We start from the raw sequence: 57,078 nt of genomic DNA, 5'->3' as shown, positions 1-57,078 counted from the left end.
ACTATCGCCGACGCTAAGCGCGGCGACATTGGCAATACCTCAGACCTGTATGCCCGTGCCTTTTTCGACAAAAGCGCCGCCGGTCTTGACTTCGACGCCGTCACCGTATCACCCTACATGGGGCACGATTCGGTGCTGCCGTTTCTGAATTACCCGGGCAAATGGGTGATCCTGCTGGCCCTGACGAGCAACGCCGGCAGTGCCGATTTTCAGCGACAACTCGTTGACAATGAAACGCAGGAATTGTACGAAACGGTTATCGAGAAAGCGCAGTCCTGGGCCACTCATGAGCAATTGATGTTTGTGGTAGGGGCCACCCAGGCTGAACAGATTGCCCACATTCGCGAGTTGGCCCCCCACCATTTTCTGCTTGTGCCGGGCGTGGGTGCGCAGGGCGGTTCGCTGGAACAGGTATCGAAAAACGGGCTTACCCCCGACGGTGGCCTGCTCGTCAATACGTCGCGTAGTATCCTCTACGCCTCATCAGGCCCCGATTTCGCCCAGGCCGCCGCCGCCGAAGCGAAGGCCATTCAGCAGGAAATGGCGGGATACTTAAAGTGAGTTTTCTATCTTCTGTTTGCTGTTTACTGTTTTTGTCATCCCGACAAAGGAGGGATCTACTTTCCTACAAATAGGCTTTGAATGAGGAAAGTAGATCCCTCCTTTGTCGGGATGACAAAAACAGTAAACTCACTTCACAATACTCCGAATAGCCTCGCGAATTTGCAGGCTGGCGGGTTGGGTGGTTTTAAAATCGGCGAAGGTGAAGATGATGCCGGCGGTTTTGGTTTTGTAGTTAATCCAGGGGTGGGTGCCAAATGCACCTGGACTACTGCTTTCAACCACTGCTCCAGAGCCATCGACCACATCGAGCCAATTGCCGATGCCGTAGCGCACGGGTGCCGTTTTGTAAGGCGAATACAGATTGGCCGGATAGGGCGTGTACTGAATCGTGGCATTGTTAGTCTGGTCAGTAATCAGCGTTTTCACGGCGGCTTCGCTTAGCACTCGTTTACCATTATAGAGACCGCTGTTCGTCAGCATTTCCAGAAAATTCAGGTAGCTCCGCGCCGACGTGACCACGCCACCGCCGATGAGTGGGTTGCCCGGATTGCCGGGGTTGTAAGTGGCCTGAAGTTCGCAGGGTGTGCCGATCTTCTCGTTGAACAGCGTCTGCCAGGCTTTTCCCGATACTACCTCGGCTACACGTCCGGCAATTTGCATACCCACCCCACCGTAGTAGAAAGTCGTGCCCGGCGCGTTGATGAGCTTGGTGTAAACGGCCAGTGAATCAACGGCTTGTGCAAGACTCAGCGTTCGGCTGTTTTCGTAGCCTTGTGGTGAGTCGCCGGGGAAACCGGAGGTGTGCGAAAATAACTGCCGGATGGTAATGTTGCCTTTTTTATACTTCGTGAAGATAGGCAGAAACCTCCCCAGCGTATCTGTCAGAGCCAGTTTTTGCTCATCGACCAGTGCCATGATCACAGCACCCGACAACCACTTCAATGCTGAGGCAATGTTGCGCGACGTGTTCTCATCGAAGACCACATTCTTTTTGTAGATAACCTGACCACTCTGAGACACCAAGACCGCCACACTGTTATTATACAAGCCAATATTGTCTGTAACCAGTTGATCAACAGCCTTGAAGTTATAGGCAACGGGGGGCGCCGGGGTTGGCGTAGTGGCCGTTTGGCGACAGGCAATCAGCAAGAGCAGCAAAGCAACAGCTAGTTTTTTCATGGGTATGGCCTAAGAACCAAATGATGCATTTTTCATTGACCGAGTTGCACCGCCTGTGCTTGGAATTACCATAAGGCGAAGCAACTTTGGACTTTGTACCATAAACTTTAAACTCCCTTTCCTTGTCCTACATCCCTGCATCTGAATCTCCTGCCGAATTGACGATGAAAGCCATCGTGGTGGGTGCGCTCTTTGGCGTGCTCTTTGGGGCTGCCACAGTCTATCTATCCCTCAAAGCGGGCCTGTCGGTGTCGGCATCGATACCCATTTCGGTGCTGGCTATCTCGTTGGGGCGGCGGTTTCTGGGTACTACCATCCTGGAAAATAACATCATCCAGACTACTGGTTCGGCCGGCGAAAGCATCGCGTCGGGGGTGGTGTTTACCATGCCCGGCTTTCTCTTCCTCACCGACGGCGCCTCTGCCGATTTCTTTAACTACTGGACTATTCTGACCCTTGCTATTGTGGGCGGGCTGGTGGGCACGCTCATGATGGTGCCCCTGCGTCGGTCGCTAATTGTGCAGGAGCACGACACCCTGCCGTATCCCGAAGGCACCGCCTGTGCTTCAGTACTTATCGCGGGTGAAAAAGGTGGCGACTTTGCCAAAACGGCCTATCTGGGGCTGGGCGTGGCTTTTTTATATGCCGCACTACAAAAAGTACTGCATGTGATTGCCGAAGTGCCGGTCTGGGCCACCAAGCAGGCCAACCGCTATTTCCCCTCGGCGCAGGTGGCGGGTGAGATCACGCCGGAGTACCTGGGCGTGGGCTACATTATTGGTTTTCGTATTTCGGCGGTGCTGGTAGGCGGCGGTTTTCTGGCGTGGCTGGGTATCATTCCGCTGCTGGCCTCAGTAGTGCCGGGTGAAACCATCGCCCTGCAGCTGAATAAACTCGGCTACCTCGCTGACCTCACCAAAGCGGGTGGTCCCGGCGGCTGGCACCCCGAAACCAAAACGTTTACCGATACTGCCGCCGCCATCTACCGCGCCTACATTCGCCAGATCGGGGCCGGGGCTGTTACGGCGGGCGGTTTTATGACCTTGCTGAAAACCATCCCGACCATCGTGTCTTCGTTTAAAGCGTCTATCGGAAAAGGAGCCGGTTCTAATGCCGAACTGGCCGGGCAACCCGGTGGCGTTTTGCGTACGGATCGAGAACTGAGTGGCCGCTTTGTCATTGTCGGCTGTGTGGTACTGGCCCTGCTGATGGTGCTGCTCCCCCAAATTCCCGGCGACACATATCTGACTAAGCTGCTGATTGCCATTCTGGTACTGGTATTCGGCTTTTTCTTTGTCACCGTTGCCAGCCGCATTGTGGGTTTGATCGGGTCAAGTTCGTCGCCGGTGTCGGGTATGACCATCGCCACCATTATGGGTACGGCTCTGATTTTCATTGGTATAGGTCTCACGGGGCGTACCTACGAACCCGCCGTACTGGTGGTGGGTAGCCTTATTTGCGTGGCCGCTGCCAACGCCGGGGCCACCTCGCAGGATCTGAAAACAGGCTACTTGGTGGGGGCCACGCCGCGGTCGCAGCAACTGGCCCTGCTGGTGGGCGTGGTGGTGTCGTCGCTGGTCGTGGGGGCCACGGTCAAACTTCTCGACATACCCACGCCTGACCTGGTGGCAAAGGGCATTACCCACGCCATTGGCACTGACAAGTTTCCCGCCCCGCAGGGTACGCTCATGGCGACGCTCATCAAAGGCCTGCTCTCGTTTAACCTCGACTGGCAGTTTGTGCTGGTGGGGGCTGTGCTGGCGTTTGTGTTTGAGCTGGTGGGCGTCAGTGCGTTGGCGTTTGCTGTGGGTCTATACCTGCCCCTGTCGACCACCTTGCCCATTTTTGCTGGTGGCTGCGTGAAAGCCTTCACCGACTGGCGCACCAAAAGCGCCAACAAATCGGTAGAGGACGAAGACCTCAGCCGGGGTAACCTTTTCGCTACGGGTCTGGTAGCGGGCGGTGCGCTGGCGGGGGTACTAGTAGCCCTGCTTTCCGTTAACGACAACGTATTCAACTCACTGGCCAGGCTCTCCCTTGAGCCTGCTTTAGCCAGCGTACTGGGCGAAGGTGGCTATATGCTGCTGGGTGCGCTGGCCTTTGTCGGTCTGGCCGTCATGCTGGGCCGAATTGGTGTGAGCAAACGGGAATAAACAAAGAATTGTTAGCGTAATTGCATATAACTACGTGTAATTACGCTAACAATATCTTTTGCCATGCTTACAACTGCTAACCGCCCCAATTCTGTGCAAGTATCACTTATGCGGCTCTTCGACAGGCCAATGCAGCCAGCCGAGTTGGATAAAGTGCACCAGCTACTAATGGACTATTACAGCGAGTTGATAGGAAATGAGGCTGACGAGATCATGCAACAGAAAGGCTATTCACAGGAAGATCTTGATCGGGTATTGAATCAATCGCGACGCACTGCTCAATAAACTATGCGTGTTGTCATTGATACAAACTGTCTGATCGCTGCTATCCCCCGCTTGAGTGACCACTATTGGCTGTATACTGCCTTCACAGAGCGTGCTTTTGACTGGGTGGTCAGCCAGGAAATTTTGACAGAGTATGAGGAAAAGTTGAGTGAATTTTACAGCCCTTCGCTTGCGCAAAACGTACTCAAACTATTGGCTTCAGCCCCTCACGTGATTCATGTGGAAGCTAGTTTTAAGTGGCTGATGGTAAGGAATGACCCTGACGACGATAAATTTGCTGACGTGGCCTTTGCTTCAGGTGCTGATTATTTGGTAAGCAATGACTCTGATTTCAATGTATTAAAAGAGCGAGAATATCCCCAAATTAATGTCATTCGCTTGGATCATTTTAAACACATATTGGCCCGTTAATGCAAGCCATTATTCTGACATCAGACAGCTAATTATGATAAAAATTAATAACAAACGGCTTGCTCTTTTCCTGCCTATCAGTCTGTTTCTTAACTACGCACACGCTCAAATTACTAAAGATTCCATACTGATTGAAAACAACTACCGGTCGTTTTACTACAACACACCAACCAGACCATTGCGTAAACCGAACCTTGTTTTCGTATTGCATGGGTCGGGTGGCAATGGGCGCGACATGATGCGTTCGGCGGTGGCGATGGACAGCGTAGCGCGGACCAACAACACGCTGGTGGTATATCCGTCGGCTTATAAAAATTATTGGAACGAGTGCCGCAAAGCGTCGCCCGCGCAGGCCAACGTAGAAGACGTTGACGAGCAGGCCTTTTTCGACGGCATGATTCAGCGGCTAAAAAAACGGTACGATGTAGATACCAAACGGGTCTTTGCCGTGGGTACGTCGGGTGGGGGGCATATGACCTACAAACTGGCCATGACCATGCCTGATGCCTTCCGGGCTATCACCGCCATCATTGCCAACCTGCCCGATTCTACCAATTTCGATTGCGTGGCAACGGGGCAACCCGTGGCAATCATGATCATTAACGGCACTCAAGACCCCATCAACCCCTATAACGGCGGGCCGGTTATTCTGGGTAAAAACATGAACATGGGCAACGTGCTCTCTACCGACCGCACGTTGGCATACTGGGCCGATTTAGCACAGTATAAAGGCCAGCCGACCCTGGAAAAACTCCCCGACACCGACCCCACCGATGGCCGCACCATCGAACGTTACACGTACCACGCTTCCGGCAAACCCGACGTGGTTCTCCTGAAAGTCATCGGCGGCAAACACGACTACCCCAAAGACATCGACGTGCACCTGGAAGCGTTGCGGTTTTTCCAGAAGCAATAGGAGTGAGTTTAACGTCCAATGTCTAAAGTTAGCTGACGCAGGCGTACTCTGGCCGTACCGGCGGACTGGTCAGCTAACTTTAGACATTGGACGTTAAACGTTAAACTCGCTTTACATGTCCACGCTAAACGCCGACAGCCGTACGAATTGGTTAACGCGCTCCTGGATTTCTTCTTTTGAGAGGTTCAGAATGCGTTCGGCACCGAACTTCTCGACGCAGAACGAGGCCATGGCTGAGCCGTAGATCACGGCGCGTTTCATGTTATCAAAAGAGATATCGTCGGTGTTGGCGAGGTGGCCGATGAAACCGCCCGCAAAGGTGTCGCCCGCGCCGGTGGGATCGAACACTTCTTCCAGCGGCAGGGCCGGGGCGGCAAAGATTCGGTCTTCGTGGAAAAGCAGCGCGCCGTGTTCGCCTTTTTTGATGATCACCGTTTTGGGTCCCATGGCCTTAATGGTGGCCGCCGCGCGTACCAGAGCATAATCGCCGGTGAGTTGGCGGGCTTCTTCGTCGTTCAGCACCAGCACATCTACGTCACGGAGCAGGGCTTTTAGGTCGGCGTTGGCAATCTCGATCCAGAGGTTCATGGTGTCCAAAACGATCAGTTTTGGGCGGTTTTTCATCCGCTTCACCACCATGTGCTGAATGGCCGGGGCGGTGTTGCCCAGCATCAGGTACTGGCAATCCTGGTATTGGTCGGGAATGATGGGGTCGAAATGTTCCATCACGTTCAACTGCACCTCCACCGTGTCGCGGGTGTTCATGTCATCGTGATACTTGCCCGACCAGAAAAACGTTTTCTCGCCCTGCCGAATCTCCAGCCCGTCGACGTTCACACCGTGGCTCACGAGCGTGTCGATCATGGATTGCGGGAAATCGTCGCCCACTACGGCCACGAGGTTATTGTCTTTGGTAAAATACGATGCCGAGAGGGTGATGTAGGTAGCGGCCCCGCCAATGATCTTGTCGGTCTTGCCGAAGGGGGTTTCCAGCGCATCAAACGCCACGGACCCAACCGTTAGTAAACTCATGCTGTGTGTCTTGATTGAAACGGCAAAGGTAAGGCAGGCGGGCGGGGTTATGAAGGGCGAGGTGGGCTTTGGAGTGACCAAAGGGGTTAACATCACTATTTTCTTCGTGACTTTATTATATATTGCCTTCACTTCAAACGCCCATACCAAATATACATCGCTATGAATGATTATAGTTTTGACCTACACAGACATAATTATGCAACTTGGACAGCCGCTAGGGCGGTACAGCGTAATTTTACCAATACAAAAAGTATCAAACATGCAATTAATGCTTCAGGTCTAAGAAATTTCGTAAAAAGCGACGAAATATATTCGATAGCCGAGTTTGACTCATTTCACAAATTTTGCGCTCAAGAAATTATAAACGAGTTTGGTAAAGTAGGAATTAGTGCTTCGTATGGACAGGCAGCTAAAATTATATCTATATATTTAAAAACTTCAGTAATCATTTGTAATTCAGGAAGTTGTACGAAGAGTGAGGTTATCCACCCTCCTATAGATAGAGTTTTATTGACAAATATCGCCGATAAAATAGATGGCTTAGGACACTTAAAACAAGTGAATTGGACTCAATTGAGTGAAGATTCTTATTGGATGCTTATTAAACAACTAAGAGCTAAAATAGATCCATTTAATTGGAGAGTTGAAGAATTTTGGTTTCCATAAATTAGATTCATTAAATAATGTTTTAGGATTTTTTTGTGTACTTTGTGAGCGTTAAAATTAAAAACTTAATGCTCTATTCCCGCATCAATTCCGCGGCTAATTCTTCTACCGTTTCCCACGAAAAGGGCAACCACCGGTCGCTGATGGTGTCGAGGACTTCAGTGGCCGATTCGGCGGCGGCGATCTTGTAGTCGAATTTGGGGTAGTAGCTCACCACGTAGCCGGGGTAATAGTAGTCGTATTGCTGTTGTTGGGCGAAGTTGATCTTCAGCAGCATCAGGTACTTACCCAGGCTATACCGCTTATAGTCAGGGTCATAGAAATTCATGATGCCTGCAATGGTCCGCATCCCTTTGTCGAAAATACCCGCTGCAATCAGCCGGTCACCATCGCGGACGTTCATCACGTAGGTATCAAACGTACTGCTGCTGGTGGGTGCTCCGTCGAAGAGCGAAGCCTCGACCGATTCGGGCGCGTCGAAGTCAATGCTGGCCCGGTAGCGGGCGTAGAGGCCGGTCAGCTCGCCGGTCAGCGTCAGGGGCGTTACCGATACCGAAAAGGCCTTATTACGGTTGATCAACTGCCGCTGGCTTTTGCCAAACTGCACCCGCCGGAGGTCGACCCGCAGCCAATGCACGGGGCAAACGGTATCGTCGAGCATCAGGTACTGGCACGTAAATACGTACTGGTGCATCCGAAAATACCCCCTGTCTAACGCTATATCGAGATGGCGACCAACCATGTTTGATAGTTTGTGTGTTTGTTCGTTTGGTTGTTGGCTGACGCATTAGCAATCCATGCGTCGGCCAACAACCAAACGAACAAACACACAAACAGCTTTCAGATTACTTTATGTCGTTTGAACTCAGCGTTGCGATCAAACAAATACCGGTAGGTGATATGGCGTTTGCTGATTTTGCCACCGAGCATTTTGGAGAAACGGATCATGCGCACGTTGAAATCGCCGATCCAGTTTAGCTCCAGGGCGTTGAACTGGTGCTTCTTGCCGCCCCATACCTCACGCGAAGGATACGCAATGGCAATAGCCGATTCAATACCTTTACCCTGAAAGTCGGGCACCACGCCGAAGATCACGCCAAAGGCTTTGTTGGTGGGTTTCAGTAGTTTATGATATAAAAACGTCAGCTTTCCGCGCAGGTTCATCTTACCGTTGACGTGCTTAAAATACTGATTTAGTTCGGGCAGCATAATGAAAAATGCCACCGGCTTTCGGGTTGGGCCGCTGCCGTGGTAGCCAAACCAGACCAGGTTTTCTTCCATCACCGGCTTCATTTGCTGCATCAGCTTCAGGGCCTTGTCGGTGGTCATGTCGGGCGTGCCCAGAATTTTGGCCCAGGCTTTGGTGTAGATTTCGGCGAAGTCGGCGGCGTATTGGGGCAGCTTGTCTTTCTGAATATGCTCGAACGTGTATTCGGGGTTATCGAGAATGGCCTGCGCCCGATCCAGCACTTTTTGCTGCATCCCGTTGGCCATCAGTTCGTCGTAGTTGATGGCTAATGAAAACGTGTGCTGCTGGAAATAATCCTGGAAGCCATACGCCTCGAAAAAGGGTACGTAGTAGGGCTTCGTGTAGGGCATGCCGTAGTTGGGCTCTTTGTCGAAACCTTCCACCAGCAGGCCCCACCACCGGTCGCGGTCGCCGAAATTAATCGGGCCTTCCATGGCTGCCATACCCCGCGCAGCCAGCCAGTCGCGGCAAGTATCGAAGAGAAAAAACGCGGCTTTCTGGTCGTCGATGCACTCAAAAAAGCCCATGCCACCGGTCGGTTGGTCTTTCTCGGCCTTTACTGTTTTGCCGTTCACAAATGCGGCCACGCGCCCGATGGTTTGTCCGGCCTCGTTTTTCAGCACCCACCGGATGCACTCGCCCGTTTCAAACAGCTTATTACGCTTCGGGTCGAATACACTCTCGAGGTCATCATCGAGCGGACGAATCCAGCAGGGATCATTCTTGTAAAGCCGAACGGGTAATTCGAGAAATTCCCGACGGAGGGCGGCATCAGTGCCTACTTCAAGCAATTGCATAGAGCAAAAATAGGGTTCAAGGTTCAAGGTCCAACGTTTAAGGTTACGCTACCGGAGCAACATCTCACCTAAGCTCGTACAACTTTGGACCCGTAGCGGCGGACCGCTTGAACCTTGGACCTTGAACCCTATTTTTGTTCCATGCAATCTCTTACGCTTTACAATACGCTTTCCCGGCAGAAGGAACGGTTTGAACCCATCAGTGCGCCCAACGTAGGACTCTACGTTTGTGGACCAACGGTGTATAACTATGTTCACCTGGGCAACGTCCGCACGTTCCTGTCGTTCGATACGCTGTTTCGCTATCTGACCCACATTGGCTACAAGGTGCGCTACGTCCGTAACCTCACCGACGTGGGTCACCTCGTAGGTGATAGCGACGAGGGCGAAGACAAGATTGGTCGGATGGCGAAGCTCGAAAAGCTGGAGCCGATGGAGATTGTACAGCGCTACACCCTCGATTTTCACAGCGTCATGGCGACCTTCAATGCCCTACCGCCGAGCATTGAACCCACTGCTACGGGCCATATGATTGAGCAGATCGAAGCGGTAAAAGCGTTGATCGACAAGGGATTGGCTTACGAATCGAACGGCTCGGTATATTTTGATATTGAGCAGTACAACCGTGAAGGGGGGCAATACGGCAAACTGTCGGGCCGAATTCTGGACGATCTGCTCAACGAAACCCGTGAACTTGACGGGCAGTCGGAGAAGCGCAACCCGCTCGATTTTGCGATCTGGAAAAACGCCTCGCCGGAGCATATCATGCGCTGGAAATCACCCTGGGGCATGGGCTTTCCGGGCTGGCACCTGGAGTGTACCTGCATGAGCACCAAGTATTTGGGTACGCAGTTCGATATTCACGGTGGGGGTATGGACCTGAAGTTTCCGCACCACGAATGCGAGATTGCGCAGGGCCACGGCCTCAACGATCACGACCCCGTACGCTACTGGATGCACTCAAACATGCTGACTGTGAATGGTCAGAAAATGAGTAAGTCGCTGGGCAACTCGTTCCTGCCGTCGGAGTTGTTTGCCGGTACGCACCCGCTGCTTGACCAGGCCTATTCGCCCATGACAGTACGGTTTTTCATGCTTCAGTCGCACTACCGCAGCACGCTTGACTTTTCGAACGAAGCGCTCAAAGCAGCCCAAAAAGGCTACCGGCGGCTTGTAAATGGCCTTCGGCTGTTGAAAGGTATGACGTTTGAGGCGGAAGAAGGGGCGGCTATTGACCACAAACACGGCGAAGAGATTACCCGCGACAGTCAGGCTCTGTACAACGCCCTAAACGACGACCTGAACACCGCCGTAGCTATTGGCCACCTGTTTAGCTTGCTGAAAAAAATCAATCAGCTCGACACTAAACAAGTATCGATGGGGCAGCTGGGCGAGGCCGCCTTCACGCAATTACAGACTACGTTCGTCCAGTTTTTTGAAGATGTGCTGGGCCTGAAAGAAGAAACCTCTCGTGATCAGACCGCGATGGTAAGCGGTATGCTGGACCTGTACCGGGAGTACAAAACCCAACGTCTGTACGACAAAGTGGATCAGGTACGTTCGTATTTCAAGAGCCAGGGTCTGGTCATCCGCGACATGAAACACCGCATCGATTGGGCGTACGAAGAGTAATGGCAAAGGACCTCTTTCACGAGGCCGTTCGGCAGGCCTTACTTACCGATGGATGGTCGGTTACGCATGACGGATACCGACTCATGACCGATTTGCTCAAAGATGCATTGACAGTGGATCTCGGTGCTGAGAGGCTGATTACCGCTGAACGAGGAATCGAAAAAATAGCTGTAGAGGTGAAAAGTTTCCTTGGTGATTCGCTGATCTACGATTTTCATAGTGCTGTAGGTCAGATGCTGGTATATCAGGTTAATCTCGATTTGCAGGAGCCAGATCGCCTTTTATACCTCGCCATCCCTGAACCAACCTACGAACGAATGAGCCGTCAGCGTGTTTTTGAGGTAGTTGCCGAGCGCTACAAGCTCAATTTTGTTGTTTACGAACCACTCAATAAGCAGATTGTGAAATGGATAGCGCACAACAAATAAGTCATTATGCCTTGATTATCAGCCAGTACTTGAGTGAACATCAAGATCAGGAAATCAGTGGTGAAGAGTATCGGCGGCTGGTTATCGCAGATCGTGACAATCATCATTATCAACTGGTAGCAGTGGGTTGGGCCACTCCTAGCCGATTCGTTGATACATTATTGATCCATATTCAACTAAAAGCAGACGGTAAAGTCTGGCTTTTGGAAAACACAACCGAACTACACGTCGCTGAAGACCTCGTAAACCGGGGCATTGCCAGAGAAGCTATTGTTTTAGGCTTCCACCCACCCCAGTACCGAGCTTTAACTGGCTACGCCGTAGCTTGATCAGGTACGTTCGTATTTCAAGAGCCAGGGTCTGGTTATCCGCGACATGAAACACCGCATCGACTGGGCGTATGAAGAATAGAGATAATTCATTGACAATCATGATATGACCAAATACATCCTTGCTGCTGCTTTGGCTGCTACCATCTTCGCCTGCGGCGACAGCGGCAAAAAATCAACGGAATCTACCTCGTCCGAGCCAGCTATGATGGCCGCACCTGCTTTTTCGGGCGATTCAGCCTACAAGAGTATTGAACAGCAACTGGCCTTTGGCCCGCGGGTACCCAACACCCCCGCCCACGAACGGGGGGGCGACTATATCGTGGCTAAGCTGAAATCGTATGGGGTAGAGATAATTGAGCAGCCTTTCACGGTGAAAGGCTGGGACGGCATCACGGTAAAAGGACGTAATATCATCGGCGTTATCAACCCCAGGGCCACCAAGCGTATCTTCTTCTCATCGCACTGGGATTCGCGCCGCTTCTCCGACCATGACAGCATTCCGGCCAATGTGAAGAAACCCGTGCCCGCCGCCAACGATGGAGCCAGTGGCGTGGCGGTGTTGCTCGAAATGGCCCGGACCATTCAGCAGGCTAAAACCAAACCCGCTGTAGGTGTTGACCTGATCTTTTTCGATGCCGAAGACTGGGGTGACGGCGACAAAGCTGTGGGTGATACCGAAGCGGCTAGTGGCCAGTTCGACTACATTGGCTTTTGCTTAGGTTCGCGGCATTGGGCCAAAAATCCGCACAAACCGGGCTACACGGCTTATTACGGCGTACTGCTCGACATGGTTGGTGCTAAAGGAGCCACGTTCCTGCGGGAAGGTTATTCTATGCAGTATGCCCCCAGCGTAGTGCAAACGCTCTGGAGCACCGCCAGCCGGTTGGGCTATGGCCAATACTTCCCCGAACTAAACGGCGGCCCCATCACCGACGATCACATGGCCCCCAACCTGATTGCCAAGATCCCCACCGTCGACATCATTCACCTTAGCACCGTCACGGGCAGCTTCTTCCCCGACTGGCACACCGCTGAAGATGACATGCGCAACATCGACAAAAACACACTGAAGGCGGTGGGACAAACGCTGTTGCAAGCCATTTACAACGAACAGGTGCAATAAGGGGTCAGCAAGGAAACAAACGAGTCTATGAAGCACTATGTCTACTCCTGCTGTTTCCTGATAATGGCTGTGCCCGTGTTGGCGCAACAAGCCGATTCGCTCGGGGTGCCTACAGACACAGTCGATTACTTGGGTGCTGCGCAAGAATTCGCTGCCAGGCAAGGACCCGCCGAATATGTTTTTTCGCTCATGAGCGTGTCTAAATACGCCTTTAAGTCAGGTAATTATCGCCTCACAGATCGGAATTTTCCGCTGCTGGACTCGCCCGATTCGCTGGTCAGTATACCCGCCAAACGCGCGCACCGACAGAGCCGAAGAGCACTCTTTACCAACATTGCTACAGTCGTTCCTTTGGTAGTCTTTATCTATTCAAGTACTCGACTTGCAGCATTACCTCTCACGGTGGCTTATGGACAGACGTATCAGCGTGACGACCCTAAACCATTATTAGTTGCATCGGGAGTCACTAGCCTGGCCGGAATTGGCCTTGGGGCTACATTCAATCTGGCTTCACTCATCAATGCGACGAAAGCAGTACGGCGGCATAATACCCAGTTTGGTCGCGGGGTGCCTACATTGTTTAACCCTAGAGGCCTGTAAATGGGTTGACTAACTCAACGGCTTTGCTACACTTATATACCATCTGTCGAATGCTACGTAGAGAAATTATTTTGTTGAGTCTGCTGCTTTGCTTGGGTTGTGCCGGACCCGACACCCTGGGTGCCTTAAACCTGAAAGCGTGGCGCGACGACCGGGGCGGTTGTAAAGGAGACAGGCAGCAGCAACTAGCCAACTTTCAGCAGGTTAAAGATCAGCTTAAAGGCATGCACGTCAACGATCTGGGCAAATACCTGGGTCGGCCTGATGTGAATCAGATTGAAGATCGTAACCAAAAGTACTACGTCTACTATGTAGAAAAAGGCCCCCAGTGCAGCGACAATGCGGGTGCTAAATCAACCGCTAAAAGCATTGCCCTGCGGATTAGTGCTATTGGTCTCGTTACCGAAATCAGGGTGCAGGCAGGGGTGCCGTGAGGGCTACAAATAAAATTTTTTGCGTGTAATCATCTCCTCCACCACGTCCGGCACCATGTAGCGGATAGACCGGTTGGTGCGGATGGCCTCGCGGATGAACGTGGCTGAAATGTCGAGTAAAGGAGATTGTACCAGCCGTACGTTAGTATGAGTCAGGAACGGGCTGGGCGTGGCTGTAGGCTCACGAACGGGGCGGGGGTATACGTAGAGCCCAGTTTCTGTCAAAATGCGCTCATGCTCTTTCCAGTTGGCAAACTGTGCCAAATTGTCTTCCCCCATAATTAACCGAAATGTGTGCTGCGGAAATTTCTCACGCAGACGATCCAGCGTATCAATCGTGTAGCTGGGCTTGGGCATTGAGAACTCTATGTCGGTGGCTTTTAGCCGGTTATTGTCGGCAATGGCACGCTCTACCATGTCGAGCCGGTCAAACTCATGTAGCAGACTCTTGGTCTTTTTAAACGGATTCTGCGGTGACACCACAAACCAGACCTGATCCAGATCAGTGGTTGTAGCCATGGTGTTGGCAATGATCAGGTGCCCAATGTGAATAGGGTTGAACGACCCAAAGAAGAGACCAATGTTCATACACTTAAATAACAGTCGCCTTGGGAGGAACGATGTCGTGCTGAATAAAATCGTCGATGAGTTTCTGGGCTTTGACTAGTGATTCCTCCAACTTGTCATTAACCAGCACTACGTCGAAGCGATCCTGAAACGACATCTCGAAATAGACTTTAAACAGGCGTTTCGACAGGCTGTCTTCGGTTTCTGTGCCCCGGCCAATCAGCCGTTGGCGCAGGGTTTCTTCGTTGGGTACTTTCACGAAAACAGACAGGGCCTGATCGCCATAGTACTCTTTCAACTTCAGTCCACCCTGCACATCAACATCGAAAAGTACGTGTTTGCCTGAATCCCAAAGTCGCTGAATTTCAGCCTTTAAGGTGCCGTAGAAAGCGCCTACGTAGACTTCTTCCCATTCCACAAACTCATCGGCATCTATTTTCTGTTTGAACTCCTCGGGCGTCAGGAAGTAATAATCTTTGCCGTTCTGCTCGTCGCGGCCCCGACGGTCGCGGGTGCAGGCTGAGATCGAAAAGCCCAGGTTGGCGTTGGTGTTCAGCAGGTGGTGAACAATAGTGGTTTTGCCCGAACCGGACGGAGCCGAGAAGATGATGAGTTTACCTTTCAAAGCCTGTTTTTTGGTCAAAAGTACAAAAACGAATCGGGGTAAGTGAAGGGGCTGATGACTCAACCAATTCACTTACCCCGATTGGGTGCCGTTTAAGGGCTACTTAGCTAAATGTGGCGATGCGCGTTCGGATCGATTCGATCAGCTGCTCCGGGCAGCATCGTTTTTCCATCCGGTTTTGCAACAATGCTTTCACCTCTTTTTCAAGATGGTACATCTGGATGCACGGTTGGCAAGACTCCAGATTGCGTTGAAGTTGGTCTAGATCCTTCTCCGTCGCAGCACCATCGAGAACCATCTGGATAAATTTCAGACAGTCGGACTGATGCTCACACGTGTGTTTCATACTCCTCGGGACCTCCGACGGCGATTTTGGCAATGACGTTTGCATTGGAAAAATTTTATTTATTCCAAGATTAGTGATATTGTTGCTATCAGTCTAACCAACGTATGTATCGTAAAAGTTCGCTTTAGTCGTCAATATTTTCGTTGTATCCCATTGACGCCGCATAATCGCGCAGCTTTTCTTTCAACAGGTTACGTGCTCTGTGCAACCGTGAGCGAACAGTACCAATGGGAATGTCCAGAATCTTGGCCATTTCTTCGTAGGTAAAGCCTTCAATGTCGCACAGAATAATGACGGTACGGAAGTCAACCGGCAACGAGTTCAGGGCCGTTGCCACTTCATCGCCAATCAGATCAGACACGGTCTCGGCCCGCAGGTCGACGGTGTGTTCGGTCTCTGAATCTTCGGAATTGTAGGTCGTTTCAACGTCCTGGTAATCAACCTTTGCAGGCTCCTTACTTTTCTTCCGATAGTCGTTGATGAAGCTATTCTTCAGGATTCTGAACAGCCATGCTTTGGCGTTAGTTCCTTGCTCAAATGACGAGATGAAGCGAAAAGCCTTCAGATACGTGTCCTGCACGAGGTCGTTGGCATCGTCTTCGTCCATCGTCAAACGGAACGCGAAATTGTACATGGAGTCGATGTGGGGCATGAACTCCTTATTGAAGATCTGATATTTCTGATCGTCGGTATATCCGCGTGTGGGCGTGGTGTCTGACATGGTTTCGGGCATTGTCGACATAAAAGTAGGCGTTAAAAAACGTTCAGCCTCGACTACCGATTGATTTGTGAAAAGCACAACAACCGTTCTAATGGGGAGTCGCCGACAAGGACTATACCGCAAAAACCAAACCTTTGTTTAATAATACCGTGAATCGGCCAAAATGGCAGAACCAACGATGGTCTGTTTGTGTTGTAAGCCCTTTTTGCCGGAATAACCAGACTTAATTTCGGGTGAAGAATTGGATCAGTACAATGCTCATTGTGGTAAATACCGCACTGGCACCAATCCGGAACAACGTAGGAATAAGCAGACTGAAGCTACCCGCTTCAATAAGAAACAGTGCGCTGTGGTGAATAAACACCAGCACAAGGACGTATTTGAAAAAATCGACAAACCCCAGTTCCTGAAGTGTAAACAGTACGCGTGCTTCCTGAATGCGCTGAGCCATCTGTACACGCACCACCAGCGGACGTACGTAGGCCATAAGCACTGTGGCAGCCGCATGCATACCCAGCGTGTTGTAGAACGTATCGACGATGACACCCGTGGCAAAGGCAATGAGCAACACCACGGTTTGGCTTAGCTCATTGGGCAACAGCAGAATACAGGCCACGTATAGAAAGCAGAAACCATAATCGAACAGAACCAGGTTTCTGACGATCAGGATCTGGAGCGTCAGGTAGAGTACAAAAAGCAGAATGGTGGAAATAATTTCGCGTAGAGTCATGGGGCGGGGGCAACAACAGCAGGCTTACCGTTCGCTGTCAACTTGCTGCTCAACTTGCTCTTGCTGAGCGCGTAACTGATTGTCGACTACATAGACGAACGAAAGGTTGCCAAAGTTAGTCGACAGATCGATGGTCAGGTCGTGAAAAGGTTGGTTGGTCTGCGCACCGATCGTGCGTACGCGCCCAATGAGAATGCCTGGTGGAAACACGGTGTTGTGGTCAGACGTGACCACCGAATCCTGCAGAGCCACGGGCTTGTAGCGTGGAATGTCGAGCAGGCTCATGCGCGTGGGGTCGGCACCCATCCAGCGCGCCGTACCAATCTCATTAGCTTTTACCAAACTGGCCGACACGTAGAATTTAGAATGCAGAATAGACGTGACTACCGAAAAATGTTCGTTGCACGATTTCACGCTGCCGACAATGCCCGTTGGTGAAATAACACCCATACCTGGCCTGAGACCGTCGGCAGTGCCTTTGTCGATAGTGAGGTAGTTGTTGGCCAGCGTGGTGGTATTGTTGATCACCTTGGCTACCGTAAACTTAAACCGGTTGGCAAAGACCGAGTCGGCGCGGTAGGCAGTCGGTGCGCCCGGCGATACTTGTTGCAGTTTGGTGAGTTGCTGACGAAGCTGATTATTCTCGGAAGCCAGATCGGCGTTTACCTGCCGCAAATTAGTGTACTCCTGCGCTGTATTCGACCACGCCAGCATCTGGGCGGCGTACCGGTTAGAGGTGTTGAAAAAACTCGCGCTCCAGTAATTATTGGTATTGACGATAAAGTAGAAGCACAGCACCTCCAGCAACACAAACAGGATGAAGTTGCGGCTTTGGGCAATAAAGGCAAAGAGTTGTTCCACTTTGACAAAGAAACAGGAAGCAAGAGGTAAGAAGCAAGAAACAAGAGGCGAGAGATGAAAGACAAGAATTAAAACACAGTTACTTTTCTTGCTTCTTGTTTCTTACCTCTTGTTTCTTGCTTCTTACCTCTTGCTTCTTGTTTCTAACAACCTACGAGATCAGTACTGACTTATAGAGATCGAGGTTCTTGATCACCTCACCAGTGCCTTTTACCACGGCCTTGAGCGGGTCGTCGGCTACGTGAATGGGCAGTTTTGTCTTGCTGGCCAGCCGCTTGTCGAGGCCGTGCAGCAGTGCACCACCGCCCGTGAGGTGAATACCGTTGGTGTAGATATCGGCCGAGAGTTCGGGCGGCGACACCTCCAGGGCTTTCATCACGGCCTCCTCGATCTTTGAAATAGACTTGTCGAGGGCGTAGGCAATCTCGCTGTAGGTGACCTTGATTTCTTTAGGGATACCTGTCATCAGATCACGTCCACGAATTTCGTAGTCAGCGGGCGGGTTGTCGAGCTCAGGCAGGGCTGAACCAACTTCCATCTTGATCTGCTCGGCAGAGCGCTCACCAATGAGCAGGTTGTGCTCACGGCGCATGTAGTCTACAATATCACGGGTGAACACATCACCAGCAATGCGGATCGACTGTTCGCAAACGATGCCCGATAAGGCAATCACAGCGATTTCGGTAGTACCACCCCCGATGTCAACGATCATGGTGCCGTTGGGCTGGGTGATGTCAATACCGATACCGATAGCGGCCGCAATGGGTTCGTGCACCATATATACTTCTTTGGCTCCGGCGTGTTCGGCGGAGTCTTTAACGGCGCGTTTTTCTACCTCCGTAATACCCGACGGAATGCAGATCACCATGCGGTGTGAAGGAGAAAAAAGCCGGTTGCCCGACTCAATCATCTTTATCAACCCCCGAATCATCAATTCTGCCGCTGTAAAATCGGCGATTACGCCGTCTTTGAGGGGACGAATGGTTTTGATGTTTTCGTTGGTCTTTTCGTGCATCTGCATCGCTTTATGTCCAATGGCCAGCACTTTACCGCTAACCTTGTCCATGGCGATGATCGACGGTTCGTCGACCACAATCCGGTCTTTATGAATAATGAGTGTATTGGCGGTGCCCAAGTCAATGGCAATGTCGCTGGTCAAGAAATTAAAAAGTCCCATTTCAGGCTGGTTACGTATTATCGGATGCGTTGTTTGGCTACTAAGAGAGGATGAAACGGGTGCTAAGACGCTGAAAAGAGGTTCCTGTACCCAACGGCGGCTTCTGAGAGACAGCCATTGGGTCTTGTTTCCGGCGTTTTAGTTCCTGCTTTCAAAAAGGCACACAAAAGTAGGGATAATTAAAGAGAAGTCTAGCCCAGTGTTTGCGTCGACTTTTGTTTTCTCCGTGATAGTCAGCCTCCTAAAACACAAAACCCACCCTGCTGGTCTCAGCGGGGTGGGTTTTGTGAAAACAACCTGTAGTTACTTTTTGGCAGTGCCGGTTGTGGCCGCGGCATTTTTTTTATCCTGCACCTCAGACCGAATGTTCTGGGCCATGGTTTTCAGGTCTTGCATGCCTTTCCGTACGCGAGTTCCAGCAGCCTGATTCTCTTTGTCGTAAAATTTGTCGAAGTCACCTTCGAGTGACATAATCAGGTTCTTTACTTCCTCAAAGCGTGTCATACGATTGGGGTTTATGTGTGAAAATGTGCTTAAATACGCTAAAAACGCGGATTTGGGCGAAATATAACTATTCTCACATACATCGCAAGAGAGGTGTCAAAAAAATAGCCGAATAATGCAACTAAAGGAAGCTAAGATTACTCAGCGGCAGAGCCTGAGACTGCTACTTCGGCCAATTCAGCCAAATTTGGCCTGTTTTCACTATTGTAGTCGCCATTTACCAGTTTCGCGTAGATCTCGCTGAACACCTTGAGCGTATACTGCACATCGTCGAGCGAGTGAGCAGCCGTGGGAATGATCCGGAGCATCACCACTTCCTTCGGGACAACAGGGTAATGCACAATAGAGCAGAATACGCCGTAGTTTTCGCGCATGTCGCGCACCATAGCAGTGGCGGCGGGTAACCCACCATTATGCTGCAGCAGCACCGGCGTCACCGGCGACTGCGTGTCACCGATGTTGAAGCCCCGCTCGCGCAGGCCATCCTGCAAGGCCCGGACATTTTCCCATAGTTTCTCGCGAAGTTCGGGGTGGTTCTTGATCAGTTCCAGGCGTTTCATGGCACCCACCACATAAGGCATCGGCAGCGCCTTGGCGTAGGTCTGCGAACGCATGTTGTATTTGAGGTACATGATGATGTCGCGGTCTGCGGCCACAAACGCACCAATGGCGGCCATCGACTTGGCAAACGTGGAGAAATACACGTCAATGCCGTCCTGGCAGTTAAGCATTTCGCCAACGCCCGCGCCGGTGGCACCCATGGTACCGAAACCGTGGGCGTCATCAACCAGCAGGCGGAAGTTGTATTTCTCCTTCAACGCCACAATCTGATCCAGGCTGCCCACTTTACCCGACATGCCGAAAACGCCCTCGGTGATGACCAGGATACCACCGTTCTTTTCGGCGGCTTTCTTGGTGGCCCGCTGCAGGTTTTTCTCCAGGCTGGCCATGTCGTTGTGGTTGAACTTATAATATTCGCCCATCTTGGCTTTATGCAGCCGGATGCCGTCAATAAGGCAGGCGTGGCACTCTGCGTCGTATACGATCACGTCGCGGTGGTCAACTAGTGCTTCAATGGCCGACATGACGCCCTGGTAACCGTAGTTGAGCAGGAACGCGTCTTCCTTACCCATAAACTCGGCCAGTTGCTGCTCCAGCTCTTCATGCATGTCGCTGTTGCCCGACATCATCCGTGCACCCATTGGGTAGGCAAGGCCCCAGTCGGCAGTGCCCTGCGTGTCTGCTTCGCGTACTTCGGGGTGGTTGGCCAGGCCCAGATAGTTGTTCAGGCTCCAGTTCAATACCTGCTTGCCTTTGAAAGTCATATAAGGCCCCAGGTCGCCGCTGAGCTTCGGAAAAACAAAGTAATGATGGGCGTTAAATTCTACGGAAGACGAGCCGATTGGGCCGAGGTTCCTACGGAGTTTCTCAAATAAATCCACTTTATAAAGCCGTTTTAGGGCTTATGGCCCTGTCTTGAATGTATTTAGTGCAAAAATAAGAAATAATGATTTGTAGTTCAACGTCCAAGGTTTAAAGTCCAAAGTTACTTCGCGCACTAACCACAAAGTGCGGGGCAGCTTTAGACGTTGAACCTTAGATTTTGACCTACAGGTTAGGATGTTTCTTGTGCCAGTCGGTGGCATCCTGATACGCTTTGGCTATGGCCAGTAGCTGCCCTTCGGCAAACAGTTGTCCATTGAAAGTGATGCTGGAAGGCGTTTTTTCGGCGTTGAATCCGTTGGGAAGCACTATGCAGGGGTGGCCGGTGAGGTTGGTTAAGGTGAGGTTGCCACCCGCATAGGTTGGCGACATATACACGTCTATGTTCGCTTTTTTCAGTAGGTCATGCATCTGGTTGATGAGCTGTGTACGGATGCGGTTGGCCTGCACATACTCAACAGCGGGAATGAACCGCGCCGAGCGAAACCGATTGGGCCAGGCGTTTTTCTGTTGCCGAACCAGCATATCATCGCGGCCATCGCGGGTAAGCTCATCAAAGGCGGCAGCCCCTTCCACACCGATAATCATCGTGAGGGCACCATAGCGGAAGGCAGGTAGTTCAATAGGTACGAGCGTGGCTCCCAGTTTCGTGAGCATGTCGAGGGTGGCTTTGTCATTGGCCTTGTTGGGGTAATCGCCGTCAAATGCCTTTTGTACCACACCTACCCGCACACCCTTGAGCGACACGTTTGGGGCATACCGGAAAGGCACTTTTAGCACCGTAGGGTCGAGGCCATCCGGCCCCTGAATGGCGCGAAACACCAGGGCCAGATCGTTCACCGAGCGGGTCATAGGGCCAATTTTGTCCATCGACCACGACAGGGCCATTGCCCCGTGCCGACTCACGCGCCCATAGGTAGGACGCAGGCCCGTAACGCCACAAATTGTTGATGGTGACACGATTGAACCCAGGGTTTCGGTGCCGATGGCAAATGGCAGCAGCCCCGCCGCCACCGCACTGCCCGACCCTGCTGATGAGCCGCTGGAACCGTTTTCGGGCTTCCAGGGATTGCGGCTTTTTCCGCCAAACCAGACATCGCCCATGGCCAGTTCACCCATGGCCAGCTTGGCGCAAAGCACCGCCCCAGCTGACTGTAAGCGCTGGATTACCGTGGCATCGTAATTAAATGACTGGTTTTTGTAAGGCACTGACCCCCAGGTTGTTTTGTAGTCTTTTTGAGCCAGCAAATCTTTAGCGCCGTAAGGTATACCGTGCAGCGGTCCCCGGTAGTGGCCGGACTTGATTTCGGCATCGGCGCGGCGCGCCTGCTTCAGCGCAAGGTCTTCGGTGAGGGTAATTACGTTAAAGAGTTTCGGTCCATACGTTTTCAGCCGGTTGAGAAAAAACTGGGTCAGGTCTACCGATGAAATCTGTTTTGTCCGAATTAACTCACCCAGTTCCGCCACCGTGTAGAAAGCCAGATCGTCGCGGTTGGTTGGCAGTTTGACTCCGGTGGGTGGGGGCGAAAGAAACGAGTCGGTACCCTGAGGTAGCTGAAAGCCAGTGGGCAGCGGGCTGAAATACAGCGCAGGTGCCACGTCGTTGGTGAGCTTGGCGGTACGGATGGTTTCGTAATCGCGGCGTTGGTCAGCCAGGTTGTCGAGCATGGAATCGCGCTCGGCGGGGGAGAAAGAGAGGCCCATCAGCCGCGACGCCACGTCGGCCATTTCGGCAGTAAGGGGTTGCTTGGGGTCGTCGTGGGCGTTGAGAAAGGCACCAGCCACGAAGCTAACGGCGCAGAGTGTAAGAAGCGTAACGGGTTTTTTCATGAAGTAAGTCTACCAGAGTAGAACGACACAGGCCTAAGCGACGTAAAAATGAGCAAACTCATTTACGTTGCCTAGGCCTGTGTCAGGTTTTATCAACCCATGTATGCTTACTTGCCTGTACCAGCTACGGGCATGGCGGGCTGGAATTCTTTGACGTAAGTACCGGTCTTGAAATCGTCGAATTTTTCTTTAGCCTGGAAATCACCGCCAAAGTAGGTGATGATCTGATGGAAGGTGCGCGGCTCCAGAAAACCCGATATGGGTTGAATCATTTCCATTTTTTCGTTCATGAAAACGGTGGTCGGGTAACCCATCTGGCCTTTCAGCAGCGAAACAGCCAGTTCGTGAGCGTTGCCCTGCTTTTTGAACGTGTGATCACCGATGGTGACGTCTTCGTTCATTTCGGCGTTGAGCTTCACGGCATAATAGTGCGTGTTGACGTAGTCGATGATAGCGGGCTGGCTGAACGTGCGTTGATCCATCACCTTGCACCACCCACACCAGTCGGTATAGACGTCGATGACGAGTTTGCGGGGGGCCTTCCTGTTCAGTTCGTAGGCCTCCTTAAACGTCATCCAGTTGATCTTGGCCGGGTTTGGTTTTGGAACATCGGCAGGTTTGAAACCCGACAGGCTAATCAGAAACACAGCCGTCAAGGCAAGCAGGATAAGGGAAAAACGGCGCATAAAATTGATTATTAATAGACTAGTCAAATAACGTCAAAAAGTGGGCCGGGAATGCAGGCCGGAAGCGGAAAGATGAGGTTTCTGTGCCACTCACATAAAAAATAAAGCCTTATGGATTGGTTGTCATTACTTTAACAAAGCCCAATCGTCAAAATTCTAGTATTAGGTCTATAGGCCTAATTACCAATAGTGTTACCGGTTGAACAGCAGTTAGCAACGGGCATCCAATTGGGGTGCTTATGTTCGTTTATCTGATAAAACAGCCCATCGTGGGGATGATACGTATAGGGAAATCAGTCATTGTTTTGGTACTGTTGCTGCTGGCAGCCCGGCCACATGTATACGCGCAGGCAACCGATGTAGTTGCGCTAACGCCTACCGACGATTTACTGACGGCCTTACGCATCGAGAGTTCACTGAGTGTATTTATTGACTCACTGCATCACCGCACCGTACGCGATATTCAGGTCATGCCATTCAGCCCCGTTGGCCGGGCGGTGCCCAATGCGGGCTACACCAGCGAACAAGCCCGCGCTAACCCTATATGGCTGCGGTTTCGGGTGCAAAACGCGACCAACAAGCCTATTCCCCTGTTTGTGCGTGTCAATTTCTGGTGTTTCGAGTCGCTGCAGCTATTTGTCACGCAGACGCCGGAAAAAACAAGCGCACAAACAGGCAGTGAGGCGTTGATCCGTCTGTTGCCTCCACGGGTGTCGCGGGCGGTTTCCACAACGGCCGTTGATTCGCTGCCTGGGCTACTGGCCGCCTCGCCGGTGGTAGGCTGGCGCACACCGGTGGCCGCCCGACCGGTGCATAACCGCCACTTCTTTTTCCCCGTCACTGTGCCCGCCGGGGCCGATTATACCGTATACCTGCGGACGCTGAAAGTGCGGGGTGCACAAGTGGTGCCTGTGTCGCTACTACGGCAGGCAGCCTACGAAACCTGGATGCAGCGCGATTATCTGTTCTGGGGCGGCGTGCTCATGACCTTGCTGTTTGTGTCTCTGATGAGCTTCTTTTTCTTCATTACCACCCGCGATCCCATCTACTGGACCTACCTGCTGTGCGTGATTTGCCTGATTGGCTTTATGGTGATCAACAACGGGTTTCTGAACCAGTTTGCGCCATCGGTACAATTCTGGTTGCCCCGGCAAAACTGCTATTTCCTGTTTCCGCTGCTGCTCTTCTACTCCAATCTGGTGTTCGTGCGGACGTTTTTACCACTCAAAAAAACACCCCTTCGCTGGCTTCACCGACTTAGTGCGGGTGTATTGCTGGCGGGGTTATTCTGCGTACTGATGCTGGTGGTCGAAAACTGGGTGCAGTTGTCGTCGCCCGTCGAAATGGCCTTTCTGCGGCTGTTTACGCTCTTCTACTGGTTGCCCATGCCCGTGATGGCCGCCTACGTGGTTATGAGCCTCTACCGCCGCTATTACCGGAGTGCCGCCTGGCTCTATCTGGTGGCTATCACCCCGTTCTACATCCTCAATTTTGGGCAGGTAGTTGCCAATTTCGGGCTTATTCCCACCTACCGTCCGCTGGTTAATTTCGACATCTACGCCGCCACGGGGCTGTTTGAAGTGCTGGCCCTGACGTTTGGACTGGCCTACCGTTACAAGCTCATGCGCGACAATTCCGACCGCCTGCTGAGCAGTCAGCGGGAGCAGGAACGGACCACGTTTGCCACCGAAGTACAGACGCTGGCGCAGAAGAACAGTTTGCTGGAAGAGCGCGAACGCATTGCCCGCGACCTGCACGACAACGTGGGAGCGCAACTAGCGTTTATGATTACCAGCCTGCTGCACATTGGTCGGCAGGTAGAGCAACAGCCTATTGTGAACGGAAAAATTCAGGCTGAGCAGCTGCGCACCATCGTTGGTTATGCCCGCGATGCCATCCGCACCCTGCGCGAAACGATCTGGGCCATCCAGCAGGAACGGTTTACCCTGGCCGAATTTGAAGAACGCCTGAACCAGTACGTAAACCGGTATGTGCAACAAACCAACGGCCTCGACGTGGTTGTTGAGGTCGAGGGCGATTCGGGGCAGCCACTGACCTCGGCGCAGGTGCTGAATCTGTTTCGTATTGTGCAGGAAGCCCTCAGCAACGTGGTGCAGCACGCCCGCGCCACCGAGGCCACAGTACGCCTGCAAACCCAGCCAAACGGTACCTTCTGCCTTACCATCCAGGACAATGGCCAGGGTCTGAACTTCTCGCCCGATGATGCTGACAACGGCGAACGGCACTACGGCATCAGTAACATGAAACGCCGCACCGAAGAACTGGGTGCCAGTTTCCGCATTTACGCCAACGCCGGAACCGTGGTAGAGGCCCGCCGCGAAGCAGAAATGGCAAACTGAGCGAGTGTTGTTGATCCCATCCAGCAGGAGTATTTCCTCTTCAGTAAGAACGGATGGTTGTCGGCGGTGAGAATACGTTGGTGCATGGCTCCGTCAATTTGTACAGGTTATTGCTTAAGCAGGGTACTTGTTTTGCGTTGAGCGTCAGTAGTTTGCAGGTCGGCGAAAAAAAGACCGGCGGCTAACTGGCTAAGGTCTACTACATCGGTTTGCTGCTGGCCGGTGCCCGTTCGCTGCACCTGCCAGGCCACGCGACCCGTCAGGGTTATCAGCCGGAGCGTGACACCCACCCCGGCGGGGGCCTGCCAGGCGAGGGTACACTGCGTGGTGGCCGGGCTGGGATAGAGCAGCAATGATAGCAGGGGGCCGGGAGCCGGTTCGGTAGCCAGGGGTTGCTGAATCGTGAGCGTGTAGGCATTACCTACGTCGCCGGTACCACAGTCATTGCGAATACCCAGAAGCTTGTAGGTGGCCGTGGCGGCAGTGGGGTTGGGCGTCACCCACTTCACAAACGGCGTGGTTTCGGTGGTGATGGCCTGCCCGTTCCAGAGCGTGAATGACCAGGGTCCGTCGCCCGCCAGCCGAATTCGGATGGCGGTGCTGTCGTAGGCAAACACCTTGTCGTCGCCGCTGAGCGTGGCTACGGCCTTGGCCCGTACCCGCACCACTACGGCTGTGGGGGCGCTTTCACAGCCGTTGCGGGTCTGGGTGACGTAGTAGGTCACGTTCTGGCTTTTGTCGGTGGCGGGCGTAATACTGGCTTGCGCCGGGCTGCTGCGGTCGGCGGTGGTGTACCAGCGGAGGGCGTCGCCACCGGCCACGAGGGCCGTGGCCGGGTCGTTGACGCAAAAATCTTTACCGGCAGCCACGGATTTGTCGGGTACGGGATAGACCGTGGCAATCAGCTTGGCGCGTGGGCCTTCGCAGGCCCCGAACCGCTGGCTCACCCAGTAGGCTTTCTCACCCAATGTGCCCGTCTGGGGTGTGAGGGCTGTTTGTGAGGTGCCATTCGTTTCCTGTTCGTACCAGCTCAGGCCGTCGCCGGTGGGGGTGAGCGGTTTGGCCGTCTGGTTCTGGCACAGTGAAACCGGCACCACGCCGGGTGCGCCGGGGGTATTGCGCACCTGCACGAGCAACTCCACTTTCTTGCTTTCACAGCCGTTGCTGGTTTGCGACACGCGGTATTTGATGTCGCCGGTTTGGGTTGTCGATGGCGTAGGAGCAGCGGCCAGGGCGGTGTTGCCGTTGGCGTCATACCATTTTAGATTCTGCCCCAAGGCAGTTACGGGCGTGGTTGTCTGGTCTTTACACAGCAGCACCAGGTTGGTGGTAAACGTGGGGTCGGGCGAGGCAAGGTTGATGGTCTGGTCGATTTTGGCGCGGGGACCTTCGCAGCCTTTGTCGGTCTGACTCACCCAGTAGGCGGTGGTGCCGGGCTGGTCTGTGTTGGGCTTGAGCGTTGCCGTGCCGCTGCCCCCGGTTTCGGTGGCATACCATTTCAGATTCTGGCCGTTGGCCGTCAGGTTGGGGGCGTCGGTATACTGGCAAACGGCGGCGGGGTTAGCTACAATCGGGGCGGCGGGTGGGGCGTTGACCGTAACGATAACGGTGGCTTTGTCGCTGCGGCACCCATCTTCTTCCCGGTCTACCTTAAACGTCTGTGTCCCCACGCTGCCGGTGCTGACCACGGGTGTGCTGCCATTGCCGTTCCAGAGGCCATCGCTGCTGTTGAACCACCGCAGGTTGTTGCCACCCGCTTGCAGGGTGTAGCTGGGATCATTCTGACACAGGCTTTTGGGCTGCACAACGGGCGCGGCGGGTTTGGCTTTCACCTTCAGCGTTATACCCACCCGCTCACTTTCGCACCCACCTAGTACCTGAGCTACCGAATACCCGTAGCTGCCGGCCGTACCGGTGCCCTGTGTGGGTGGTCCTGCCAAGCCATTACCGGCAAAATCAAACCATTTCAACGTGCCGGCCCCCGTGGCACTGAGCGTTACGCTGGCCTCGCCCTGGCAAACCGTGGGGTTGGTGTTGGCCACAATGGGCTTGTCGGCTTTGGTAATGGTGATGGCTGCTGACCGGGGGACAATAAGCACGTTTTGATCGGGAGTGGCCGGGGCAGCAATGATCCGGATGCGGTAGTTGCCCGCCGCTACACCGCCCGGAATAGTAACAGCGGTGGTAGGCGTACCCAGGGCACCCGTTGCCAAGTTGATGGGGTTACCAAAATTGCCGCTCGCATCGGAGAGTTGCACAATTGGTTTGAAGTCCGCCTGTAGGCGAATGCTACTGTTGCCCGTGGCGTATTGTGCGTTCAGCGACCCACCCGCGCAAACCGATGTTTTGTCCAGAAACGTACTCAGTTCCAGCGGTGTGGCTGTGACAGTGGCACTACCACTGACGGTGTTGGGACCGGGGCAACCGCTGGCATCGCGCAGGTTTCTGACGTAGACGTTGTTATAGATTATGGGTGTGCTGAAGGTGGGCATCCGGGGCGTGATGGCATAGGGTAAGGTGTTGACGGTGGCCGTGCGCAGGAAGCCCGCACTGCGGTATTCTTCCGAATAATCGTTGTAATCAAACGTCCAGGGTGCTGTGCCGGTGAGGCTTATGTTGATAAGCGCGGGCGTACCAGCGGTGATGGTGGGATTGCCCGAAATGGTGAGCGTCGTGAGGGGTTTAAGGGTAAATATGTTAGAAAAAAAGTCGTTGAAGTAAACGTCAGACTGCGAGACGATGAAGACTTTGTACGCGCCTCCAGGCAGCGTTTTGGGCATTGTGAAATCTGCTGACCGGTTGTTTTTTCCTCCCGAAGTCGATACAAATGATCCGAGGTTGTAGATGACAGCTACTGCCTGGTCGTATTCTGCCTGCGAACTGGGTGTTTTAGGGTAAGATGAGAGGTAGAAGTGTAACGCATATTTATTATCTGCCGCCCGTGTATCATTGACGTTGAATTTAAGCGAAGCCGAAGCCCCCGGACAAATAGGCGTTGGTATCGTCGACGTCATCGTTATCGTGGGTTGCCCCAATGCGCAGAAGGAGCCTGCAAGGCCGCTTAGCAGCAAGAAAAAAAAGCGAAACGTTTTCATGGTGTGGAGGTATAAAAGGGTACATGACTATTTCTTTTTGCCCATTTTTCCCGCTCTGAACAGGGTGCGGATACCGTTGACGGTGAGTCCCAGGCCAATAACGCCGCCGCCATAGACCCCGTAGATGGTAGGGCTGCCGTAGCTGGTCAGCGACAGGGTTTCCGGCCCCGGCGGCACCGGCCGTTGCGAGAGTTGGCGGTAGATCGCATAGTCGGCAATGAGGGCCCCGGCTCTAGTCTGGTAGGCATCGTAATCTTTTTTTATGCCCGAATACGCTACGTAACTGCCGCCCAGCGCCGCCAGACCACCCACCACCTGAAGCCAGCCGCGCAGCCGCATAGCCGCGATCATGCGCCGTTGCTCCCCCGAAATGGCCTTTTTTACGTCGGGTGAAACCGACAGAGCGGCTGGTTTCTGCACGATTGGCTTGGGCAGTTTGGGGGCGGGCTTGTCAGGGGTAACGGGTGTTGGCTCAGCCACAACGGGTGTAGCCTCGGCCAGAGCAGGTTTTTCAACCGCTGGCAATGCTGGTGGCGGCAGCGGTTTTTCGATGGCTGGCAGTGCCTGTTTCGGACCTTCCATCACAACCTTCGGAACGACCGGGTCAGTCGTAACTGGTTTATTGTCAGCTTCTTTGGAGCTTTCGCTGGGTTTCTCTGCCACTATTTTCGGCGGCTCCGGGGTGGGCTTGACAAGTGCCGGCTTTGGCGGTTCTGGCTTGGTGAGAACGGGTTGGGCGGGCTCGGGCTTTGTCACTTTTGGTGTGTCGAAAGCCACTGCCGGGCTGGCAACAGTCGTGCTGACGGGTTCGATTTTGCGCAACTGTGGACCTTCGGCGGGGGGTAGGTAGCCGGGTGTCACAACAGGGGGGGCGGGCTTGGTAGCCAGCGAACGGATGGTGTCGGATTTGGGCTGTACCGGCTCCACCCGTGCGAACCCCAGCAGGTCGCGGTCGCGGTTGGTAAACGTGAAGGTGGCCTTGCTCTTGTCGTTGAAAACAATGCGGTTGCCGTCAAGCTCGTATGACCCGTCGTCGCGGTAGCGGTACTGCCCCAGCGGCAGGCGCGGCGATTCTGTTTTGACCACGTCGAGGGCTTGTTTGTTCGACCGGATCGTGGCGTTGAACTCGTAGTCGCTCTGCCGATAGACCACCAGTGGTTCCCGAACCTCGACGGGGGGCAAGACCACGGCTGCGGTCACGGTGGCTGGCAATGGTGCGGTCGTTTGTGCTAACCCCGCACCGGGCCGTACAAACAGGATCTGCCGGATGTAGATCTCCCACTTCTTGTTGACGCGCGTGGCCTGTAACGTAGCCACCCGATTTACGGTCTGGTAGGCCCGCCCTGATTTATGCTTGCCCATAAATCGGGCATCAAAGTAAACGTCGATGCGCGCCGAAGCCGAATTTTCGGCAATCACGTCGGTCAGGCGGACGTTGCTGACCACAAAACTGGGAATGTCTGAATCCGGATTTTTGGGGTAAAACGAGATCAGATCGCTCAGGTACTGCCGCACGGGCTTGTCTACTTTGGCGGTGGCTCCCGTATGGCTGGGGTCAACGTCGTCTTCCAGGATGACCTCATCGTTCACAAACAGTTGCTGGTTCAGGCTATTGGGCAGATAGCTGTTAAGAATCATCGACTTAATGTCTGCTTCGGTGTTGATGTCGAGCGTTAAGTTGTTGATGACCAGTGGAAAATCTTTGGTTATGCGCGTTAGTGCCTGCCGCTTTATTTCGCGTTTGTCGCTGTCTGTCAGCGGCTGAGTCTGCGCCCTGCCCAGCTGCACCAGCAGGCACAGGCCACCCAGCAGCAGCAGCTTACGCACAAATGCGGCTGCCGCAGCCATGGCCGCGTGCGTAGATTGCCACAGGACGTGCTGGTGCTGGTTCATGGCGCGGGGCAGTTGGTATAATAAAATTTTGCGCGTTCGCCGGTGCTGCTGGCGTAGCCCAGGGCATAGCCCGACGAGTTGTAGGTGTAACGGAACGTGGCCCTTTCGGCTACCGTCAGCACATTTTTTACAAACTGATTCAGCACGTAGCCCGTCAGCAAACCAGGTTTGCCGCTCCCGTCGGGCGTGAGGGGGATGCCCCGAAACAGGAGTTGGGTGTTGGCGTAGAACGTACGGTCATCAGCGTAGGTGTAGGTTGAACTGGTCAGTTTGCTGAGGGCTGGTTCGTTATACGTTTTGACCAGATGGTGGCCCTGCGCATCGACTGTAAACGTCTCGAACACACCGTCGGCATGGGTGTAGGACGTCACGTAGCCCGTGGCGGGGTCAACCACGAAGCGCTCGGTTGTTTTGGGCCGGGTGCGGGTAGCCAGTTTGCCGTCGGGCTGGTAGGTAAACTGCTCCCGTACGCTGCCCCCGGCGTCTTTGATGGTCAGGCTTTTAATTGCTTCGCCCTCGTAGGCGTATTCGTAGGTGTCGCCGCTACCCTGGGTTGGGGCAATTTTGGCGATGCGCTTCGGCGACCCCTCGTAGGTGTAGGCATACCGGACCGTGCCGCCGGGCGTTTTGTCTTCGCGGGCGGTCACGTAGCGGGTGGTGTCGTAGGTGTACGTGCGGGTGAGGCTGCGCTGTCCGGTCTGATCTTCTTCATAGGCCTGCGTCAGGCTGCCGAACGCATTGTACAGATACCCCTGCCGACTGACCTTGCCGTTTTCGCGGATGATCTCGACCAGCCCAATGCGGCACGCCGCCGGAATAATGGGCAGGTCGGGTTCCTGGTGGCAACCGGTTAGCAGCAGCAAGCCCACGAAGCAAAGAAGTAGCGGTCGTTTCATAACGAGCTTAATTTGAGGTAGTTGGCGTTTCGGCAAGGGGGCGTGCAGGTATCAGTTTCAGCGTGACGCGGCGGTTGCGGCGGCGGCTCTCGGCGGTCGAGTCGGCCCCCACCAGAAACCGGCTGCCATAGCCCATCACCTGTAGCCGTCTGTCGTCGACGCCCTGCCAGTGGAGGTAGTTAGCGGCCACTTTGGCGCGGAATTCGCCGAGGTACTTGTTCAGTTGTTCATCGCCCAACCGGTCTGTATGTCCCACCAGCCGCAGGTGTACATCGGGATGTTGTTGCAGGTAAACGGCCAGTTGTTGGAGCGTGGCGCGGGTGGCGTCGGAGAGGGCGTAGCTGCCTTCGTCGAAAAAGAGCGTCGGCAGGTTATCGGTTAGCACCGGTGCGGCGGCAGGCACCTCGCCCACAATGGCGGGTGTTGCCGTGACCGACGCCGGGCGTACCGGACTGGCCACGACGGGCGTTTTGGGGCGGGTTGTGGCTTTCTCCGGCAGGGTAATGGTCTGCACGTTCAGGCCAGGCGCAATGGTCAGCGTTTGCCGGTGTAGCACCGCCTCTTTCTGGTCCAGCAGCAGCAGTTCGTAGCGGTTTGGCCGCAGATCGGCAGCCGCAAAGGTGCCGGGCCGGTCGGCTACTGAGGCCAGCAGGATGGGTGCCTGTTTACCGCCGTTGCGCAACACCGCCCGCAGGGAAACCCCCGTCTGCACGGGGCTGCTTTGCACCGACAGCAGGACCAGCTCACGCAGCAACCGCACGGTATGGTGCAGGTCCGGGCCGCCTAGCTGTTCTACGCTGATGTTGCCCTCATAGGTCTGATAACCAGCCGATTTAACTTCAATGGCTACGATGTCTTTGTCCCTGAAGTCCATGCTACACTGGCCGGTAGCGTCGGTGTCGAGGCAGGTTTTTTTGCCCGTTTTGGTAAAAAACAGGCATACCTGCGCCCGCAATGGCGACTGCGCCAGGGCGTCGGTCACGGCAAAAGTGCTGTGTTGCACCTGCCCCGATGCGTTGGTGCCGGCTGGTTGTACGTAGTGTTTCTGCTCGGTTTGAAGGTAGGGCCGGTCGGTGCCCTGCCGGTCTACGGCCACCAGCGGAATCACCACATACACGTCGGCGGTGGGGGTGATCGTGGCCAGGTTGAGCGGCAGCCGCTGCGGACGGTAGCCGGTACGTTCAATGAGCAGGGCCGTGGCGGTGCAGGCAATATCAACGGCAAACTGACCGGTTCCTTCATCGCTGGTGCCCAGCACCTGCCTGCCCGTTACAGACCGGGCCGACAGGCTGGCTGCCAGGGGTTTATGCGTTGAAAAATCCTGTACCACGCCCACCAGCCGCACACAGACTCCCGCCCTGAGCCACGAACCAGCAGACAAAGAGACCACCTGGCCGAGCAGACACCCACAAAATAGGATCAACGTACGCATAGCCATTCGGGATGACGGTTACTGACTCGACCCCACGCCGACGTTGCCAAGGAAAACCTGCCAGTTCAATTCCTTTTGGCCTTCAACCTGTTTCTGGTAAGGCTGTAGTTTCACCCGCACGTTTTTCTGGGTCACGTCTTTGTACGTCACGTTGTCGGCTTTGCCGTAGCCCTCGAACGTCTGCTGACCGGTGATGATGCCGTAGTAATTGCCGTCGGGGGCCTGGGTCAGTTCTTTCACATACTGCACTTCTGTCCAGGCTACTTTGGTGTAGGTGTAGGGTAGCAGCTTCAGCCGGGTCAGGTAGGTCCTGACGTTGTAGGTGCGGGGCGGGGCGGTCTTGTTGGCCGACGTTACCTGGATCGTGGCGTTGGGCATAAACAGGCGCGTAGCTTCGTCGATGGCCCGGTCCTTGTCGTCATTAGACATGCTCTTATCAGTAATGACGGTGATGTACGACACAAACTGATCGACCCGCTGAACGGCTTTGGCCCGGTAGGTAACGTACTCCGATTCGCTCAGCGACGCCCTGGTGTCGGCGGGCACGGCGTCGGGTGGCGCAGTGGGCTGGCTGACTGCTGGCTTGGCCGGTCGGGTAGGGGCTGGTGGCGGCGTAACGGCCACCGTCGGTGGGGCCGGCGCGATCACCGGCACAGGGGTCGGGGGCACCGGTGTTTCGGGCGTGAGCTGCGGGCGCAGGGAAGCCAGAATCGGGGCTAGCTCGTTGGGGTCGGTCAGCACCTGATGCTTGCCGTCGCGGTAGAAGATCATCAGCAGTTCGTTCTTGCTGATCGACGCGGCTCCGCCCGCAACAGGCTGGTAATTAACCACTTCGTTGCTTTCGTATGAAATATTGCCGCGCAACACTTCCAGCGGTACCCGCCTGATCATCAGGTCGGTTTGGGCTTTGCGGGCCGGAGCCATCAGGAAATCTTTCAGCTGCTGATCGGCCTGCGGAATGTCGGCACTGATGTCGCTCATGACCAGAAAGTTGCCTTCCTGCGTAAAAGCCATCAGCACGTCGTCGCGGCTGTAGTTGTGGTTGATGAGCGTTTCGCCACGCTTCACCGTAAACTTTACCCGGTTGGCGGTCACTTCCAGCAGTTGGGCATTGTTATAGTGACTGCCGTTGGTAAAATACACCGCGTCGCCGGCGGGGCCAACGGTGTTCTGAGCGCCAGCCGTGCGCATCACGCACAGCCCGGCGAGGCATAGAGTCAGGTATCTGAACATGGTGTGGAGTGGATGCTGTTAGTTGCCGAACAGGTAGCGGATGCCAAGGCCAAAGGTGGCCTGAGTGACCTGGGGTGCCCCTTTTGGTGCATCGGCGGCCATCGTCGTGAAGCCGTAATCACCCTGGGCGTAGATCGTCAGGGCCTGGCTGAACCGGGCGCCCAGCTTCAGGTCGCCCCCAGCGTGGAAGGTGCTGACGCCCAGTTCTTTAAACGAAGCGCTCTCGCCCTCGGCGGTGATGTTGATGCCATAGGCACCATACGCCCCCAGTGAGTAGAACAGGTTGACAGATTTACCCTCTTTGTAGAGGGGCACGATAGCCAGGGTCACCACGCCATAGTTGAGAGCCGTAGTAATTTTGCTCTCGGTACGGGAAAAGCGCAGAAACTCGACCGACGGGGCCAGGGCTATGCTACTGCCCAGGGGAATTTCGGCGGTGAGACCACCCCGTAGGGCCATGCCCATGTCTGAGTTGACCACCGAGCTAAGAAACAATCCCGCACCCCCGCCAACGGTGAGGCCGAAGCGGGTTTTGGCTTCATTTGCCCTGGCAACGGGTGCCAGGCGTGCGGCGGGTTGCGTCCGGCTGGCCACCATGGCCGTGGGGCGGGCGGGTGTAGTTTTCGCGCCTTTGCCATCAAACCGTTCTACTTCGCCGTTGGTGTAGCGGACGTAGCTGATCTCCGACTTTTTGACGCGGTAAAGTGCCCCTTGTGGTGCCGACGTCTTGCGGTATGAGACACTCGTCTCGTCGATTTCGCTGATGAGGGCATCAATGACCGTATTGTCGTAGCGAACAATCTGGTCGGGTCGCCGATTGGCCTGACCAAAGCCGGTGAGGCTGGCCAGCAGACCGCTAACGACCAGCGTCAGGGTCAGGAGGGTACGGAGCTGTTTCATGGTAAAGTGGATTGTGATTGTGGTGTGGATAGAAAAGAACAGGTCATGGACAACCCGCCCGTGGTAAGCACAGGTCAAATGTCGCCTCCTGCCTCACCGGGCGAATCCCATAAAAAGGGGATGTAGCGCGGTACTGAGTGAGCGGTAATACCCCACCCGCTGCGGCGGGGTTATTTCGCCAGGTCGATGCGAATGGGGCGGTTGAGTTTGATGGTAAGTGAACTGCCGCCCGGCCCGCCCACGTCGAGGCCGGGGGTATTGGCCTGAAGCTGGAAGGTAAACAGCCCGTCGGCCACTGAAAACTGGTCGTCCTGCTGGGTGCGGTCGGTGTAGTTGATGCGCCAGGGTGTGTTTTGCGGAGCCGAAACGGCCGTGATCCGAAGGCCCGGCGGGGCAGCGTAGAGTTCGTAGCGTTCGGTGGTTTTGGCGAAGGTGTTGTTGTCGCCTACCTCGAAATAGACGCTCAGGATAATCCGCTTCTCGTCGACGACGATCACCTGCGCCGAGGCGTTCACCAGCGGACTGTTGTTGCCAAACTCGCCCGACCCCCGCACCAGCAGTGGTTTAAATGGCCCGAAATAACCCGTGAAAATGGCCGGATGCAGGTTAGTGGCTTTGCTTTCCGCCGGTGGTGGGGCCGGTGGTGCGCCAGCGCCCCCACCGGCCGCTGCGGCGATGGCTTTGTTGAGGCCAGCCAGGGCGGTTTGTAACCCCAACTGCTTGGCTTGCAGGTCGGTGCGTTGAGCGGCGAGTTGTTGCAGTTCTGGGTCCTGGTTCTGGAGGCCGTCTTCATACTCGGCTACCAGGCGGCGGTAGCTGAGGGTGGCGTTCAAAAAAGTGGGTTCGGTAAACTGACCATCCAGGGCGTCGGCCTGACTGAAGAAGGTGCGCAGCCACGGCTGGTCGATGGGGGTGCCCTGGTTGAGGGCCGCCAGGTGCAGGTCGGTGCGGGTTAGCTGCTGACGGTAAGTCGCCAGCCGCCCTGCCGACTGCATTTTTTGTTTGTCGGCCAGGGTGGGAATGGTCCGAAATGACACCCAACTGCACAGGGCCAGCAGGGTCAGCAGCGTGAAGTACGACAGACCAAACCGAAGTTGTCGGCGGGTGCGTTCGGTGTAGTTTTCGGGTTTCATGGTCGTTGGCTGGCTTTCATGGCACGGAGGTTATCAAGGCTCGACTGCTTCATCAGCACCTGAGTTTGCAGGGCCTGCACGGCCGTGTTGAGGCCGTCGACCTGGAGTTTCAGCTGTGCTTTTGTTGCTATACGGCTCTGCCGGTTGGTCGTTTTCAGGGCTACCAGATCCATCAGTTTCTGGTAGTTGTGGCCGGTGGTGCCGGTAATCTGGCTGAAGAGGGTGTCGGGTCCGTAGCCTTTCTGCAACCGGCCAATGGCTTCTTCAAGCTGAAAACGCACCGCCGAAAACTCACTGGCTTTCTCGACGGGGTCTGTCTTCTTCAGCTGCCGATACAGGCTGTCGGCCAGTTGGGCATCGGTCAGGAAATGGACTTCCTGTGCGGGGCTGATGGTTTGCCGCCCGGACGCGCCCTGTCCGGCCAGCCAGTAGATGCCGCCTACTACGCCAAGGCCCAGCCCCAGCGTGACCAGCAGGAATTTGACAAAGGATGTGTTCATGAGCGTGTGGAGCAGTTGTTAGCCGCCAATAAAGACCGTAAAAAAGCCAGTGACGATGCTGCCGCCATGTACGGTCTGATCACCCATGCGGGCGGCGGGCTTGCCACCAATCATCACCGACGTAGACCCCACGATGATGGAGTCGGGCGGGCCAACGCACAGGCACAGGTCGCCCATGCAGGCGGCGGGCTGCCCCCCAATAAGCACCGTCGGGTTGCCGGGGGGCATAATCGGGCCACCCACGTGCGGAATAGGTGGCAGGGCAGGGGTGACCATCGGGCAGATGTGCATATCGCCCATTCGGGCTGCTGGCTTTCCCATGTTGATTGTGAATGAATGAGTGATTGAGTGAATGGTTGGATCGGGACGCGTAGTACGCTACGCGTCCCGATCCAACCATTCACTCTAGTTATCGGCTCCAGAATCCCGTTTTGGCGGCGGGGGCGGGTCGTGGTAGTGGTGTTTCCTGTTTTTCGACGAAAAATTCGTCTTTCGATTTCTCCAGATAATTCAGGTCGCTCAGCTTGGTAAACAGCTTGATCAGGCATTCATCAAGCCGGAAAAAAGAGGCCAGCACCGGATGACAATCAGCGTGTTCGTAGGGCGTATCAAGCATTTCCTGGATGGCCGTTTCCCACTGTACGGGCGTGATGGGCGTCCAGTTTTTGATGTAGTTGAACATGGCTTCGCGCTCCCGGTCGGGGGTGCTCTGGATGGCGATTTGCAGCGTCCGGGCCAGCCGCTTGCCCACCGCCACCAGCCCCACCGGCGACTCGTGCAGGCCCCGCAGCTGAAACGCGTCGAGCTGATCGCCAAGGCTATACAGGCAGGCTTCGGCTACGTAACCGATGCTGGTGGCCAGGGCGTTAGGCTGCCCCGACCGGGCGTTGGTGCGCACCCGAACCAGCACAATGGTGGCGTAGTTGATAAGCCCGCTCAGGTGTTCGCGCAGGCTATGGTAGTAGTTGCGGTAGTCGGCCAGCACACCCACCATCCGGCAGGGGGGCAGGTACTCTTTGTCGAGGCTGAACACGCCGTTGGCCAGCAGCAGCTTACCCACGGGCAGGTGATAGGCCGCCGCCAGCGACGTATGGAGGCTCCCCGTGGGCACGGCGTTAAGGCGCAGTTCGGGCCAGACAAACGGGTAGCGCAGCGGCTCCTCAACGGGGTCGGGCTGCCCGTGCGGCTGCGGGTTGAAGGGGTTGGCCTCAACAATCACGTACCCCACCGTCTGCCCCAGCTTACTCCAGGCCTCGCGGACGGGGCTGAGGGGCAGGTGAAGGGCGTCGGCGGGGTCGGTGCTTAGTTCAATGCGGGCACCCCCCGGCGTAATAGCCCGGCACACCGACACCACTACCGACTGCCCGTCGCAGGTGATGCGCAGGGGCGATTCCTGCCCGGCGGCGGCGGGCAGCAGGCCATAGTCGAGGCCCGACAGCAGCGAACCGGCCGTGTCGCGGGCCAGCTCACGGGTGGCATCGTCGGTAGCCAGGAGGTGATCCCGGGTGATCTTCATGCCGTCGGCCCAGTTGACAGGCCAGTGGGTGATTGGGGGAAGCATGTCTTTTGAGTCTTCTGGTTTGAGTTTACTGTTTACTGTCTTCGGTTTACTGTTGATGAGGGTACCAGGTTGCTTTGTGCTCAGCAACAGTAAACCGAAAACTAGTTTTCCACGCTGCTGACGTAGCTACGGGCTACTATTGTGGCGTCTGTTTTAAGGTGACTACGACTGAGCGACAGGCTGGGGTCGAGGTAGGATTTAACGAAACCACCCAGCCGGGGGCGGTAAAATACCCAGCCTAGCAGGCTGCCTTCGGTGTTTACTTCGTGATACTGAATGGGGTGTTCGGGATCTTCTTCGTGGTTGTGCGAATAGATCATGTAGTGAAACAGGTCGTGCAGCGTCCGGTCAATGGGCGCCTTCACGGTGTAGGTTGTGAGGGCGGGCTGATCGGGTGCTTTGCTCACCTGCACGTGCAGCCGGATGGTGTCGACAAGTTCAATCAAGGGCACTTCGCGGTCTACGGGGTAGAACCATTTGCGGTACACCCGCGCCGGAATGAGCACAAAGGCTTCGTAGGCCAGCATGAATAACAGGGGCAGGAAAAACGGGAGCCAGCCCAGCGCCAGTGCGGGCAAAAATGGGCCTGCCGGGTGCATCAGGCCATAGGCCAGTGTCTGGGTCACCGCCATCAGGCTTGCTACCAGACCTGCCAGGGCCAGTTCGTCGCTGATAGGGCTGGTGCGGAGCCACGCAAACTGCTGACGGCTCATGACCAGGTGCCCCATACCGAGCACCAGCACCATGCCTTCGAGCCAGTAGAACGCCATCGTCACCGACTCCATCCGCGACAGGCCCGCGCCCAGCCCACCCGCCAGCACCAGGGCTGCCAGCAGGTAGAGGCCCATTTTTTTGGTCAAAACGTCGGTCCGCCGTCGCAGTATCAGGAGCGTAAGCGCCGCCAGCCCAATGCTCAGCAGACTGGCCAGCGTCAAGAGAAGATCAGTTGTCATGGGAAAGAAGATTAATAATTCATCACCGCGGCGGCGGACCGCTCATCACTTATCATTCATCACTAATCAACGCTGTTGTCATACCCAGCCGACCGGCGGTTGGGGAGTTGGCGAGAGAGAAAAAGGCTCCTTTGGCGTCGGGCAGGGGTACCACCAGGTAATCGGCGTCGGCGGGGAGCAGGTACCCGGCCAGTAACGAGATATACCGCCAGCCAATGCCGTTGGGCAGGTAATCGGCCAGTTGGGCGGGGGGCAGTGGGCCAATGGCTAGCTGCACCACCCCGCCATCGTCGGCAGGGTCGTGGCTGGGTGGCAAAATCCAGTCGATCCCCATTCGCATGGCCCCCAGGCGGGGTGTCGGGCTGGTGTCGGTCCGGTCGGAGAACCGCACTGGCCGCAGCGGCGCGCGGCGTGGGCCATGGGTAATGTGCACGGGCACCTGCAAAAAGCGGGTGAAATAGGCGGCCGTTTCGGGCCAGTTGCCCACCACCCGGTGCGCATTGATCCAGATAGCCAGCAAACAAACCTGCTGCCGGTCGGTGAAGGTGAAGCCCCGTACAGACAGCAGCCAGTCGAACACCTCCTGCCAGATGGGGCCGGTGGCTTTGGTCAGCGTCTGGGCTTCCTGCTGCTCGATCCGCACCCGCTGCCGCATCACTTCCTGCTCGGCGGGTAGCCAGAACTGTCGGCCCTGCTGCTCTTCCTGCCGCAACCGTTTCGACAGAGCCGCCGGTGTTTCGGTGCGGCCCGACGCGGCTCTGGGCGGATGAAACAGGGCTTCGGGCAGCATGTCGTAGAACCCTTCACGGCTGAGGTCAACGTACCGCCTATCGGCCTCGCCGGGCAGGGCGTCAACGTCTTCAACGCTGAGCACGTCGGGGCTAAACGAACGGGTAAACGTACCCTGTGGCCGCACCACCACATTGGGGTGATCTGGTCTGGCGAGTTGAAGAGCCAGCCATACTTCGGCTCGAATATCGGTAGCTAATGGCTTGTCCATCAGGCGGTTTCGGGAATAACGCGTATGGGCAACACCCCTGCCCAGAGGCCATCTATCTGCGCGGCTACCTCGCGGCACCAGTGTTCTTTTTCATCGGCGGCCAGCACCCGTCCTGCCCGAAACGCCAGCCGCACGTCGAGTACGCGGGTGAGGCCCTGCCGGGCTTCGGTGCCCACGGCTACACTCTTCTGAATCGTGGCCCCCGTAATCAGATCGGGGGCCGTAGCCAGGGCAATGGCCCGGAGGTCTTCGGCCGTCAGCGCCCGGCCCCGTGTGAGCAGCGTACGCCGAAAAGCGGGTAGACTGGCGGCGTCGTTCAACCGGGCCATACCACCCAGCAGGGGCTGAAGCAACGACACCGGGCGGTCGCGCCGGAGGGCGGGCGAGGTGGTATCGACCTTAGCCGACAGGGGCAGGCGGTTGGCCCGGTCGGCGGCGGTGGTCCAGCAGCGCACAAACAGCGTGCCCGACGTGGGGGCGTTGTTGATGATCAGAAACGGCGTTGGTTCGCCGGGGAGGCTGGCGGCGGGGGGCAACTGCTGCCGGATGCGCTGCATGCTTTTCTGAATGTCTTCTACCTGCCCGCGCAGTGCATCGTAGCCCAGGGGCAGAAACGCGGCACTGTCGTCGCGGAGCTGATCGAGGGTGTGCTGCACCAGGTCTGCAGCCTGCCGACTGTCGAACCGGCCCACGCCCCGGTGCCGCAGGGTGTAGGTACGCCGGGTAGGATCGTCGCCCAGGGTGTGTGGCGCGTAGGTATTACCTTCGCTGTCAGTTACTTCCACTACAGCCAGCAGGGGGCGGTCGGTCTGGAGCGGAAACACGTTGAGGATGTCGTTCAGACGAAACGTGGGGGTGCTGGCCTGGATGTTCAGCACCGGAAATGCGTTGAGCAGACAGTCGGTCTGCTGGAGCATGTCGGCGCTGAACGTGGGCGGAAACGACACCCGCAGCCACGTCAGCGGGGGCAGCGTTTGCAGTAACGCCGCATCGAACGAGTCGGTCAGGATGGCGGGGGCGGCACCAGCGGGACCAACGTCTGTGAGCGTGACGGTCACAAAATGCGGGCGGTAGTAGCGCTGGGCGTGTTGCTCCAGTTCGTGCAGGTCGGCCGTGTCGGTTGCCCCGTTGTCAGCTGGTTCGGGCTGTAGCGTGTGGATGGCCGTCAGGGGCCGGGCCGGGCTACCTTCCACCTGCCACCCTGTCTGGCCAAGCTGCGCACAGTACTGCATGGCGTTGGGCTGATTTTTCCAGTTAAAATAGAACCGGGCAGTGTTATCTGATTCACTATCAGCGTATTGCGACTGAAGTGGTAAATCGAGACCCAGCCAGAGGGTGTATTCGGGCAGGCGGCGATGCGGCGGTGCCGAGGCCACGGGCGTACGGTTTTGCTGGTCGTCGAGCCGCCAGAGTTGTGCCCCGGCAGCCCCGCAGACCACCCGCCCGTTGAGGAGCGAAAACCGACCGGCGGGTAGCAACCCCAGTTCGTCGCCGGTTTGGGGGTGGCGCACCGTTAGTGGCATGTCGTGGGCGGCCACGGCCCGGTTTTCGGTGGGCTGGGCCATCAGCAGGCCGTGGGCTGGTCGCGGACCCGTTACGGTTTCGGGCAGCAACACCTGCACCAGCCGCTCCAGAATGCGCCCCCGCGACGCCAGAATTTCGCCATATACCCGCTCCGACTCAGCCGCCAGCGTACCCAGCAAAAGGTCTACCAGCGGATCAAACGCGGTAGTGTCCAGCTGGTTGTCGCTGAGGCCCCAGAGGCGGGCGGTGTCGCGCAGCATCCGGGCTTTAATCTGGTCGCGGGTATCGAGGCTATTCATGGTGGTTAGCTTCAAGAAGATGTCGTTATTCGCTGGCAACGGGGTTGATATACAGGATGAATGCCAGTTCGGGCAGGGCTTCGTCGGTGGCGAACAGGGTGCCCCCCACCCGGATCGTGAGGCGTTTGCGGGCACGGACAGGCCCGCCGTCCTGGTCGGTTTCGTCGAGGTCATCTACGTCTACGTAGACGCGGGTGGTGATGAGGCGTTTTTCATACCGAAGAATCAGCTGGGCAATGGCCTGTTCGGTTTCACCTTTCCAGATGGTCGGGTTCGTGATGGCGGTGTAGTCACCCTGCCAAACGGCGCTACCCATCAGCGGGTCGAAGCGGTACTCACCCAGGCGTGTAGCCAGCAGCAGGTCGATGTGCTGCCGAATGGCCTCCACCACGGGTACTTTGGGCAGGTGGCGGGGTTGCATCAGGCGGGCCAGCGGGGCCACAAGTGTGTAGGCGTTCATGGTGTCGGTGTGTTATGTGCAGTGTGCGGTAGCACCTGTGCTGCCTTCACGAGTGCGGGGTGCCAGTAGCCTGCCAGGGTTTGCCCACTGTTTTGTCAGCGCGTCCCAGGGTAATCTGCCTGATGTAGCCGTCTCGTGTTAGCCGTATGTGACACCCACCAAAACCCGACGACCGGATGGTGATGTGCAGGTTATCGTCGGGGTCCGGGTCGTCGGGTCGGCCACCCGTATGTTGCGGGGCGTTGATTTGCCAGCCACCAGCCGTCATGTCGATCAACAGGTCTTTGGCGGCTCGTCGGACTACCCCGTGCGTAGATTCTCCCTCGTAAGCCAGCTTAAGCAGCTCGATCACCTCATGCGTATTGATCGGCCTGACGGCAGAAACACTCTTCCGCTGCCCCCGCTTATTGCTCTCACCATTGAGCAAAGCCTTGTGGTAGTCTATCTGGTCAGCCATAGCCATTAATCAGGGAATATCGGCGGGTGATGCCGAAAAGGTCAGCATGTATTGGGCAATGGATAGAATCGTGCTTCGCTGCTGGATAACATGGGTACCCGGACAAAGCTTATGCCCTGTCTTACCCATCGAATGATAGCCCAGTCCCTCATCGCCAGGCTTGTTGGCTATCACCAGCGGTATTCCGTATTCCTCTGCTAACCAGGCGTATAAATACCCTACCGTGTATAGCTGCGCATACGTCAGCGCATCACCGGGCGAGGCCGAGCACTCTACGCTGATGTAGTTGGTTGACCATTCCTCGGCCCAGTCGTGGTACTTGGTGTCGATAAACTGCCCGAACCTGCCGTTTGTCTGCACCCCGAAGTGAGACGGAAATGGGTTGCTTCCACCAGGACTAAATGTGGATAAAATGCCCTCCAGCGTATTATTCCGGGAGTCGGTAATGTGTAAGATCAATCCTTTCGGATTAGCGCCGTTTCTGCGCGGTTCCTGCTTTGTCTTCACAGGCATCCATTGGGCGTAGGAGCAAATAGCCATGTCGAATCTGGGTTTAGTTGATCATTACCATCGTGCCTTTCAGCATGGCCATGGGGCCACCATCCAGTTCCAGCATAACATCGCTACAGATCTTGGTGCTGGTCTTACCATTGACGGTTGTGGTCAGGCCGCCGATGTCGGTTTGATTGCCCGACAAAGAGGCCGTACCCTTGGCATCCAGGCTCATGTTGCCGTTGACCTGTATGTCGGTATCGCCTGCCTTCACGTTCCAGGCAGTTTTGGCGTCGATATTTACCTTGTTGGCTTTCAGGTTGATCGTGTCGGCTTCGAGGTTGATCGTGCCCTCACTTTTTACGGTGATGTGCGTGTTGTCCAGCGCGAGCCGGATGTGGTTTTTCTTGTCGCGGTTATACAGGCTGATAAACTCTTTGCCCGCTTCGTCGCCAATAACAAGGTGGTTGCCGCCCCTGGTAATGATGGTTTTGTAGTGATTGTTCTGCGAATAGAACTTGTCCTGCCGCACGTTTTTGTGGTAGGTCACCCCCGCCACAATGGGCCGCGCCGGGTCGTCATTGTCGAAAATGACCATAACGGTCGTGTCTAGTTCGGGTACGAAATACATGCCCTGATCTACGTCGCCGTTGTAGGGTGTCAGCACCCGAATCCAGGTTGAACCCGTAGCGTCCTGCTGCGCCGACTGCCACAGAAACAGCACCCGCACCCGGCCCAGGTGTTCGGGGTCGTCGTTATGCAGAATTTTGGCTAGCTGGGGCGTGGCGCGTGGCGTATAGAACGATGGGTTGGTCCGAAACTCGACACCCGCCGGAATGGCCTCGAACCGGTTGCTGTAGCCCCCGCCTAGATCGGCCTCGTGGCTGATGCTGATGATGCGGTACTGCCCGAAACTGGCCGTGCGCCGCCCCTGCAAACCACTCTGTTCGCCCACACTGATTACGCTGCCCACCTTCAGCCCCACGCGGTTGCTGGAGCCGCTGAAGATGACCGCATTGGCCACCGAGGCTTTCTTTTCGTAGCCCGCAAACAGCTTCGCGTCGGCGTCGGTGGGGGCAGGCAGCGGGGGCCGACTGTAGGTGCGTTCGGGATAAAGCTGCTCGGCTTTGTCGATCAGTAACTGGCCGTATTCACCCAGCCCGGCCACCTTTACCTCTTTCGAATGGCTGCGGGCCTGCTCCGAACGGGTGGGGTCATAGTCGTCTACGAAAAACTCCCCGCCGGGCAGGTCCATCCGCATGTCGAAGGCACTCATGTCCTCGCCAAACAGGAGCTTAATGGGTGGGTCGCCGGGTACGTCGCCGAAAATCGTTTTCTCGCCGTCGAAGTAGAACCAGTTGCCCGTGGCGGCGGCAAAGCGGTGCAAAAAATTGTAGCTGCTCTCGTCGAATTTCACCACATAGTCTTCCTTGCGGTTGTTGCGGGGTTTCACGGTGGGCGAAAGCAGGTCGCGGTCGTATTCTTTCAGCACCTTATCTACAATGGCCGCGTGGTCTTCCTGATAATAGGCCCCGTAGCGGGTGCCCTGCTCCAGCAGAACAGATGCGCTGAACCCCCTGATCACCACCGCATTGCCCGACGATGCCTGCTTGGATAAACTCAACTGGGTGACGAACCCTTTGAACACAAACGAGTCGCCCGCGCCCTGCTGGTACTTGATCGTTACCCGTGCCGTTTGCCCAATAAACTCCTTCGACTTGTTGATGGTCATGCCGCCCTCGCCTTCCACTTCCTCAATGGGCACGGTCAGCTCGAACGTATGGTGCTGGTCGATCCACTGCCGGATGCTGACCCGCGAAAAAATCGGCACCTGCTTCCCGCCGATGTCAATGCGTACAGTGGTTAAGTTGTTCATGGTGTGGAGGTTAATGAAAAATAACGGTAAGCTGCCTGGTCAATCTTCGCTGAAAATGGCATCAACAGGATCACGACCGTGCTGCGAAAAATGCTTGGCCGCTTCACGAATAAGTCGGTCGCCACCCTTCATGACCTGGGTGATCATGGTTCGGCCCAGCGCAAACCCGACCACGATAGCGCTGCCCGTAAGCAGGGGGCCACTGCCCACGGCAGCCAGGCCAAAACCCGCGGCCATAGCTACTGGCCCGTATTGCGTTGTCTTCTCTTTGGCGTATTCCCAGAGACCTTCCAGCTGGGTTTCATCCGTGACACCCGCCTTGCCCATTTCAGAGTTGAAATGCACTCTGTTTGATTGCTCTTCCCACATAGGACTCTGCTAAACTTAAACCTATAAGGCCCGTTTTAGAGGCCTTATAGGTTTGGTAGTCAGCGTACTACTTCGCCCACTTGTTCTCGTGCGAGGCCCCGCCGACGCTCAGTTTGCGGGCCGAAATCACCACGCTCGTGCTCATGGGCGAGTTGTTGCGGGCGTCCATGCTTTCGGAGTAGCCCGTCAGAAACGCATCTTCAAACTTCACTTCCTTCATCGGCGAATCTTCGTCCTGTTTGAAGAAGGTGATGCCCCCGCTGAACTTCTTGTGCGGGTCGATCATCAGCTCGAATGCCTTCGACTCTTTAGTCGATTCAAATTCGGCGTTGACCTGCCCGCCCATCACGTCGGAGGTGGGCTTGCCGGTGGTGTAGTCGGTGTTCTGACCGAGCGAGTAGCTACAGTGCAACAGACGGAACTCCTGCCCGTCGAGTTTTAAAAAGGCCTTGAATGCCATGGCGGTAATTGGGGGGTTTGTATGGTTGTGAATTGATTAAAAATTACTGCTGTTCTACACCGCCTTTCCAGTCGGTGGCGTCGTCGCCGCGGGTGCCGTCGAGGCGAACCAGGAAGCTCTTGGCGGGGAAGTAGGGCTTGATGTGGATGTCGAGGAAGACGCGGTCTTTCACGTCTTTGTCGCGCTCGAACCGCAGAATCTGGAAGTCTTCGATGATCTTGTCGGAGCCGGTCACGCTGTTGAGGAATTTCACGATCTGCGCTTTCAGGTCCTTTTCGGTGTCGTAGGTCCAGTTTTCAAAGGCCCGGCGGTTCAGAAAATCAATGAGCACTTTCATGATCCAGTCGAACACGCGCACCACCGAGTAAGTCTGAAGGCCCTGATTATCACCGTTGAAGAGGGTTTTGGCCGAATACGCCATCATCTTATTGAACTCGTTGACCATGGGGACGAGGCCCATTTTTTCGAGGTTGGCGATCTCGCTCTTTTTCAGGTCGAACCGTACACCATCTACTTCGTTGAGGGTGCCGTGTTTGGAGCCGGCCACGGGCTGTTGCAGCTGCGTTTTGTAGATCTTGCCCGCCAGTGCCGTTGAGGGCGGCAGATAGAGGGGTTCTTCTTCGCCGAGGTCAGTATACGCTTCGCGGCCCACGAGGTAGTTGCAGGTCATCATCACGTTGGCCTTGTAGGCGTCGGCACTGGTCATGTCTTCTTCCTGGAAAAGCTCCATCACGTCGTCGGGGGTGTCTACGTGACGGTAGTCGGTGAGGAGCATCACCTTGTTCTCGTGCGCCAGCCGCGCCCATTTATCCACCACTTTTTTGGCTCCCAGGTAGCCCGGCAGCACCATCAGCGAATAATTCTGGCGCAGGTCGAGCTTGTCGTAGTTCTGGCGCAGCTCGTCGGCAATGGTGTCGAAGAAGAGCGTATTGTCGAGGTCCTGAATCTGCTCGGCATCGGCGTTGACGATGGAGATGTTTTTGATCTTCTCGGTGTCGGCGTTTTTGTAGAACATGGCCACCGACCGGTAGGCCGTTTCGAGGGCTTTGGTCTCGTCGAGGGCCTTTTTCAGGTTGCGGCGCAGGGTTTTGGCAGCCACGTCCGTTTTAGCTTCGGCCTCGCCCACCATGTCGGCCACGTTTTCGTGGTTGGCGAGCAGTTCGGTCCACATTTCCAGGCGTTTACGCAGGTTTTTGCGCTCTTTCTCCGACCCTTTTTCGGTCAGGAAAATGCCTTTGCGGGCCTTCTTGGCGGGGTTCATGTTCTGGGCACCTTCCACAGTGGTCTCCACAAACTCGAACCCGCCAAATTTGGCCAGTTGCTGGGCACTGTCGGCTACCTGTTGCGCCGGGTTGGCCACCCGTTCCCGAACGGCGGCGGTGGTGTTGGTCTGTTGTGTTTCCATTTTCTGAATGAGTGAATTAGCCTTCCAGCTCCTGAATCATGGCTTGCAACGCGGTGAGGTAAATCGCTTTTGAGGCGGGGTCGGCCAGGATTTTCTGGAGGACCTTGTTGCCTTTCAGTTGTTTGATAAACTTCTGATAGTCTTCCTGTTGGCTGTTGAGGTCCTGCAAAAAGGGACTCTGCGCCGTGATGCCTTTCCGCCCAAAATCGCCGAGGTTCTGAAACCGCAACGTCTCGTCGACGCCCTGCCCCTCGGCATCGTCGAAGGTGACGTCGATGTTGGGTCTATAGCGGGCAAAGACGGCTTCCACCGTTTCGAGTTTCTCTTCCACCACGGGTTTGAAGGGCGCGTCGGCGGTGAGTTTCTGCACCAGCAGGGTGCGGTTTTTCTGAATGTCAGAAATGGCTTCGTTGGCGTCGTTTCCCTTGCGTTCCTGCCCGCCGAGTCCGTAATCCATCATAATGGTAGGGGTGTGGTTTATTGGTTAAAAGCTTGACGAACAGTTTGTTATTCGTAATCAACCCGCGTGGCTACCTGCGGGTAGGGGCGGCTGAGCAGTTGCCCACCCGTGCTTTGGTTGGGCTTAAACTGATACAGATTGCCTGTCCAGTCTGCACCGGCGTATTGGGTGACGTCGCTGGCGAAGACGGTGGCTCCGGTGTAGGAGGCGATGTGCTGGCAAAGGCTGCGGCCATCACCCCAGTTGCCCTGATTGTTGCCGTTGGCTATGCCGCAACTGGCCAGCACAATGTATTTGAGGCCTTTACCGCGCAGGGCCTGAAACAGATGGTCATTGTCAACGGCAATGGGCGTATCGCCGAGCATGATACCAAAGCCGCTGGTCTTTTCGGGCAGGCTGTAGTCGCCTTCCAAACTCATTCCCTGCGCTGCCCCCGCCGTCGTGAGCGAGATACCATGAGCCATGATATACAGCTTGTTTACTTTGCCGGGCCGGAGCTGACTGGCTACCCAGCCCAGCAGGGTCTTGGTCTCGGTGCTGCCGTTGAAGCCAATTTTTGCGGCTGCCAGGCCATCGAAATACCCAGCAAACTGGGCGTCGGTCAGAATAATCCAGGACTTATCCATGGTAGTAGAGGGTGGATAGTGATTTAATAGCCTATGTATGAATCTGTCTGAAGACGTATTTCCAGTTCGCTACGCCAGTTGCGGGCCAGCGAAGCGCGAACAGATTCATAGATTTTGACTCTGTTGGGGTCGATACCTGAAAGCCAGTTTCGACGTAACGCAGTGGCTATAAGCGCCAGAATTGTTGATACAACCCCGACGTTAGGTCTGTAGAAGGTCCTGAAAAGCCCTTCTACGAAATTCATTCGGTTACTAGCCGCGATGGCCTCAATGAGTAAAGCCTGAGCGAAGCCTCGGTCTGGATCGGTGATGGTCATTGAGCCAATACCGTTGCTGGTAGGCCAGAACATCAATAAGACCTGCTTCGTCTGGTCGGGACTAAACAGCAGTTCGTTAGGAGCGAAATGGAGAAGAGAGGCCATCTTAGATAAGGGGAAGTGGTGTCGATGGAATGTTCCAAACCAGTTCGCCTGCCTCGTCGACACCCAGATTCAGCACGCTGCCTTTGCCAATTTCGCCGGCGATGATCATGCGCGAGAGGGGGCGGCGCAGGCGGTTGCGGATCACACCGCGCAGGGGCCGGGCACCGTATCTGGGCGTGTAGCCTTCCAGGGCCAGTTGCTTCCGGGCCTCGTCCGACACCGTGAGCGTGATGCCCTGCTTGGTCAGCGTCGTTAGCAGTGGTTTCAGTTGAATGCCGAAAATGCTCATCACCGCCGCCTCCGAAATGGGCAGGAACGGGATGATCTCCGTGAGGCGACCCAGAAATTCGGGCCGGAAAAAACGGCCCATAATGTCCAGCAACTCGCCAGAGGTAGCCAGTTCGTTCTTAGCGGCTTTCTCCACCACCCAGTCCGAGCCGATGTTGGACGTGAACAGGATGATGGCGTTGGTGAAGTCGCCCTCGCGGCCCAAGCGGTCGTGCAGCAGGCCTTCGTCCAGGATTTGCAGGAAAAGATCGAACACCGAGGGGTGCGCCTTTTCGATCTCGTCAAACAGGACTACTGCAAAGGGTTGCTGCCTGATTTTGGTCACCAGCAACCCGCCATTTTCGTAGCCTATGTAGCCGGGAGGGGCACCGTAGAGCAGCGCGGCGGAGTGTTCTTCTTTAAACTCCGACATATCGAACCGGATGAGCGCGCGCTCGTCGTTGAACAGAAAGTCGGCCATCGACTTGGCCAGTTCGGTTTTGCCGGTGCCGGTAGGGCCGCTGAAAAAGAACGACCCAATGGGTTGCCCCGCCCGGCTCAGGCCCGAGCGGTTTTCCAGAATGGCGTCGGCAATGATGGTGGTGGCGTGGTCCTGCCCCACCACGCGCTGCCGCAGGTGTTCGGCCAGAACCAGCAGTTTCTCGCGTTCTTTCGACTGAATTTTCCCCAGCGGAATGCCCGTGCGGCGGGCCACCACAGCGGCAATTTCGGCGGGGCCAACCTGCTGTCCCAACTGTTGGCCGAGGGTGTCGAGCTGGTCTAAAAGTACCCGCAGGTGTTCAGAAAGGGCTTCGGGTAAAACAAACCCGGCCGTGTCGGTCTCGTCTTCGATCTGTCCCAACAGCACCGGACTAAGGCGCGCGTTGAGTTGCCGCTCAAACCAGCGGAGGTCGTGCAGGGCCAGTTCGGGCAGGCTTTGGGCGTGTTCGCTGGTGAGGGTGTGCAACTCCGTGCGCAGGCGTTCCAGCTCCGGTGCGGTGGTGGCGGTGGCCAGTTTCAGGGCCGACATCGTCCGGTCGATGAGGTCAATGGCGGCGTCGGGCAGGCGGCGGTCTTTGAGGTAGCGCCGGGCCAGCCGCACGGTCTCGGCCACGGTGCCGGGGGCCAGCGATACCCCGTGGTAGGCCTCGAAGGCGGGCACCACGGTGCTCACCATCCGGACGGCGGTGGGTTCGTCGGGTTCGTCGACCACCAGCACCTCGAAACGGCGGGCAAAAGCTTCGTCTTTTTCGATGTACTTGCGGTATTCGTCGTTGGTGGTGGCCCCAATCAGGGTCAGTTCGCCCCGCGCCAGTTCGGGCTTGAGCAGGTTGACGGTGCCCATGGCCCCGCCGTTGGGGTCCAGCAGCGTGTGTATTTCGTCGATGAAAAGCAGGGCTTTGTCAAACGATTTCAGTTCGGCCAACATGGTCTTAAGCCGTTCTTCCACCTCGCCTTTATACGACGCTCCCGCCACCAGCGAACCCACGTCCATCTGGAGTAATGTGGCTCCCTGAAGCTGTGGGGGCACTTGTCCGGCCACAATCTGCTGCGCCAAGCCTTCCACCAGGGCTGTTTTACCCACGCCCGGTTCGCCCACAATGAGCACGTTGGGCTTCAGCCGACGACCCAGAATTTCGAGGAGTTGCCCGGTTTCGCGGTCGCGGCCCACAATGGGGTCCAGCTTACCGTCGCGGGCGGCGGCAGTGCGGTCGGTGCAGTATTTAAAGATTGACTTGACGGTTTTGTCCGCTGCCGTGCCGGTTGAGGCCGAAGCAGCCCCGTTGCTATGTCCATTGCCGCCCACGGCCTGCTGCAACACGGCATCGCGCAGGGCCAGTTCGAGCAGTTGGTTTTCGGTGAGGGGGAAAGACTTAAGCTGATCGACCGAAAACGCCAGGTTGGGTTTGGTCATGGCTGTCAGTACCGCCAGCGGGCTAAGCGCCATCTCGCCCAGTTTCATGCGTACCACGTCGGCCACTTCCAGCAGGGCGCGGGTGGCTTCATCGGCGCGGGGGTCTTCGCCCAGGCGGGCCGACTTCGGACTACTCTCAATCCGAATATCGGCCCAGTCGCGGAGGTACGCCACATCGACGTTCCAGCTCACCAACTGCGACGCCAACCCTACCTCATTGTGCAGGATACCGGCCAGCAAATGACCGGGTGCCAGCGACGGGTGCTGGTTTTCGCGGGCAACAGCCTGCGCAATCTGCACAGCCTGACGCAGTTCGTCGGTGTAGGCGAGTGAAAGCATGATAACAGGAAGATGTGGATCTGGCCAGGGCAAAGGGCCGGGGGCAAGGAGTGGGCGGTAGCCGCTGCTCGTCGCTCCAAGCTCTCTGCTCTTTGCTCATGACAAACGTACCAGGTAGGGGTACGTCGCCGCGTCCCATAAAAGGGGGACAAAGTGGCGGCAGTCACACAACGAAGAAGGCAGTTAGGCACCGACCGCTTAAAACGCTTCGCCGATGGTCAGGTACACGCCGCTGGAGCCGACGCCGGTGTAGGGGAGGCCACGACCATAGTCGAGGCGGAGGTTGACGAGGTCGCGGTTGACGCGGATGCGCAGGCCCGCACCGTAAGCCGCTTTGGGTTGGTTCAGCCGCAGAAAATCATGTTGGTTACCCAGCGCACCCACTGAGCCAAAGCCAACGACACCTAGCCGGTTCCAGACATTCAGGCGCAGTTCGGCCTGCAACAGAGCGAGGTTGTCATCGCGGTAGCGGCCTTCGTAGAAACCCCGCCCCCGTTTGGTGCCGCCCAGGAGTGACAGCGCGTTGAACGGAGCCTGTCCACCAGTGGTCACGCTGAGCACGTAGTTCAGCGCCAGGGTGAGTCGGCGATTGAGCGGATGATACGTCGACACGTCGCCCACCCAGCGATCGTACCGCACCTGACTACCTACGGCACTACCCTGACTCAGGAATGAGAAATCGGCCACCATGCCCTGGCTGGGGTAGAATACGTTATTCCGCGAATCGTAGAACAGCCCCGTCCCCACGCCCGACAAAATGCTACCAGCTCCACCCGGCACCGCACCCGATGCCAGCAGCCCGTCGGGGGTAGTGCTGGTGATGACGTAGTGCTCATATTGGTAGCGCAGCCCCACATACAATCCCCGCGCCGACGGCGGTTGCCCTGCCACTGTGCGCTGGTTAGCAGCTGGTTGACTCACTCGCCGGAAGACGTTGACGCGTATTCGGGGAAAATCAACGCCGTAGAGTTCGTTAGGTACTTCGCGCTGACCCAGCCCGAAAAAGAAGTAGTTGTATTTGTAATAACCCAGCTCACCATTAGCGAAATACCGGTTGTTTTTGTAGAAAATCTGGAACGGCAGGTACAGCAGCAACTGCTTATTCTGGGTGTAAACCGCCCCCAGCGTGACCTGCGACGGCCGCACGTTTTGGCCTGTGTCGCCGCGAAACCGGAACGTAGCCGTGGGCGCAAACCCATAGCCAAAGCGTGTTTCGGGCGTATAATACACCACCGGCAACGGGAGCAAACTGAATCGTTTGGGCGGCACCGAATCGGGTGGGGTAAGCAGGCAGGTAATGAGCAGTAGCGCGTTGAGCATATAGCTCTATACGTGGAAAGGCGGCGTAGGGTTTAGCAACGGCAGTGGGCAGTGGCAGTGGCAGTGGGCTTGCGTCAGCCACTGCCTACTGCTACTGCCCACTGCTCACTCCTTCATTCCGCTTCACTTTTCAGGGTTTGCATGTCGATGACGAACCGGAAGCGGACGTCTTCTTTTTCCATGCGGTCGAAGGCCTGGTTGACGGCCTGAATGGGGATCAGTTCAATTTCGGGGGCCAGGTTATGCTCGGCGCAGAAATCGAGCACCTCCTGCGTTTCCTGGATACTGCCAATCAACGACCCCGCCACCGACCGGCGGTGCAATGCCACCTCCATGTTGTTGGTGGCTTTCGAGAACGGTGCCAGCACACCCACCACCACCAGAGAGCCGTCGCGCTTGAGGAGCTTGATATACTCGTTGATGTCGTAGGGGTCAGGGATCGTGCTCAGGATGAAATTCAGGGAAAGCTCGGCGGCGTTCATGGCCTTAATGTCGCTCGACAAAATTACGTGGTGGGCACCCAGGGCCTCGGCGGCGCCTTTTTTGGTCTCGGTGCTGGTGATGACCGTCACCTCGGCACCCATAGCTTTAGCCAGCTGCACGGCCATATGGCCCAGCCCGCCCAGGCCCACCACGCCTACCTTATCACCGGCTTTCACGCCCCAGTGTTTCATTGGCGAATAGGTCGTCACACCCGCGCACAGGATCGGCGCGGCAGCTTTAATGTCGAGCTTGTCGGGAATGCGCAACACAAACGACTCCTTTACGACGATCGACGTCGAGAAACCGCCGAATGTATTTTTCTTATTGATTTCCAGTGGGTTGGGTTGTTGAAACCCGTTGTAGGTAGCCAGAAAACTCGACGGACCTTCGCAGTATTGCTGCACTCCTTCCTGGCAGGAAGCGCACTGCCCGCACGAGTCGATCATGCAGCCCACGCCCACGGTATCGCCTACTTTATACGTTGTTACGTTGAGACCTACGGCACTGACTTTCCCCACAATTTCGTGGCCCGGCACGCAGGGATAGAGCGTATTGCCCCAGTCGTTTTTGATCTGGTGCAGATCGGAGTGGCACACGCCGCAGTACAGAATATCAATCGCTACTTCGTCGGCTTTGGGCTTGTCGCGCTCGATGTTCATGCGCGACACCATGTTGAACGAATTGATGAGTGAGCGGCTGGCTCCGTAAGCTTTTGTTTTGGTCGTTTCCATGCGTTGCGTGAATTAAAAAAAGCAACTCAGCAACCTATTATTTCAATAGACTGATGAATTGCTTTCCTAAGCAGACAACGAACGGTATTGTTTTAGGCTTGTGAGGCAAAGGCCCAGCCCCGTCGATCTGGGTTGATGCGCAGAGAGGGCCTAGCGATTTATGTATCCGTTAAGCGCAGGCGCCTGCGCGCCGGTTCGGCCGAAAACACCGCGGGCAAACACGGTAAACACCCGCCCGTTTGTCAGGTTAGTGAACACGTAGTTGGCCCCGATGTTGGCCGCACTGCCACTTCCACGCAACACCAGCGTAGCCCCATTAGCCACGTCGACGGGGATAAACGCAGTAGCGGTTTTGTAGGGAATGTTCTGCACTAGCGGCGTCACCGTTTTGCCATCAGCACCCAGCAGGCCTAAATCGTAACTTGTGGGGCCGTTGGGAATCAAGTTCATGAATCGAACATAAAACCGGTTTGATGATGTGGCCTGACTGAAGTCATCATTGACCAGAAACGTTTCCGGCTGCACACCCGTACCCGACACCACCAATGAGTAGTACTTATTGTCTTCGAGCGTAACCGAGGCTGTACCAATGGCCGTGGCGCTGTTAACTGTTGTGGTAGCAGGCGAGGTTAGGCTCAGCGACAGTGCACCTGGCGTGACCACCACGTAGTTTGAGCTTATCGACGGAAACGAATTGCCAAACGTGATTCCCCCCACAATACCAGGGCTACTGGTAGAGGCTCCAATGGGCGTATAGGCGCTCAGCTTGCGGCCATTGGCGGCCACCTCCACGCCACCCGGCAAGTCAGGAGCGGCGTTAATCACTTTCAGCCGTGCCCCCGACGTAACCGGGTCGACGGGAATGCTCAGCGTATTTTTTTCGCATGATGCCAGCACTGTGCCAGCCGCGATAAGGACGTAAATGAAGTGCTTCATGGAAGAGAAGTTCAAGGTTCAACGTCTAAGCTTAAAGGTTGCTTCGCGCTCCGCATATTACATGCGAAGCAACTTTTAACCTTAGACGTTGAACCTTGAACTCATTTAAGGTTGTGTAAACCAGACGGGTTTGGTGTGAAAATCGAGTTCGAACCCGCCGATTTTAGTCAGGGCCGGAATGTTCCAGACATACTCCGAGTTGTAGCGCGGGCGTAACCGTTGCACGGGTTTATTGTTGTTATCCTGGTAGAGCGTAGTGGGCAATACCAGGGAAGTAAACACGTCGGCGCTGTAGTTGTAGCGACGCATGTCGGCCCACTGTTCCAGGAAACCCCAGCCCCACTGCGCAATGTATTTCTGCAACATGATCTGGTTGAGCGTCAGCGCACCTGCCGTAGCAGGCACCACCGCCGGGTTAGCCAGATAAGCGGCACGGTCGGCGGCAGGCGTGTTCACGTAATAGGCACTCATGTGCGCTTCAATGCCTTTTTTGTAGGCTGCCAATGCCGTGGCCTTATCGCCCTTGATAAACGCGGCTTCGGCTTTAATGAACTGCAGCTGCGCGAAGGTCATCAGTGGAAAAGGCCCTTTGTCGGTGAAGATAAAACGGCCCGTGGTGCCCACCGGCGGATTTACGTTAATGGCTGTACCCCACGGATTTACCACCCGAACGTTGGTAGGTACGCTTGCTGCTGTCGACTGCCCCTGACCAGGGTTGAGGCCCCGATAGTTACCATCGCCGCTGGGAGCCAGCATGATGGGTAGTCGGGGGTCTTTGGCACCGGTGAACACGGATCCATCCAATAACCGTAGAATAAACGCTGATTGGGCGTAGGGCATCAGATTTTGCCGCACTGGTCCAAAGAAACTGGCATCGGCGGTGCTAAGGCCGTTGAAGGTGAAAACGGCGTCATCGTTATTATCTACAAAGGCACTATCTACATACTGAATCACCTTGTCGGGGCTGTAGGTGCCCTTTTTGTTCGACAAGTGGTGTGCGTTGATAGCCAGCAGACCGTAGGCAAACCGTTTCCACTTGGTCCGGTCACCCTTATAAATCACGTCGCCGCGGGCCAGTTGTACCTGCGATACTTTGCCGTCGTTGCGGTTCAGGTTCGTGATGGCTTCGGTGAGCAGTTGCGGTACTTTGGCATATACCTCTGGCTGCGTGTTGTAGTTGAAGGTATTCTTATTCGGGTCTTGGTCGTAAGCTTCATCCAAGATGATTTCGCCGTGAATGTCGGTCAGCATCTGAAAGCCCCACGCCTGCATAATCAAACCCACGCCGAGGTAGTCCCACTTCTGCCCCGCCCGCGCATCGTCGACGAGGTTGATGTTGTTGCGCCCCCCGCGCCAGTACACGTTCCGCCATAGGTCGCCACCGTTGTCGGAAGCGGGTAGGTAGCCGTGCAGATCCCAGCGGTCGCCGGAGCCAGTGGCCTGGAAATTTTGCACATACCGCCCAATGAATCGCGCATCGAACTGAATGCCCAGCGCATACTGGTTCTGGATGGGTGCCAGCAACAGGGCCGCCTCCACCACGTCGGGGTTATTTGGGTTTTTGTTGATGTCTAGGTAGTCGTTGCAACTGCTCAGCATCAGGGCCATCCCCGCTACGAGGAAGGCAAAATATGACTTGATTTTCATGGTGATTAAAATCCTACGTTGATACCTACGTTGAAGACGCGTGGCAGGGGCAGGTTGCCAAAATCGAACCCAAATCCGCCCGACCCGCCCGTGGCGGCATTGGTGGTGTTTACGCCGGGGTCGCCACCGGTGTAGTTGGTCAGCAGCAACAGGTCGGTACCCGTAACAAATACGTTGGCTGACTTAAACACCCGTGAGTTGCTCAATACTGACGATGGCACGGCATACCGTAGGGTCACTTCTTTAAGCCGCAACCAGTTGATTTTACGCTCGATAAACGTTTCGTCAGAGATCGACGTATAGTAGGCATTGTTGTAATAGGGCGTCACCTGAATATTGT

The 57,078-nt window shown here is 55.8% G+C and carries 56 protein-coding genes (2 of these 56 cut by a window edge); 13 read left to right on the top strand and 43 right to left on the bottom strand.

Annotated features, from left to right (window positions below):
• Positions 1–561, top strand: the 3' portion of a protein-coding gene (gene pyrF / locus J2I47_RS09285) for an orotidine-5'-phosphate decarboxylase (protein WP_207364278.1). The gene continues 261 nt to the left of window position 1, outside the view; 561 of the gene's 822 nt are visible here — the last part of the coding sequence; its start codon lies off the left edge, out of view; its stop codon occupies positions 559–561.
• Between the two features lie 129 nt (positions 562–690).
• Here the strand turns inward: pyrF and J2I47_RS09280 are convergent, their stop codons facing one another.
• The gene (locus J2I47_RS09280) at positions 691–1,743 is read right to left on the bottom strand and encodes a serine hydrolase domain-containing protein (RefSeq protein ID WP_207364277.1); all 1,053 of its coding nucleotides are present in this window, start codon (positions 1,741–1,743) and stop codon (positions 691–693) included.
• 164 nt (positions 1,744–1,907) lie between these two features.
• Here J2I47_RS09280 and J2I47_RS09275 point away from each other — a divergent pair, with 164 nt between their 5' ends.
• From J2I47_RS09275 to J2I47_RS09260, 4 genes are all read left to right on the top strand, one after another.
• The gene (locus J2I47_RS09275) at positions 1,908–3,896 is read left to right on the top strand and encodes an OPT family oligopeptide transporter (RefSeq protein ID WP_207364308.1); all 1,989 of its coding nucleotides are present in this window, start codon (positions 1,908–1,910) and stop codon (positions 3,894–3,896) included.
• Between the two features lie 63 nt (positions 3,897–3,959).
• Positions 3,960–4,181, top strand: coding sequence for a DUF8507 family protein (locus tag J2I47_RS09270; protein ID WP_510186171.1), 222 nt, complete (start codon positions 3,960–3,962; stop codon positions 4,179–4,181).
• Between the two features lie 3 nt (positions 4,182–4,184).
• Complete coding sequence (locus tag J2I47_RS09265; RefSeq protein WP_207364275.1) at positions 4,185–4,592, top strand: putative toxin-antitoxin system toxin component, PIN family; 408 nt, start codon at positions 4,185–4,187, stop codon at positions 4,590–4,592.
• 34 nt (positions 4,593–4,626) lie between these two features.
• Positions 4,627–5,508: a CE1 family esterase gene (locus J2I47_RS09260; protein ID WP_207364274.1), complete on the top strand. Its 882-nt coding sequence runs from the start codon at positions 4,627–4,629 to the stop codon at positions 5,506–5,508.
• 111 nt (positions 5,509–5,619) lie between these two features.
• Here J2I47_RS09260 and J2I47_RS09255 read toward each other — a convergent pair whose 3' ends face one another.
• Positions 5,620–6,540, bottom strand: coding sequence for a PfkB family carbohydrate kinase (locus J2I47_RS09255; RefSeq protein WP_207364273.1), 921 nt, complete (start codon positions 6,538–6,540; stop codon positions 5,620–5,622).
• A 162-nt stretch (positions 6,541–6,702) separates the two neighbouring features.
• Here J2I47_RS09255 and J2I47_RS09250 point away from each other — a divergent pair, with 162 nt between their 5' ends.
• Positions 6,703–7,209, top strand: coding sequence for a hypothetical protein (locus J2I47_RS09250; protein ID WP_207364272.1), 507 nt, complete (start codon positions 6,703–6,705; stop codon positions 7,207–7,209).
• Between the two features lie 73 nt (positions 7,210–7,282).
• Here the strand turns inward: J2I47_RS09250 and J2I47_RS09245 are convergent, their stop codons facing one another.
• Positions 7,283–7,951 (bottom strand): GNAT family N-acetyltransferase, encoded by a 669-nt coding sequence (locus J2I47_RS09245; protein WP_207364271.1) that lies wholly within the window; start codon positions 7,949–7,951, stop codon positions 7,283–7,285.
• Between the two features lie 98 nt (positions 7,952–8,049).
• Complete coding sequence (locus J2I47_RS09240; RefSeq protein ID WP_207364270.1) at positions 8,050–9,255, bottom strand: hypothetical protein; 1,206 nt, start codon at positions 9,253–9,255, stop codon at positions 8,050–8,052.
• Positions 9,256–9,396: 141 nt separating this feature from the next.
• Between J2I47_RS09240 and cysS the strand changes: the two genes are divergently transcribed.
• The 6 genes from cysS to J2I47_RS09210 all read left to right on the top strand — a co-directional run bounded on the left by cysS (position 9,397) and on the right by J2I47_RS09210 (position 13,804).
• Positions 9,397–10,887, top strand: a complete 1,491-nt coding sequence (gene cysS, locus J2I47_RS09235) for a cysteine--tRNA ligase (RefSeq protein WP_207364269.1) — start codon at positions 9,397–9,399, stop codon at positions 10,885–10,887.
• The gene (locus tag J2I47_RS09230) at positions 10,887–11,315 is read left to right on the top strand and encodes an element excision factor XisH family protein (RefSeq protein WP_207364268.1); all 429 of its coding nucleotides are present in this window, start codon (positions 10,887–10,889) and stop codon (positions 11,313–11,315) included. Before cysS ends, J2I47_RS09230 begins: the two co-directional genes overlap by 1 nt.
• Complete coding sequence (locus tag J2I47_RS09225) at positions 11,294–11,644, top strand: element excision factor XisI family protein (protein ID WP_207364267.1); 351 nt, start codon at positions 11,294–11,296, stop codon at positions 11,642–11,644. The genes J2I47_RS09230 and J2I47_RS09225 overlap by 22 nt, the downstream gene beginning before the upstream one ends.
• Positions 11,645–11,750: 106 nt before the next feature.
• Positions 11,751–12,770, top strand: coding sequence for a M28 family peptidase (locus J2I47_RS09220; protein WP_207364266.1), 1,020 nt, complete (start codon positions 11,751–11,753; stop codon positions 12,768–12,770).
• Between the two features lie 27 nt (positions 12,771–12,797).
• A complete protein-coding gene (locus tag J2I47_RS09215; RefSeq protein WP_207364265.1) occupies positions 12,798–13,370 on the top strand; it encodes a hypothetical protein in 573 nt (190 codons plus the stop codon).
• Positions 13,371–13,420: 50 nt separating this feature from the next.
• Positions 13,421–13,804 (top strand): hypothetical protein, encoded by a 384-nt coding sequence (locus tag J2I47_RS09210; protein WP_207364264.1) that lies wholly within the window; start codon positions 13,421–13,423, stop codon positions 13,802–13,804.
• Between the two features lie 3 nt (positions 13,805–13,807).
• Here J2I47_RS09210 and nadD read toward each other — a convergent pair whose 3' ends face one another.
• The 10 genes from nadD to J2I47_RS09155 form a co-directional block, all read right to left on the bottom strand.
• Positions 13,808–14,392, bottom strand: coding sequence for a nicotinate (nicotinamide) nucleotide adenylyltransferase (gene nadD / locus J2I47_RS09205; RefSeq protein ID WP_207364263.1), 585 nt, complete (start codon positions 14,390–14,392; stop codon positions 13,808–13,810).
• A gap of 4 nt (positions 14,393–14,396) precedes the next feature.
• Positions 14,397–14,996, bottom strand: coding sequence for a guanylate kinase (gene gmk / locus J2I47_RS09200; RefSeq protein ID WP_207364307.1), 600 nt, complete (start codon positions 14,994–14,996; stop codon positions 14,397–14,399).
• Positions 14,997–15,466: 470 nt separating this feature from the next.
• A complete protein-coding gene (locus J2I47_RS09190) occupies positions 15,467–16,084 on the bottom strand; it encodes a sigma-70 family RNA polymerase sigma factor (RefSeq protein ID WP_207336441.1) in 618 nt (205 codons plus the stop codon).
• A 202-nt stretch (positions 16,085–16,286) separates the two neighbouring features.
• Positions 16,287–16,793 carry a hypothetical protein gene (locus J2I47_RS09185; RefSeq protein ID WP_207364262.1) on the bottom strand — a complete coding sequence of 169 codons (507 nt, stop codon included), beginning with the start codon at positions 16,791–16,793 and terminating at the stop codon, positions 16,287–16,289.
• Positions 16,794–16,817: 24 nt separating this feature from the next.
• The gene (mreC, locus tag J2I47_RS09180; protein WP_207364261.1) at positions 16,818–17,654 is read right to left on the bottom strand and encodes a rod shape-determining protein MreC; all 837 of its coding nucleotides are present in this window, start codon (positions 17,652–17,654) and stop codon (positions 16,818–16,820) included.
• A 151-nt stretch (positions 17,655–17,805) separates the two neighbouring features.
• The gene (locus J2I47_RS09175) at positions 17,806–18,831 is read right to left on the bottom strand and encodes a rod shape-determining protein (protein ID WP_085411377.1); all 1,026 of its coding nucleotides are present in this window, start codon (positions 18,829–18,831) and stop codon (positions 17,806–17,808) included.
• Between the two features lie 303 nt (positions 18,832–19,134).
• Complete coding sequence (locus J2I47_RS09170; protein WP_207364260.1) at positions 19,135–19,335, bottom strand: BF3379 family histone-like protein; 201 nt, start codon at positions 19,333–19,335, stop codon at positions 19,135–19,137.
• A 137-nt stretch (positions 19,336–19,472) separates the two neighbouring features.
• The gene (locus J2I47_RS09165; protein WP_207364259.1) at positions 19,473–20,777 is read right to left on the bottom strand and encodes an aminotransferase class I/II-fold pyridoxal phosphate-dependent enzyme; all 1,305 of its coding nucleotides are present in this window, start codon (positions 20,775–20,777) and stop codon (positions 19,473–19,475) included.
• Between the two features lie 166 nt (positions 20,778–20,943).
• The gene (locus J2I47_RS09160) at positions 20,944–22,608 is read right to left on the bottom strand and encodes an amidase (protein ID WP_207364258.1); all 1,665 of its coding nucleotides are present in this window, start codon (positions 22,606–22,608) and stop codon (positions 20,944–20,946) included.
• Between the two features lie 107 nt (positions 22,609–22,715).
• On the bottom strand, positions 22,716–23,294 hold the full coding sequence (locus J2I47_RS09155) for a thioredoxin family protein (protein WP_207364257.1): 579 nt from the start codon (positions 23,292–23,294) through the stop codon (positions 22,716–22,718).
• A 275-nt stretch (positions 23,295–23,569) separates the two neighbouring features.
• Here J2I47_RS09155 and J2I47_RS09150 point away from each other — a divergent pair, with 275 nt between their 5' ends.
• Entirely contained in the window at positions 23,570–25,654 is a 2,085-nt protein-coding gene (locus J2I47_RS09150; protein WP_207364256.1) for a 7TM diverse intracellular signaling domain-containing protein, read from the top strand.
• 107 nt (positions 25,655–25,761) lie between these two features.
• On the opposite strand, the gene J2I47_RS09145 is transcribed toward J2I47_RS09150, so the two are convergent.
• The 29 genes from J2I47_RS09145 to J2I47_RS09005 all read right to left on the bottom strand — a co-directional run.
• Positions 25,762–28,749, bottom strand: a complete 2,988-nt coding sequence (locus tag J2I47_RS09145; protein ID WP_207364255.1) for a T9SS type A sorting domain-containing protein — start codon at positions 28,747–28,749, stop codon at positions 25,762–25,764.
• 27 nt (positions 28,750–28,776) lie between these two features.
• Positions 28,777–30,642: a hypothetical protein gene (locus tag J2I47_RS09140; protein ID WP_207364254.1), complete on the bottom strand. Its 1,866-nt coding sequence runs from the start codon at positions 30,640–30,642 to the stop codon at positions 28,777–28,779.
• Entirely contained in the window at positions 30,639–31,538 is a 900-nt protein-coding gene (locus tag J2I47_RS09135; RefSeq protein WP_207364253.1) for a hypothetical protein, read from the bottom strand. Before J2I47_RS09135 ends, J2I47_RS09140 begins: the two co-directional genes overlap by 4 nt.
• A gap of 7 nt (positions 31,539–31,545) precedes the next feature.
• Positions 31,546–32,970, bottom strand: coding sequence for an OmpA family protein (locus J2I47_RS09130; protein WP_207364252.1), 1,425 nt, complete (start codon positions 32,968–32,970; stop codon positions 31,546–31,548).
• An 18-nt stretch (positions 32,971–32,988) separates the two neighbouring features.
• On the bottom strand, positions 32,989–34,203 hold the full coding sequence (locus J2I47_RS09125) for a hypothetical protein (protein ID WP_207364251.1): 1,215 nt from the start codon (positions 34,201–34,203) through the stop codon (positions 32,989–32,991).
• Positions 34,204–34,221: 18 nt separating this feature from the next.
• On the bottom strand, positions 34,222–35,103 hold the full coding sequence (locus J2I47_RS09120; protein WP_207364250.1) for a DUF302 domain-containing protein: 882 nt from the start codon (positions 35,101–35,103) through the stop codon (positions 34,222–34,224).
• 170 nt (positions 35,104–35,273) lie between these two features.
• The gene (locus J2I47_RS09115; RefSeq protein WP_207364249.1) at positions 35,274–36,236 is read right to left on the bottom strand and encodes a hypothetical protein; all 963 of its coding nucleotides are present in this window, start codon (positions 36,234–36,236) and stop codon (positions 35,274–35,276) included.
• The gene (locus J2I47_RS09110; RefSeq protein WP_207364248.1) at positions 36,233–36,736 is read right to left on the bottom strand and encodes a hypothetical protein; all 504 of its coding nucleotides are present in this window, start codon (positions 36,734–36,736) and stop codon (positions 36,233–36,235) included. The genes J2I47_RS09115 and J2I47_RS09110 overlap by 4 nt, the downstream gene beginning before the upstream one ends.
• Positions 36,737–36,754: 18 nt before the next feature.
• Positions 36,755–37,057, bottom strand: coding sequence for a PAAR domain-containing contractile injection system baseplate protein (locus J2I47_RS09105; protein ID WP_207364247.1), 303 nt, complete (start codon positions 37,055–37,057; stop codon positions 36,755–36,757).
• Positions 37,058–37,145: 88 nt separating this feature from the next.
• Positions 37,146–38,297, bottom strand: a complete 1,152-nt coding sequence (locus tag J2I47_RS09100; protein WP_207364246.1) for a hypothetical protein — start codon at positions 38,295–38,297, stop codon at positions 37,146–37,148.
• A 101-nt stretch (positions 38,298–38,398) separates the two neighbouring features.
• Positions 38,399–39,250: a TssN family type VI secretion system protein gene (locus tag J2I47_RS09095; RefSeq protein ID WP_207364245.1), complete on the bottom strand. Its 852-nt coding sequence runs from the start codon at positions 39,248–39,250 to the stop codon at positions 38,399–38,401.
• A gap of 52 nt (positions 39,251–39,302) precedes the next feature.
• Complete coding sequence (locus J2I47_RS09090) at positions 39,303–40,250, bottom strand: hypothetical protein (RefSeq protein ID WP_207364244.1); 948 nt, start codon at positions 40,248–40,250, stop codon at positions 39,303–39,305.
• Positions 40,250–42,073 carry a type VI secretion system baseplate subunit TssF gene (locus J2I47_RS09085; protein ID WP_207364243.1) on the bottom strand — a complete coding sequence of 608 codons (1,824 nt, stop codon included), beginning with the start codon at positions 42,071–42,073 and terminating at the stop codon, positions 40,250–40,252. Before J2I47_RS09085 ends, J2I47_RS09090 begins: the two co-directional genes overlap by 1 nt.
• A 25-nt stretch (positions 42,074–42,098) precedes the next feature.
• Positions 42,099–42,533 (bottom strand): GPW/gp25 family protein, encoded by a 435-nt coding sequence (locus J2I47_RS09080; protein WP_207364242.1) that lies wholly within the window; start codon positions 42,531–42,533, stop codon positions 42,099–42,101.
• A gap of 46 nt (positions 42,534–42,579) precedes the next feature.
• Entirely contained in the window at positions 42,580–42,990 is a 411-nt protein-coding gene (locus tag J2I47_RS09075) for a hypothetical protein (protein WP_207364241.1), read from the bottom strand.
• Positions 42,991–42,999: 9 nt separating this feature from the next.
• Positions 43,000–43,530: a peptidoglycan recognition protein family protein gene (locus tag J2I47_RS09070; RefSeq protein WP_207364240.1), complete on the bottom strand. Its 531-nt coding sequence runs from the start codon at positions 43,528–43,530 to the stop codon at positions 43,000–43,002.
• Between the two features lie 13 nt (positions 43,531–43,543).
• Positions 43,544–45,358, bottom strand: a complete 1,815-nt coding sequence (locus J2I47_RS09065; protein ID WP_207364239.1) for a type VI secretion system Vgr family protein — start codon at positions 45,356–45,358, stop codon at positions 43,544–43,546.
• A gap of 39 nt (positions 45,359–45,397) precedes the next feature.
• Positions 45,398–45,703, bottom strand: a complete 306-nt coding sequence (locus tag J2I47_RS09060; RefSeq protein ID WP_207364238.1) for a hypothetical protein — start codon at positions 45,701–45,703, stop codon at positions 45,398–45,400.
• Between the two features lie 91 nt (positions 45,704–45,794).
• On the bottom strand, positions 45,795–46,187 hold the full coding sequence (gene tssD, locus J2I47_RS09055) for a type VI secretion system tube protein TssD (protein WP_207364237.1): 393 nt from the start codon (positions 46,185–46,187) through the stop codon (positions 45,795–45,797).
• A 43-nt stretch (positions 46,188–46,230) separates the two neighbouring features.
• On the bottom strand, positions 46,231–47,592 hold the full coding sequence (locus J2I47_RS09050) for a type VI secretion system contractile sheath protein TssC (RefSeq protein ID WP_207364236.1): 1,362 nt from the start codon (positions 47,590–47,592) through the stop codon (positions 46,231–46,233).
• A gap of 16 nt (positions 47,593–47,608) precedes the next feature.
• Complete coding sequence (locus J2I47_RS09045) at positions 47,609–48,052, bottom strand: hypothetical protein (protein ID WP_207364235.1); 444 nt, start codon at positions 48,050–48,052, stop codon at positions 47,609–47,611.
• A 47-nt stretch (positions 48,053–48,099) separates the two neighbouring features.
• Positions 48,100–48,678, bottom strand: a complete 579-nt coding sequence (locus J2I47_RS09040; RefSeq protein ID WP_207364234.1) for a hypothetical protein — start codon at positions 48,676–48,678, stop codon at positions 48,100–48,102.
• Between the two features lie 23 nt (positions 48,679–48,701).
• On the bottom strand, positions 48,702–49,100 hold the full coding sequence (locus J2I47_RS09035) for a hypothetical protein (RefSeq protein ID WP_207364233.1): 399 nt from the start codon (positions 49,098–49,100) through the stop codon (positions 48,702–48,704).
• Between the two features lies 1 nt (position 49,101).
• A complete protein-coding gene (locus J2I47_RS09030) occupies positions 49,102–51,621 on the bottom strand; it encodes an ATP-dependent Clp protease ATP-binding subunit (protein ID WP_207364232.1) in 2,520 nt (839 codons plus the stop codon).
• A gap of 198 nt (positions 51,622–51,819) precedes the next feature.
• A complete protein-coding gene (locus J2I47_RS09025; protein WP_207364231.1) occupies positions 51,820–52,941 on the bottom strand; it encodes a BamA/TamA family outer membrane protein in 1,122 nt (373 codons plus the stop codon).
• A 113-nt stretch (positions 52,942–53,054) separates the two neighbouring features.
• Positions 53,055–54,155, bottom strand: a complete 1,101-nt coding sequence (locus tag J2I47_RS09020) for an NAD(P)-dependent alcohol dehydrogenase (protein WP_207364230.1) — start codon at positions 54,153–54,155, stop codon at positions 53,055–53,057.
• 150 nt (positions 54,156–54,305) lie between these two features.
• On the bottom strand, positions 54,306–55,091 hold the full coding sequence (locus J2I47_RS09015; RefSeq protein ID WP_207364229.1) for a DUF4397 domain-containing protein: 786 nt from the start codon (positions 55,089–55,091) through the stop codon (positions 54,306–54,308).
• A gap of 105 nt (positions 55,092–55,196) precedes the next feature.
• Entirely contained in the window at positions 55,197–56,738 is a 1,542-nt protein-coding gene (locus tag J2I47_RS09010) for a SusD/RagB family nutrient-binding outer membrane lipoprotein (RefSeq protein ID WP_207364228.1), read from the bottom strand.
• 5 nt (positions 56,739–56,743) lie between these two features.
• Positions 56,744–57,078: the 3' portion of a SusC/RagA family TonB-linked outer membrane protein gene (locus J2I47_RS09005; protein ID WP_207364227.1), read on the bottom strand. 2,758 nt of this gene lie beyond the right edge of the window; 335 of the gene's 3,093 nt are visible here — the last part of the coding sequence; its start codon lies beyond the right edge, outside the window; it ends in the stop codon at positions 56,744–56,746.

This window comes from Fibrella rubiginis (genome assembly GCF_017353185.1).
In the GTDB taxonomy this organism is placed as follows: domain Bacteria; phylum Bacteroidota; class Bacteroidia; order Cytophagales; family Spirosomataceae; genus Fibrella; species Fibrella rubiginis.
The sequence above is the reverse complement of the archived record's forward strand: the minus strand, read 5'-3'. Positions and strand labels throughout refer to the sequence as shown.

Coding starts and splice junctions, on each gene's coding strand:
- J2I47_RS09135 (WP_207364253.1), bottom strand. CDS start 31,538: ATGAAACGACCGCTACTTCTTTGCTTCGTGGGCTTGCTGCTGCTAACC.
- J2I47_RS09070 (WP_207364240.1), bottom strand. CDS start 43,530: ATGGCTATTTGCTCCTACGCCCAATGGATGCCTGTGAAGACAAAGCAG.
- J2I47_RS09255 (WP_207364273.1), bottom strand. CDS start 6,540: ATGAGTTTACTAACGGTTGGGTCCGTGGCGTTTGATGCGCTGGAAACC.
- J2I47_RS09185 (WP_207364262.1), bottom strand. CDS start 16,793: ATGACTCTACGCGAAATTATTTCCACCATTCTGCTTTTTGTACTCTAC.
- J2I47_RS09105 (WP_207364247.1), bottom strand. CDS start 37,057: ATGGGAAAGCCAGCAGCCCGAATGGGCGATATGCACATCTGCCCGATG.
- J2I47_RS09250 (WP_207364272.1), top strand. CDS start 6,703: ATGAATGATTATAGTTTTGACCTACACAGACATAATTATGCAACTTGG.
- J2I47_RS09100 (WP_207364246.1), bottom strand. CDS start 38,297: ATGCTTCCCCCAATCACCCACTGGCCTGTCAACTGGGCCGACGGCATG.
- J2I47_RS09275 (WP_207364308.1), top strand. CDS start 1,908: ATGAAAGCCATCGTGGTGGGTGCGCTCTTTGGCGTGCTCTTTGGGGCT.
- J2I47_RS09140 (WP_207364254.1), bottom strand. CDS start 30,642: ATGAACCAGCACCAGCACGTCCTGTGGCAATCTACGCACGCGGCCATG.
- J2I47_RS09150 (WP_207364256.1), top strand. CDS start 23,570: ATGATACGTATAGGGAAATCAGTCATTGTTTTGGTACTGTTGCTGCTG.
- J2I47_RS09220 (WP_207364266.1), top strand. CDS start 11,751: ATGACCAAATACATCCTTGCTGCTGCTTTGGCTGCTACCATCTTCGCC.
- J2I47_RS09095 (WP_207364245.1), bottom strand. CDS start 39,250: ATGACAACTGATCTTCTCTTGACGCTGGCCAGTCTGCTGAGCATTGGG.
- J2I47_RS09110 (WP_207364248.1), bottom strand. CDS start 36,736: ATGAACACATCCTTTGTCAAATTCCTGCTGGTCACGCTGGGGCTGGGC.
- J2I47_RS09260 (WP_207364274.1), top strand. CDS start 4,627: ATGATAAAAATTAATAACAAACGGCTTGCTCTTTTCCTGCCTATCAGT.
- J2I47_RS09265 (WP_207364275.1), top strand. CDS start 4,185: ATGCGTGTTGTCATTGATACAAACTGTCTGATCGCTGCTATCCCCCGC.
- J2I47_RS09245 (WP_207364271.1), bottom strand. CDS start 7,951: ATGGTTGGTCGCCATCTCGATATAGCGTTAGACAGGGGGTATTTTCGG.
- J2I47_RS09120 (WP_207364250.1), bottom strand. CDS start 35,103: ATGAAACAGCTCCGTACCCTCCTGACCCTGACGCTGGTCGTTAGCGGT.
- J2I47_RS09035 (WP_207364233.1), bottom strand. CDS start 49,100: ATGGCCTCTCTTCTCCATTTCGCTCCTAACGAACTGCTGTTTAGTCCC.
- cysS (WP_207364269.1), top strand. CDS start 9,397: ATGCAATCTCTTACGCTTTACAATACGCTTTCCCGGCAGAAGGAACGG.
- J2I47_RS09125 (WP_207364251.1), bottom strand. CDS start 34,203: ATGTTCAGATACCTGACTCTATGCCTCGCCGGGCTGTGCGTGATGCGC.
- J2I47_RS09080 (WP_207364242.1), bottom strand. CDS start 42,533: ATGAACGCCTACACACTTGTGGCCCCGCTGGCCCGCCTGATGCAACCC.
- J2I47_RS09050 (WP_207364236.1), bottom strand. CDS start 47,592: ATGGAAACACAACAGACCAACACCACCGCCGCCGTTCGGGAACGGGTG.
- J2I47_RS09040 (WP_207364234.1), bottom strand. CDS start 48,678: ATGGATAAGTCCTGGATTATTCTGACCGACGCCCAGTTTGCTGGGTAT.
- J2I47_RS09115 (WP_207364249.1), bottom strand. CDS start 36,236: ATGAAACCCGAAAACTACACCGAACGCACCCGCCGACAACTTCGGTTT.
- J2I47_RS09270 (WP_510186171.1), top strand. CDS start 3,960: ATGCTTACAACTGCTAACCGCCCCAATTCTGTGCAAGTATCACTTATG.
- J2I47_RS09215 (WP_207364265.1), top strand. CDS start 12,798: ATGAAGCACTATGTCTACTCCTGCTGTTTCCTGATAATGGCTGTGCCC.
- tssD (WP_207364237.1), bottom strand. CDS start 46,187: ATGGCATTCAAGGCCTTTTTAAAACTCGACGGGCAGGAGTTCCGTCTG.
- J2I47_RS09045 (WP_207364235.1), bottom strand. CDS start 48,052: ATGATGGATTACGGACTCGGCGGGCAGGAACGCAAGGGAAACGACGCC.
- J2I47_RS09225 (WP_207364267.1), top strand. CDS start 11,294: ATGGATAGCGCACAACAAATAAGTCATTATGCCTTGATTATCAGCCAG.
- J2I47_RS09090 (WP_207364244.1), bottom strand. CDS start 40,250: ATGGACAAGCCATTAGCTACCGATATTCGAGCCGAAGTATGGCTGGCT.
- J2I47_RS09015 (WP_207364229.1), bottom strand. CDS start 55,091: ATGAAGCACTTCATTTACGTCCTTATCGCGGCTGGCACAGTGCTGGCA.
- J2I47_RS09025 (WP_207364231.1), bottom strand. CDS start 52,941: ATGCTCAACGCGCTACTGCTCATTACCTGCCTGCTTACCCCACCCGAT.
- nadD (WP_207364263.1), bottom strand. CDS start 14,392: ATGAACATTGGTCTCTTCTTTGGGTCGTTCAACCCTATTCACATTGGG.
- J2I47_RS09065 (WP_207364239.1), bottom strand. CDS start 45,358: ATGAACAACTTAACCACTGTACGCATTGACATCGGCGGGAAGCAGGTG.
- J2I47_RS09030 (WP_207364232.1), bottom strand. CDS start 51,621: ATGCTTTCACTCGCCTACACCGACGAACTGCGTCAGGCTGTGCAGATT.
- J2I47_RS09020 (WP_207364230.1), bottom strand. CDS start 54,155: ATGGAAACGACCAAAACAAAAGCTTACGGAGCCAGCCGCTCACTCATC.
- J2I47_RS09240 (WP_207364270.1), bottom strand. CDS start 9,255: ATGCAATTGCTTGAAGTAGGCACTGATGCCGCCCTCCGTCGGGAATTT.
- J2I47_RS09170 (WP_207364260.1), bottom strand. CDS start 19,335: ATGACACGCTTTGAGGAAGTAAAGAACCTGATTATGTCACTCGAAGGT.
- J2I47_RS09085 (WP_207364243.1), bottom strand. CDS start 42,073: ATGAATAGCCTCGATACCCGCGACCAGATTAAAGCCCGGATGCTGCGC.
- J2I47_RS09280 (WP_207364277.1), bottom strand. CDS start 1,743: ATGAAAAAACTAGCTGTTGCTTTGCTGCTCTTGCTGATTGCCTGTCGC.
- J2I47_RS09190 (WP_207336441.1), bottom strand. CDS start 16,084: ATGTCGACAATGCCCGAAACCATGTCAGACACCACGCCCACACGCGGA.
- J2I47_RS09130 (WP_207364252.1), bottom strand. CDS start 32,970: ATGCGTACGTTGATCCTATTTTGTGGGTGTCTGCTCGGCCAGGTGGTC.
- J2I47_RS09210 (WP_207364264.1), top strand. CDS start 13,421: ATGCTACGTAGAGAAATTATTTTGTTGAGTCTGCTGCTTTGCTTGGGT.
- J2I47_RS09160 (WP_207364258.1), bottom strand. CDS start 22,608: ATGAAAAAACCCGTTACGCTTCTTACACTCTGCGCCGTTAGCTTCGTG.
- J2I47_RS09145 (WP_207364255.1), bottom strand. CDS start 28,749: ATGAAAACGTTTCGCTTTTTTTTCTTGCTGCTAAGCGGCCTTGCAGGC.
- J2I47_RS09155 (WP_207364257.1), bottom strand. CDS start 23,294: ATGCGCCGTTTTTCCCTTATCCTGCTTGCCTTGACGGCTGTGTTTCTG.
- J2I47_RS09230 (WP_207364268.1), top strand. CDS start 10,887: ATGGCAAAGGACCTCTTTCACGAGGCCGTTCGGCAGGCCTTACTTACC.
- J2I47_RS09075 (WP_207364241.1), bottom strand. CDS start 42,990: ATGGCTGACCAGATAGACTACCACAAGGCTTTGCTCAATGGTGAGAGC.
- J2I47_RS09175 (WP_085411377.1), bottom strand. CDS start 18,831: ATGGGACTTTTTAATTTCTTGACCAGCGACATTGCCATTGACTTGGGC.
- J2I47_RS09010 (WP_207364228.1), bottom strand. CDS start 56,738: ATGAAAATCAAGTCATATTTTGCCTTCCTCGTAGCGGGGATGGCCCTG.